Here is a 56958-nt window from a genome sequence, read left to right as displayed (position 1 = left end):
TTGCCGCTGCCCACCCGATACGTTGGTACCGCCCTGCGCGATCTTCGCATCCAGCTGTCCCGGCATTTCTCGAACGAAGTCCGCGGCCTGGGCGATCTCGAGTGCGCGCCACATTTCCGCTTCGGTAGCACCCTCGCGACCAAATTCGAGATTGGATGCGACGGTGCCGGAAAAGAGGAATGGCCGCTGTGGTACCAAGCCGATTGATCCCCACAACACGTTGGGGTCCGCATCCTGTACCGGAACCCCGCCGACCCGAACCTCGCCGGTGGTGGTGTCGAAGAGCCGCGGCACCAGATTCACCAGCGTCGATTTACCGGCGCCGGTTGATCCAATAATCGCGACGGTCTGCCCCGGTTCCGCACGAAAAGAGATGTCCTGCAGCACCGGCTGTTCGGCTCCCGGATAGGCGAAGCCGACATTGTCGAACTCCACGAGCCCCGGTGCGAGCTGGTCGCACACCACGCGGTCGGCGATCACGAGCGAGCTCTCGGTGTCGAGCACCTCGCCGATTCGCGTCGCACACACGGCCGCGCGCGGAATCATCATCGTGAGGAAGCTCACCATGATCACGCCCATCAGAATCTGCATGACGTAGGCGATATAGGCGAAGAGCGAGCCGATCTGCACCTCGCCCTGATCAACCTGGATGCCGCCGAACCAAATCACGGCAACAATCGCGATATTCATCACGATGGATGCGCCGGGGAAGACGACGACGAAGAGGTTACCGACCCTGCGGCCCGTGTCCATGATGCGTTCGTTCGCGTCTTTGAAACGCTCGCGCTCAATGTCTTCGCGCACGAAGGCCCGCACGACGCGGATACCCGAGAGCTGTTCACGCAGCACCCGGTTGATATTGTCGAGCCGCTCTTGGTAGCGACTGAACAGCGGCACCATCCGCCAGACAATAAACCCGACAAAGAGCAGCAGCAGGGGCGCGGCAACGGCGATGATCCAGCTGAGCCCGATGTCCTCGCGCAGCGCCATAAAGACGCCGCCGATCGCGAGCATCGGCGCGGAAACCATCATCGTGCAGGTCATAAAAATGAGCATCTGCACTTGTTGCACGTCGTTGGTGTTGCGGGTGATGAGCGAGCCCGCACCGAACTGGCTCACTTCGCGTTCTGAGAACGAGCCGACACGGTCGTACACATCGCGACGGATGAGCTGGCCGGCACGCATCGACGCCCGCGCACCGCACCAGATTGCGATGATGTTCGCGAGTACCTGCAGCAGCGCGACGAGGAGCATGTACGAACCGACACGCCAGATATAGCCGATATCGCCAACCGCGACACCGTTATTAATGATGTCGGCGTTGAGCGTCGGCAGATAGAGTGCCCCGAGTGCCTGGAGTAGCTGGAACACCAGGACTCCGACGACGTAAGGCCAACTCGGGCGAAGGTATTGCACGAGTAATTTCCAAAGCATGAGCGAAGTCCTTCTGAGTCTTGCTGCTCCCGGTGCCCATTTTTGAGCAACAGTCAATCTTGACAGAACTCGGACAATGGCGCATCAGCAAAATAATCTTGGACTGTATGTGAAAACCAATCGCGCCGGGAAACTCCTTGTGCCCGCCCCACAAGCGAATGCTGCTGGAGGATTCCACAGTCATATCTCCCCTAAGACTGTGGAGTTGCGCCAAGCCCATCCGCCCGATTCGCCCTAGGCTAGGGAATTATGCCTCGCATTGAAAAGCTCCTCATCGCCAACCGTGGCGAAATCGCCGTCCGCATTATCCGCGCAGCTCGCGACTCGGGAATCGCATCCGTCGCTGTGTGCGCAGACCAGGACCGTGACGCTCCCCACGTGAGGCTCGCCGATGAGGCTTACGCACTGCGCGGCACGACGAGCGCCGAAACCTATCTCGTCATTGAGAAACTGCTCTCCGTTGCGCGCCGCTCCGGGGCGAACGCGGTGCATCCCGGCTACGGCTTCCTCGCCGAAAACTCGGACTTCGCTCGCGCGGTGCACGATGCGGGGCTCATCTGGATCGGTCCGTCGCCCGAGGCTATTGACGCGCTCGGTGACAAGGTAACCGCCCGTCACGTCGCCGAACAGGTCGGCGCGCCCCTCGCCCCCGGAACCCTGGAGCCCGTATCCGGTGCCGACGAGGTGCTCGCGTTCACCGCCGAGCACGGCTTCCCGGTTGCGATCAAGGCGGCCTACGGCGGTGGCGGTCGCGGCCTCAAGGTCGTCCGCGAAGAAGGCGAAGTCGCGGATGCGTTCGAGTCGGCTACCCGAGAAGCGGTCACCGCCTTCGGTCGCGGCGAATGCTTCGTGGAGAAGTTCCTCGATCGCCCACGCCACGTTGAAACGCAGTGCCTCGCGGATGCGCATGGCAATGTCGTCGTCGTCTCCACCCGAGACTGTTCCCTGCAGCGCCGCAATCAGAAGCTCGTGGAAGAGGCGCCGGCACCGTTCCTCACGGATGCTCAGGTCGAGGAGATGTATCGCGCATCCAAAGCCATCCTGAAGCACGTTGGCTACGTCGGCGCTGGCACCTGCGAGTTTTTGATCGCTGCCGACGGCACCGTAGCCTTCCTCGAGGTGAATACGCGGCTGCAGGTCGAGCATCCGGTCTCGGAGCAGATCACCGGCATTGATCTCGTGCGCGAACAGTTCCGGATCGCAGAGGGCGCCGAACTCGGCTATGAGGACCCGGTCGCCGAGGGACATTCCTTTGAATTCCGCATCAACGGTGAGGACCCGGGCCGCGGATTCCTCCCCGCACCCGGCAAGATTACGACGTTCGAGACTCCCACCGGCCCCGGCGTACGCATCGACACCGGCGTCCGCCAGGGCGACACCGTGTCGGGCGCCTTCGACTCCATGCTCGCGAAACTCATCGTCACCGGGGCGACCCGTGAAGAAGCGCTCGAGCGTTCGCGCCGAGCACTCGAGGAATTCGAAGTTGTCGGGATGCCGACCGTGGTTCCGTTCCACCGCGATGTCGTGAATCAGCCCGCGTTCACTGCTGCGGACGGCAACTTCGGGGTCTTCACCCGCTGGATTGAAACCGACTACGAGAACACCATCGAACCCTGGACAGGCGAGGCGGAGCTGGCTGACGGACCGGCTTCGCGCCGCGAAGTGGTTGTCGAGGTGAATGACAAGCGCATCGAGGTGTCGCTCCCCGAGCAGCTCGTGATCTCTGCTGGCCTCGAGCACGGCGGCGTTGGCCGCAACATGGCTGGCCACGCACCCCGCCGCCGCACCCGCGGGGCTGTTGCCACGACATCCGGCAACAGCGTGAAGTCGCCGATGCAGGCGACCATCGTGAAGTTTGCGGTGGAAGAAGGCCAGGCCGTGGTGAAGGGCGACCTCGTGTGTGTCCTTGAAGCGATGAAGATGGAACAGCCCCTTGCCGCGCACCGCGATGGCCTGATTCGCGGTCTGACCGGCACCCCCGGCGAAACCGTCTCCGCAGGCACCCAGCTGCTCGAAATCGTCGACGCGGAGTAGGCTCGGGGCGCGACGGCGGCCTCGGGCGCCGGTGTCCACGCACCTGTCCGCCGCGTGGCGCGCATCCACCACGTCGCGCTCGTTGCCGCGCGCCGTCGGCACCCGCCACACGCTGCGTAACCCGGGCACCCAGCGCTCTTCATGGTTCGTACTTCAACCATGCTGAGCGCTACCAACCATGCTCACGATGCCCTGCAACGCATCCGATCTCGCCATGCAGCGCATCCGACATCGCCATGCAGCGGCCGCCACGCCGCACGTAACCCGGGCACCCAGCGCTCTTCATGGTTCGTACTTCAACCATGCTGAGCGCTACCAACCATGATTACGAGTCCGCGACATGCACCCGACGCCGCGGCGATGCGCCCGATGCCACGACCTACCCCGATTCCGCGCGGCGGATGCGAGTTGTCCACAATTGCGTTCGTGAGCCTGCGCATCCACAGGTCGAGCGTCCTTCTAAGCGCGAACTGTCGAAATCCCGTTGACTGTCGCCATGCAGATCTTGTTCGCAAGGCAGTTTGAGTCAGCGTCAGTACCCACAGTTCCGCTCCACCAATTGGCAGCCCGCAATAACTGGGCGAGAATCTACCGCGGTGCATACCTTCAGATCCACAATGACAAAATTGGTGATCTTGATTCGATCATTCTGCATGCGGCAAAAGTCATCGCGGTTTCGATGTCTACTTCGGCAGCAGTGGTGAGTGGTTTGAGCGCCGCGATATTGCATGACCTGCCGATCAGCTATCGGATGGTGCCCGACCGAGTGCATGTGACGAGGTCTGCGAAATCTCGCGCAACCGAGTGGATCATCTCGCATCAGGCCGAACTATCTGATGAAGACATCGTCGAGGTCTCCGGCATCCGCTGCACGTCGGTTTTGCGAACAATCCAGGACCTCGCCGGGGTTCTCGAACTATATGAGCTTCTTGCGATTGCGGACACCGCACGCAGCCGAGGGATCGATTTGGCACCGTTGCAGTCGCCGCGACGAAACGGAAGAAAACTGCGTTGGCTCGTAGCGCATGCTTCCGATCGCAGCGAGAGTTTCGCCGAATCCTGGAGTAGGTGTCTGCTGATTTCTGCCGGGATGGACTTGCCGCTACTTCAGCCGTCGGTCCTGTTGCTGTCCAACAACCGATTTCTTGGGCGGCCTGACTTCGGAACTCCCGATGGCTTGCTGGGCGAGTTCGATGGAAGGATCAAGTATGGGGCGCTAACGTCCGCCACCAAGACTGCGGCGGATGTCGTCATGGATGAAAAGCGACGCGAAAACGGACTCCGCGATGCAAACTACGAGCTGTTCCGCTGGGACTGGCAATTGCTCCGTCAACCAGAGTTGTTCATTCAACGGTGGCGCAATGCGGAAGATCGGGCGCGACAGTTACCGGCGCCGCTGGGACGTTACGACATGCTCCCGGTGAAGCAGGGCTCAGCAAAAGACTGGCGCAGTCACTTCGAATGGGACCCGGATATGGCAGCGGTGCGCATTTAGTGTGCCCAACGATACGCCAGAGTTGCGCACCGAGTGTGCGCCATCGCATCGCAATACGTGCCCGTGGTGCCTGTGTGCCGTGTAAACCGGGCTGCCAGCGGTCATCATGGTTCGTACTTGAACCATGATGACCGCTACCAACCATGATTACGGCACGACCCCAGACTCCGGTCGCCACGACGTGCTCCCGGCACCGCGCCGTGCTCGAGCCGCCACGCCATCTGTAGGTCGGGCAGCAAGCGGTCATCATGGTTCGTACTTCCACCATGGTGACCGCTACCAACCATGATTACGGCAGCACGCTTTGCTGCCAACGACATGCAAAACGTAGGTCGGGCAGCTGGCGCTCATCATGGGTGAAGTACGACCCATGATGAGCGCTAGGTGCAATGATTACGCGACGCGACGCGCGCGACGCACGTGCACGCGACGCACGCAACGCACGCAAGCGCAAAGTGACGCCGCGACGCACCGCACCGACGCGGCAACTAATCCGTCGGCCGGTGCATCGCGCGGGCCGCATCCACGATCGAGCCCGACAAAGACGGGTACACTGCCCAGGATTCGGCAACCTCGTCGACGGTCAGCCGCTGCTCGATCGCAATGGACAGCGCGAGCAGCAACTCCGACGCACGCGGCGCCACGATCACGCCGCCGATGATGGTGCCGAGGTTATTGCCCGCAATGAGCTTCACGAATCCATCACGGAAGCCCTGCATTTTCGCGCGAGGGTTGCCGGCGAGGTCGAGCTTGTACACGCGGCCGCTGCGAAGCTGTTCCTTCACGTCCTTTTCTTGCCAACCCACGGTCGCGATTTCCGGGTAGGTGAAGACATTCGAGGCCACGTTGCGGCGGCTGATCGGATGCACCTGGTCGCCAAGCGCGTGGAATACGGCGGTGCGTCCCTGCGTGGACGCGACGGAGGCAAGCGGGAAGAAGTCGCTGCAGTCACCCGCGGCATAGACGTTCGGAATCGAGGTTCGAGCAACTCGGTTGACCACGATGTGCCCCGAATCGGTGGTCTTGACCCCGATGGTCTCGAGCCCGAGATCGGCAGTGTTCGGGATCGAACCGACGGCCATCAGGCAGTGCGAGCCACGCACTTCGGTGCCGTCGGAGAGCGTCGCGACCACTTCATCCCCGTCGCGCACGACGGACTCGGCGCGAGTCTTCGAAAGCACATTCATGCCGTTGCGGGTAAACACCTCTTCGATCACGTCGGCGGCGTCGGTGTCTTCGCCCGGCAGCACGCGGTCACGCGAAGAGACTAGCGACACCTCGGCGCCGAGTGACTTATATGCCGATGCGAACTCCGCACCGGTCACACCGGAACCGACCACGATCAGGTGCTCGGGCAGCGTCTCGAGGTCATAGAGCTGCTTCCAGGTGAGGATGCGCTCCCCATCCGGCTTTGCACTGTCAAGTTCGCGGGGGCTCGCACCCACCGAAACCACGAGCGTGTCGTATTCCACGTGATCAAACTCTTCGCCGGCCGTGCCCGCGGTAACCGAAACTTCCCCATCGGCCACGATGCGACCGTGCCCCTCGATGATCCGCACACCGGCATCCTTCAACTGGCGACGAATGTCGTCCGACTGGTTCTGCGCCATCCGCAGCAGCCGCTGGTTGAGCTTGCCGAGGTTCACGGCGACCTCGGGACGGCGGGCGTTTTCTTTGTCATCGCGCACGAAGAACTGGATGCCGAGCTCATCCGCGTCTTGAATGGACACAGCGGCCTCAGCCGAGGCGATCAGTGCCTTCGAGGGCACCACGTCCGTGAGCACCGCGGAACCGCCGACTCCCGTGCGTTCGATAAGGGTCACGTCGGCGCCGAGCTGGGCGCCTGCGATTGCGGACTCATATCCGCCGGGTCCGCCGCCGATGACGACGATGCGATGTTTGTCCGTGATTTGTGCAGCCATGCCCTCAATCTTGCCACCTATAAGGGACACTCCCCTACTCTGTCCATATGTCTCTTACGCACCCGACAGATTCCGTGCACCCACTCGACGTCCCTGGTTCAGATCCGCGGGTCATTGCCGAGGAGGCGGCGAGCGTCATTGCGGAGCGCACTGGCGTCTCGAGTCACGATATTGCGCTCACGCTTGGCTCAGGATGGGGTCAGGCAGCCGAGTCGATCGGCGAGCTCGTTTCGGAGTTCCCAGCTTCGGTGGTTCCGGGGTTCTCAAAGCCCGCGTTGGCGGGACACACCGGAATGATTCGATCGATTCGCCTCGAGTCCGGAGCGCACGCCCTCATTATCGGCTCGCGGACACACTTCTACGAGGGCCACGGCGTTCGCCGGGTGGTGCATTCGGTTCGCACAGCTGCCGCAGCGGGCGCGAAAATCATGATCCTCACCAACGGCGCGGGCGGGCTCAACCCCGACTGGGCGCCCGGCACCCCGGTGCTGATTCGCGACCACATCAATCTCACCGCCGCATCCCCACTCGAGGGCGCCACCTTCGTGGACCTCACCGACCTCTACTCCCCCCGGCTTCGCGACGCGGTGAAAGGCCTCGAATCGCTCGACGAGGGCGTATACGTGCAGTTCCGCGGCCCCCACTACGAGACGCCCGCCGAAGTGAAGATGGCCGGAATCATTGGTGGCGACATCGTCGGGATGTCCACCGCGCTTGAGGCAATCGCCGCGCGCGAAGCGGGCATGGAAATCCTCGGGCTCTCACTCATCACGAACCCCGCCGCGGGCATCTCGCCCACACCCCTGAACCATGAGGAAGTCATTGCCGCTGGCCGTGACGCACAGACGCGTCTCGCCGACCTCCTTGCCCGCATCGTCAAGGAGATTGCATGACCCCGCTACCGCTCATCCGCGAATCGCAGGTCGCTATCCGCTCGGCAGCCCAGCGATGGCTCGCACAGGACCCAGACCCGGCAACCCGCGCCGAACTCGAGTCGCTGCTCGCGACGGCAGGCGAGGTGAACCAGCCCGGCCAGCAGCTTAAGGATGCCGATGAGTCGCCTCGCGCCGAAGCCTGGCGGGAATTGAATGACCGGTTTTCTTCCCGGCTTTCCTTCGGCACCGCTGGCCTACGCGGTCGGCAAGCGGCGGGCCCGAATCGGATGAATCGGGTCACGGTCGCGCAGGCGGCTCGCGGTCTCGCGGACTACCTGCTCGCCCACGGCGAATCGCCCACGGTCGTGATCGGCTATGACGCGCGCCACAATTCGGATGTGTACGCTCGCGATACCGCCGAGCTGATGACCGCGGCCGGAGTGCAAGCGACGCTCTTACCGCGAGCGCTGCCAACCCCGGTACTCGCATTCGCGGTGCGACACCTCGAGGCTTCAGCGGGCGTGATGGTGACTGCTTCGCACAACCCGAAGTGGGATAACGGCTACAAGGTGTATCTCGGCGGCGAGGATCAGGGCTCGCAGATCGTGCCACCGGCCGACAAGGAGATTGCCGCGGCGATTGAACACGTCGCGACACGCATGCAGATACCCGATCTCCCGCGCGCGCAGGACTACGCGATCGCGCCCGAATCGCTTGTGGACACTTACGTGCGCGAGACCGCGAAGGTGTTCAACGCATCCGTGGTGCCGCTCAACGTCGCATATACGCCGCTGCACGGGGTGGGCCGCGATACGTTTTGGGCGGTGCTCGATGCCGCCGGAATTCCGCGTCCCGAGATCGTGGCTGAGCAGGCCGATCCGGACGGTGATTTCCCGACGGTGTCCTTCCCGAATCCCGAGGAGCCCGGCGCACTCGATCGCGCCTATGCGACCGGGGATGCCGCAAAGACCGAGCTGATCCTCGCGCACGACCCCGACGCCGACCGGCTCGCGGTCGCGGTGCGCACGGCCGAGGGTTGGCGGCTCTTCGGTGGCAATGAGATTGGCAGGATGCTCGGCTGGCGCGCAGCAAAGGCCGCGGCGTCCGCATCTCAGGATGGCACCGGGCTCAGCGATCCGGACCGCACCCGCGGCACGCTCGCCACTTCTCTCGTCTCCTCGCCCGCGCTCTCCAAGATCGCGGCCCGGTTCGGCCTCGACTACGCGCAAACCCAAACCGGCTTCAAGTGGATTTCCCGCGCCCCCGGCATTATTTACGGCTACGAGGAGGCGCTCGGTTACCTCGTGAACCCGGAAACGGTGCGCGATAAAGACGGCATTTCCGCAGCCCTCGCGATTCTCGAACTCGCCATGGCAGAAGCGGCGGCCGGCCGCACACTGGCCGACCTCGACGATGAGTTCACGACCGAGTTCGGGGCCTTCGAATCGCGTCAGGTGGCGCTTCGCTACGAGTCGCCGCAAGCGCTCCCCGAGGTGATGGCGAGCCTGCGCAATAAGTTCCCCACGAAGGTGGGCGAGGTCAAGGTCGCCCGCGTACACGACCTCGAAACGGATCCGGAACCGGCCAATATCATCGAGCTCGAGCTCGCGGACGAAACTCGCATCATGATTCGCCCTTCGGGTACCGAGCCCAAGATCAAGGTCTATGTGGATGCGAATAGTAGCGATGGCAGCGTCGCCGAACGCAAGGCTTCAGCCTCGAGCCGGGCGGATGCCGCGGCCACCGCGATGCGCTCTATGCTCACGCCGCTGGAGTAATGCCCGCGGCCGCGTGCACGAGCGATGCGACCGTCAGCGAGGTCCTCGACGGCGGCTCATGCCCGGCCGCTAATGCCCAAACCGCAGCGCGGGCAAGTGTGTGCGAATCAGGTCGAAGAGTTCCTCATCCGATGCCGCCCGCACCGCCTTCGTCACGAGGCTGTTGTCTCCGTCGAGGCCGTTTGCGATGCCCGCAACCACATCGAGGTGCTGCGCGTGATTCGTCGTGCTGATCGCCACCACGAGCCCCACCGGGTCGTAGTGGGCGTGCCCGAAATTGACGCCGTCGGGGATGGTCACGGCCGCGAGTCCCCGATGCAGCGAATCGGCGCTCGGCTGCGCGTGCACGAGCGCGAGCCCCGGGGCGATCACCGTATACGGACCAAATTTCTCAATGATGTCCACGAGTTTCTTCGTGTATCCGGGGCGCACGCAGCCCGCATCCGCCAGCAGTCCGCCAGCGAGCTTGACCGCTTCCCGCCAGTCACTCACGACCGCGCCACGCTGCACCATCGAGGTGTCGAATCGCAGTTCGATTTGTGTTCCGTTCACTATCGTCCCTCGTCAAATCCCGCAGCGATCATGTCGCTGAGTCGGTCTCGGTCATCCGAAGGCAAGAACGCCGCCTCAGCCGCGGCATACTGAAATTGCTCGAGGTCGTCGAGTTCGTAGTTGAATTCGTTCGCGAGTCGTGCCAATTCGAGGGATGCCGTGGTTGCGCTCATAAGACGATTATCGGTGTTGACGGTGACAGTAAAGCCGAGTTCGTACAGCAAATTAAAGGGATGTGCCGCGAGAGAGGGCGCGAGGCCGGTCTGCAGATTGGATGTGGGAGCCAGCTCGAGCGCAATGCGGCGGTTCTTGACCCACTCGGCAAGGCTCCCTATGTGCGCGAAGGTACCCTCCGCATCCTCATCGTGCAGGTCGATATCGTCGGCGATGCGTGCCCCGTGACCGATTCGCAGCGCACGGGCGTCGAGGACTGCCGACTCGATCGAATCGAGGCCGTCCGCTTCACCAGCGTGCACCGTGACAGGGATGAATTCCTCCGCCAACAGGTCGAAGGCATCCTGGTGGTCGGATGCGGGAAATCCTTCCTCGGGGCCGGCGAGGTCAAAGCCACACACGCCTCCGGGGCGGGCGTGCGACTCGTGGTGTTCGGCGACGGCGTTGGCGATCTCTTCCGAGCGGTTCCCCTGCCGCATCGCGCACAGCAGTTGCTGCACGCGAATCCAACCGCCGCGGGCCTCCACGTCCGCAATCCCCTGTGCGATGCCGTCTTCCACCGCGCTGACCGCCTCGGCGATGCTGAGGCCGCGGCCCAGGTGCTGCTCGGGGGCCCAGCGAAGTTCTGCGTAAATCACACCGTCTGCGGCAAGGTCCACCACCGCTTCACGAGCGACGCGACGCAGCGCCTGGGCGGTCTGCATCACGCCAACGGTGATGGCAAACGTGGACAAATAGGAGGTCAGTGAACCGGAATCGGCGGCCTCGTGAAACCAGTTCGCGAGGAGTTCGGGATCGCTTTCGGGAAGTTCGAACTCAATCTCTGCCGCGAGTTCCACGATCGTGCTCGGCCGCAGTCCACCGTCCAGGTGGTCGTGGAGCAGGATCTTGGGGAGGGTACGCGCATCCGCGCCATTGGGCAGGATGAAGTCTTCCTCACTCATTGCGAACTTTCACTCTCTCCGTTGAACCAAGTTGACGATGTTTCCGCTGATCAGCGTACCCGGAATCTACCCACCGAGCGCTGTGCCGGGTTGAACGCTCACCTGCTATTGGGGTGCGCAGATGAATTTCCCGCTACTTTGCGGTGATCCGTTCTGCGATCAAGGGTGCTCCCTCGAACACAGTACCCGGATCCGCGATCTCCCATGCGCCGGATAGCGACTCGAGCGCCCCCGCAAATCTCGAAGCATCCTCCGCGTGCAGTGTCCACAGTAGGTCACCCGCCTTGATTGTGGCGCCCGGCTTCACCGCGAGATCAATTCCCGCCGAGTGAACAACCGGGTCCTGCTTTCGCGCACGACCCGCGCCGAGCCGCCACGCTGCCACGCCGAACTGGTACGCATCCTGCGAGACGAGCACGCCGTCACGATCCGCCCGCACCTCGTGCGATTCGGGGGCGACTGGTAGTTTCGCATCCGGGTCGCCGCCCTGGGCCACGACAGTCGCGCGCCACACATCCATCGCCTGGCCGCCTTTGAGGTGTGCCTCGACATCGACGTCGGGCTGGCCCGCGAGCGCGAGCATCTCCCGCGCCAGCTCGCAGGTGAGTTCGACCACGTCGGCCGGTCCGCCGCCCGCGAGCACCTCGACGGACTCACGCACCTCGTTCGCGTTGCCGATCGTCAGGCCCAGCGGCACATTCATATTCGTGAGCAGCGCCGAAATATTGAGTCCGGCGTCGCTCCCGAGCGCGACCATCGTATTGGCCAGCTCACGAGCCTTCTCGAGATCGCGCATGAACGCACCCGAGCCGTATTTCACATCCAGCACGAGCGCCCCGGTGCCCTCGGCGATCTTTTTCGACATGATCGAGGATGCGATGAGCGGGATCGCCTCGACCGTCCCGGTAATATCACGCAGGGCATAGAGCTTCTTATCGGCTGGCGCGAGTTCGGCGCCCGCCGCACAAATGACGCCGCCGAGCTCTTGGAGCTGACGGTACATTTCCTCGTTGCCGAGGTCCGCGCGCCAGCCCGGGATGGATTCGAGTTTGTCGAGGGTGCCACCGGTGTGCCCGAGCCCGCGGCCGGAGAGCTGCGGCACCGCGACCCCGAAGGAGGCGACCAGCGGCATGAGCGGCAACGTGATCTTGTCGCCGACACCACCGGTGGAGTGCTTGTCGGCGGTGGGACGACCGAGCTGCGAGTAGTCGAGGCGCTCACCAGAGTTGATCATTGCGGTGGTGAGGTCGAGGATTTCGCGCCGATCCATGCCATTGAGGAAGATCGCCATCGCCATGGCCGCCATCTGCTCATCACCGACATAACCACTCGTGTAGCGCGAAATGAGCCAGTCAATGGCTTCGGTGGCGAGGCTGCCACCGTCTCGTTTCTGTCGGATGAGGTCAACTGCGGCATAGGGTTCGATCAATGCTCACTCCTGGATGTCTGGCAGTGGATGTTGGGATGGCTCGCGACGCTGCGGCTATCTGCCAAGGTGCGCCGGGCCGAAGGACTGCGGGAGGATCGCTTCGAAGGGCAAGATGCCCTCCGGGGTGTCGATCAGCATGTCTTCGGTACGGAACTCGTTGAGCAGTTGTCGGCAGCGCCCACAGGGCATGAGCACCTCGCCGAGTCCGTCGCAGCAGGTGAACGCCACAATGCGTCCCCCGCCGCCGCGCGCGAGTTCCGAGACGAGACCGCACTCGGCACACAGGCCCACGCCGTAGGAAGCGTTTTCGACATTGCATCCGGTTACGATTCGGCCGTCATCCACGAGCGCGGCGGCACCGACCGGATAGTTCGAATACGGCACATAGGCCTGCTGCATCACCGCACGCGCGGCGCCGCGCAGCGCATCCCACTCGTTCTCATCCATCAGCTATTCCCTTTCGGCCGATGACGGCCCACGCATCCCACTACTTCACGTACGGCGTACCGCTGGCTGCGGGAGCCTTGGACTGTCCAACGAACCCGATCACGGCGAATACCGTCACGATATAGGGAACCATTGAGAGCAGTTCGGAAGGCACGTTCGCGCCGACCTGGGTGGCGAGGGTTCGGAAGTTGGATGCGAAGCCGAACAGCAGTGCGGCGGCGGTCGCGTAGACGGGGTGCCAGCGGCCGAAGATCAAGGCCGCGAGCGCAATATACCCCTGGCCACTCGTGACTTCCTGGTTGAAGGCGCCCACCGAACCGAGCGTGTAGAAGGATCCGCCGACACCGGCAATCGCGCCCGAGAGCAGCACATTGAACCAGCGGGTGCCGGTGACATTGATGCCCAGGGTGTCGGCAGCCTTGGGGTGCTCGCCGACCGACCGCATCCGCAGCCCCCATTTGGAGTTAAACAGCGCCCAGGTCATGAGCGGCACGAGGATGAACATCAGGTAGGTGATGATCGAGTGCGAGAAGAGCACCGGTCCGATTACCGGAATCTCCGAGAGCACCGGGATGCGCCAGGTTGGGTAGGTTGCGGGGCTGTTATAGAGGTCGGGGTTCCCGTACATGAGCCCCGAATAGAGGTAGTTCGTCAAGCCGATCACGATCATGTTGATGACCACACCGACCACGACCTGCTCGACCCAATAGGTAATCGAAAACAGTGCCAGCACGAGCGATACGATCACCCCGGCGATCAGTGCCGCGAGAATTCCCGCAATCCAGCTACCGGTCATGGATGCGACAAGCGCGCCCGCGAACGCACCGGCAAGTAGCTGACCTTCGATCGCGATATTGACCACACCGGCGCGCTCCGACACGAGGCCCGCCATTGAACCGAAGACGAGTGGAGTCGATATCGCGAGGGTTCCGGTCAGGAGCCACACGAACGGGACGTTCGCGCCGGCACCGACCCAGATAATGAGCGAAATCACCCAGAGTCCGGCGAATACGCCAATGCCCCACATCGGCACCGGCTTGCGGTCGTAGGCGAGCTTCGCGGCGTAGGCGGCAAACGCGAGCATCAGAATCGCGAGGATGAGGTTGGTCACCATCGTGGGGACGATGAGCGGTGGCAGCTCGAGGGCGACCGCACGGCTGTTGAGGTCGATCCTCGTGGTGACCGACGCATCCGGCTGCAACGCGAATACCAGGAGTGCGAGGAGTCCGAAGACGCCCAGCAGGATCGGAGTCTTCCACTTGCGTGGGGCGATGGCCGAGTCCCCGGAGCCGGCAGCGGCGGCGGGCTTGGGCGAAATGGTGGTTGTCATGATGAGGCCTTCGCCTTTCGAGCAGCAACGCGGTCAGCGAGTTTGGTGCCCGTCGGCCGCGGGAGGAAGCCGAGGAATCTCGGCGCCGCCACGAAGAGCACGATGAGTCCCTGAATCACCGGGATAATGTCTCGCGGGATTCCCGCTTGAATTTCCATCGACACCGATCCCGCCTTGAGCAATCCGAACAGCAGCGCCGCAAGCACGATGCCGACGGGGTTATTGCCACCGAGCAGTGCCACGGTGATGGCGTCGAAGCCGACGCCCGCGTGGATGGTCGGTTCGATTCCGGAGGGGTGGACTTCGAGAGTTTGGGTCGCGGCAGCGAGACCGACGAATGCGCCGGAGATCGCCATTGTGATGACCGTGATGCCCTTGACGTTGATGCCCGCGGTCCGTGCGGCGTTCGGGTTGATCCCCACCGCGCGAATTTGGAAGCCGATCGTTGAGCGGTCCATGAGCCACCAGTAGATCACCGCGGCGAGTAGGACGATCAGAAACCCGAGCCCAAAGCTGCCGAAGAGTTGCGGCATCACCGCGGTGGATTCCACCGCTTTGGACTTCGCGAATCCGGGGGCATTTGGGGACTGGAACAGGGGCTGCTTGAGCAGGTAGGTGATCCCCCAGTGCGCGATCCAGTTGAACATGATGGTGAGGATCACCTCGTGTGCGCCGGTTTGTGCCTTGAGGAAACCGACGATCGCCGCCCACATCGCGCCGCCAAGCACTGCCGCGATGATCGCGACGATGAGGTGCAGACCAATGGGCAGGCTCCAGGATGCCCCGACGAAGCTCGCGAAGAGCGCGCCGACCAGCATCTGCCCCTGACCACCAATGTTGAACAGGCCTGCGCGGAAGGCCACACCGAGACCGAGACCCGCGGCAACGAGCGGTGTCGCCCACTGCAGCGTGGCCAGAAGCGGTTGGAAGCCGCGCGAGGGGCTGTAGATTGCACCCTGGATCATCGCGCGCACCGCATCGCCGACGAGTTCCCCGGCAACGTTGAAGAAGTCTTGCGGGCGGCTGAAGAAGTAGCCGAGAGTCTCCTGCACCTCTTCATTGGTGAATACCGCGATGAGCATCCCGACCATAAGCGCCAGCAGAATCGCGACAATGGAGCGGACCACTCCGCCGCCAAGAATGTCACGCCAGATTCCGCGCCAGGGTTGATCAGCAAGCGCATTCCTTGAGCCGCCGGGCTTACCGCCATTTGGCATTTTGTCGACGGGACCCTGCGGGTCCGGCGGAGTGAGCGCGGAGTTACTACTGGACATGCGGGACTCCTGCCATCATCTTGCCGAGCTCTTCGCGGGTGGCTGTCGGTGGCACGATGCCCATGCTGCGACCGCCGTACATGACCATGATCCGGTCGCCGAGCTGCGAGACCTCATCGAGCTCGGTTGACACGATCAGTACCGGGATGCCCGAGTCGCGCGCAGCCACAATCTGCTTGTGCACAAACTCAATCGAGCCGACGTCGAGACCGCGGGTGGGCTGGGATGCAACGAGCATTTTGAGCTCTCGGCCCAGTTCGCGTGCGAGCACGACCTTTTGCTGGTTACCTCCGGAAAGCCTGCCCGCGGGTGTATCAATTGAAGGTGTGCGGATATCGAAATCCGACACCGCTTTGTCTGCGAACTCACGAATCGCTTTGAGGTTGAGCGCCATATTCTTCGAGAACGGTTCGTGGTGCAGACGGTCAAGGATCACGTTCTCGGCGATCGTGAACTCCCCTACCAGACCATCGGCATTGCGGTCCTCGGGCACGAAGCCGAGCCCCGCATCCAGGGTCTTTCTTACCGATTCGGTGAGGAGGTCTTTGCCGTCGAGCAGGATCGAGCCGGTGGTGTTTTCGCTCAGGCCGAGGATCGCTTCGGCGAGCTGGGTCTGCCCGTTACCCTGCACACCCGCGACCACGAGAATTTCGCCCGCGCGAATTTCGAAGGAGAGATTGTCGATCTGGGCGGTACCGTCCTTCCCGAAGACCGTGAGGTTCTGCACCTGAAACACGGGCTCGCCGGGAGTCGCGGGGGCCTTGTCCACCGTGAGGCCAACCGAGCGGCCCACCATCAGGGAGGCGAGTTCTTCATTGGATGCTGTGGGTTCCGCCTCGCCGACCACCTTGCCGCGGCGGATCACGCTGATCTTGTCGCTCACCTGTCGCACCTCGCGGAGTTTGTGCGAAATGAACACGATCGAGGTGCCCTCTTTGCGGAGCTCATCCATGATCGTCATAAGCTCGTCAGTCTCCTGTGGCGTGAGTACCGCGGTCGGCTCGTCGAGCACGAGGATGCTGGCCTCCTGCGAGAGCGCTTTGATGATTTCCACGCGCTGTTGCTGGCCAACCGAGAGGTCCTCGATCTTGGCGTCCGGGTCGATGTGGAACCCGAATCGGGCCGAGATATCCCGGACCCGATTGCGCGCCTCATTAAGATCGAGTCGGCCGGGCCACTTCGTCGGTTCGCGGCCCAGCATCAGGTTTTCGGCGACCGTGAACACCGGGATCAGCATGAAGTGCTGGTGCACCATCCCAATTCCCGCGTCGATCGCGTCGCCCGGACCGGAGAACTTGCGTGCCACACCATCCAGCAGAATCTGGCCCTCTTCTGGCTCATAGAGCCCATAGAGCACATTCATCAGTGTGGATTTTCCAGCACCGTTTTCGCCGAGCAGGCTGTGGATCTCGCCTTCTTCGACAGTGAGGTTGATTTGGTCGTTGGCGGTGAAGTTACCGAAGCGCTTCGTGATGCCGCGCAGCTCGAGTTTCATCTGCTCGTTTCTTCTCCGGGCGAAAGGGGCGAATAAACCCCGGTTTCCAGCTGAGTCGTTGCGGCTACAGCGTGAAAACCGGGGTCACTGGGATTTATTCGGCAGGGGTTGGTGAGGAAGGCGATTCGACGACGATCTCACCCGAGATAATCTGCTCCTCGATCTGAGCCAGTTCGTCGAGCATCCCTTCCGGCAACTGCGATTCGAACTCGCCGAAGCCCGAGAGTGCAACACCTTCGTTCTCGAGCACACCGGTGTAGACGGTGCCGCCCTCGAAGTTCTCGTTGTAGGCGCTCTCAATGGCGTCAAGCACCGTCACGTCGAGCCCCTTGAGGATCGATACGAAGATGATGTCCGCGTAGTCGGGCTCACCCACGGTGAGGTCACTGTCCACGCCGAGCAGAACTGCGGAGTCCCCATCAGCGCGGATCGCCTCAGCGGCACCCTGGTAGAGCGGACCGCCAACCGGGAGGATCACGTCGGCACCCTGGGCGAGGAAGCCTTCGGTGATCTGCTTTGCCTTGGTGTTGTCGGTGAAGTTACCGACGAACTCGCCGGTCTGAGCCTCTTCATCCCAACCGAGCACCTGGACGTCGGTGCCCTTTTGCTCGTTGTGGTACTTGACGCCTTCGGCAAAACCGTCCATGAAGATGGTCACCGATGGAATCTGCGAACCACCGTAGGTGGCCACGATGCCGGCTTCGGAGTAGCCGGCGGATGCGTAGCCCGCGAGGAAGGCAGCCTGGGCCGTGTCGTAGTTGATCTGCAGGAGGTTGTCACCCTCGAGGTAGTCGACGTCAATAATCGCGAAGTGCGTTTCGGGGTTTGCGTCGGCAACGGCCTGGGTCGCGTCAGCGAGCAGGAAGCCGACCGGGATGATGATGTTGCACTCCTGATCGACCATGGTCTGGAGGTTCGGGGTGAAGTCGTCAGGGCTGGTGGATTCAGCTTCGAGGGTGTTGATGCCGAGCGTGTTTTCGGCCTCAACGAGGCCGTCGTGTGCGAGCTGGTTAAAGGACTTGTCGTCGAAGCCACCCTCATCCGAAACCATGCAGGCGGTGAAGTCGCCGCCATCGACACCACCGGCTGCTTCGCCGTCGGTGGTGCTCGGTTCTTCGGGAGCCTGGCCACATGCACTAAGTGCTAAGGCACTCACTGCTGCGATGCCCAAAATGGACATCAGTCGATTGCGATTCTGCACGGTTGAACCTCCTTGGTCGTTCCGCCACTGTGCGGAAACCTAATTCTGCGATTCTACCGTGCAATCAGCAGTTTCTGTTCGCTTTCGCATGTTACAAGTCACAACACTTCTGGATGCTCTGACTTCTTGAGGAGATTAACAATCTCTTTCACTTGTTGGGCATTAGAACGGTTTGTGACCAACAATGCATCCTCGGTATCGACCACGACAATGTTATTGAGACCCGCGACCGCAATCACCCGATCCGTTTCCGAGATGACGATTCCGGATGCGTTCGTCGACACGACTCGCTCCCGGTCGCCAATCACGCCAACTTCCTCGGTGCAGGTCGCGGCAGCCTGGTGGACGCGCGTCACCGCAGCAAAATCCCCCACGTCATCCCAGCCAAAGAAGCCCGGGATCACCGCGAGTGCACCCTTCTTCGAGGCCGGCTCCGCAACGGTGTAGTCGATCGCGATCTTTTCGAGCGTCGGCCAGACTTGCCTAACCACCGCTTCGCGCCGATCCGTGTCCCACGCATCCGCAATTTCATTGATGCCTGCTGCGAGCTCGGGAGCGTTCTCCGCAAGTTCGTCGAGGAGCCGCTGCGCCTTCGCAATGAACATCCCCGCATTCCAGAGGTACTCTCCCGAGGCGACATAGCGCCTGGCGGTCTGCACATTTGGTTTCTCGACAAATTCGTCCACCTGCCGCGCCGATGGCGCGCCGTGCAACTCGAATGGCTCACCGGCACGGATATACCCGAAAGCGGTGGATGGGGCCATCGGCTGAATTCCGATCGTCACGATATGCCCCTGGTCCGCGGCCCGCACCGCCTCGCGCACCGCACGGCGGAAGCGCGTGTTCGCGCTGATGAGATGGTCGGCAGCGAAGGAACCGATGACCGCACCCGGATGCCGGCGCTCGAGAATTGCCGCGGCAAGCCCGATCGCCACCGTGGAGTCACGGCCCTCCGACTCGAGCACGATATTGGCGTCGGTGAGCTCCGGGAGCTGGTCGCGCACTTCGGTGGCATGCGACTGACCGGTGACCACCATGATCCGATTCTCACCGGTAAGCGGCACGAGCCGCTCCCACGTCGCTCGCAGCAGCGTCGACCCCGTACCGGCGATATCCCGGAGGAATTTAGGACGCTCCGCGCGGCTCAACGGCCAGAGCCGCGAACCGACACCACCCGCAGGAATCACGGCATAAAAATGGTCGAGGCTGGAAGCAGGCATGGCCACGATCGTAACCCTTTGAAACCTCGAGAAGGATGCGATTCGCCTACTGTTTACTCGGAGGTAACCACCGACGCCTACCATTAGCGATTATGCGTGTTGCCGTAGTAACCGAAAGCTTCCTCCCCACGATCAGCGGCGTTACTAATTCGGTGAAGAAGGTGCTCGACCATCTTGCCCTGCGCGGCCACGAAGCAATCGTGATTTGCCCGACCGCTGGCTCGCCGAAGGAATACGCCGGCTTCGAGGTACGCGAAGTTGCCACCGTCAACTACCGTGAATTCCCGCTGGGCCTCCCCACCCTGCAGGTCCAACGCATCCTGGACGAGTTCAAACCGGATGTGCTGCATGCTGCTTCTCCCGCCCTACTCGGTGGCCACGCCATCTCCGCGGCGCGACGTCGCGGTATCCCTTCTATTGCGATCTTCCAGACCGACGTCGCGGGCTATACCGAGAAGAATGGTTTCGCGTTTATGCGCGACGCCGCGTGGTCGATGTTCCGTCTCGTGCATAACCAGGCTGACCGGACGCTCGCACCCTCCACCGCATCCATTCGGGATCTCGCTCGCGAACGAATCGAGCGAGTCGAGCGCTGGGGTCGCGGTGTCGATCTCGAGACCTATCACCCCGATAACCGCACGCATCCGGCGACTGTTGCCCTGCGCGAGCAGATCGCGCCTCGCGGTGAAACGATCATTGGCTACGTTGGTCGAATCGCGCCAGAGAAACAGGTCGAGCGGCTCGCGCAGTTGCGGGGTGTGTCGAATATCCAGATTGCGATTGTCGGCGACGGGCCGGCGACCGAGGATGTGCGACAGGCCATGAGGAATATGCCGGTGCATTTTCTCGGGCGAAAGTCGGGACGCGAACTCGCGATCGCCTACGCCGCCTTCGATGTCTTCGTGCACACCGGCACGGAAGAGACCTTTGGCCAAACCCTGCAGGAAGCGCACGCCTCGGGTAATCCCGTGGTCGCACCACTTGCGGGTGGTCCCATCGACCTCGTCACCCACGGCGGCGACGGCTACCTCTTTGATCCCTCGCAGTCGCGCGGATCGGATTCGATGCGCCGCTACGTTTCACGTCTCGCCGGTGACTCGGCGCTGCGAGCCCGCATGGGCGAGGCCGGCCGACGTCGCGTCCTGAACCGGTCTTGGGAGCGAATCTGCGACGATTTGCTCGGTCACTACGAGGACGTAATTGCCCTGCGAAACCGGGCCGTGGCTCCTGCCGCAGCGGCCGCGGTCGGCGCCCGCAAGTAAGCCTTGCCTTACCACGATTGGCCGCGCGCTACCTGAATCCGCGGTAGAGTTGACGGCACAGTCGCGTGCGTATTCGTGAATGAATAAGCGCTTCCGCCCCGAGCGACGCCACTGCCGCCGGGCAACATCCATCACAGAAGGGTAGTTCCGTGTCAGCTGTTCAGACGGGCACCCCGACCTCTCCAAAGCCCGGGAAAAAGAACGTCATTGGTGGGCGTCTTTACCGCGGCAATGAAGGAATGTGGTCGTGGGTTCTGCACCGCATCACCGGTGTCGCAATTTTCTTCTTCCTCCTCGTGCACGTGCTCGACAGCGCGCTGCTGCTCGTGAGCCCCGAGGTCTACGACGCCGTGATTGGCGCCTACAAGACTCCGCTCATGGGCATCGGTGAACTCGGGCTCGTTGGCGCGATCGTGTACCACGCGTTCAACGGTCTGCGCATCATCATGATCGACTTCATGCCCGGTGGCACCCGTCACCACAAGCTGATGTTCTGGATTGTCGTGGGCCTGTGGGTCGTCGTCATGGTGCCGTTCTCGGTAATGCACCTCATGAACGTGTTCAGTCACTAGAAAGTTAGGGAGATCGCAAAATGACTATCGAAGCTGTCGAATATCCGCGCACCCCGCTTTCTGAGCGCAAGAAGGGCTCGCAGAACTGGGAACGAATCGGATGGGCGTTCATGCGCGTCTCGGGCGTGCTACTCATCTTCCTCGTGTTCGTGCACCTCTACTCGAACCTCATCGCCGGTAGCGGCGTTAGCCAGATCAGCTACGAGTTCGTGGTGGCCGAAAAGTTCTCGGTTCCCTTCTGGCTCATTTGGGATGGCCTGATGCTCGTGCTCGCACTGATCCACGGCACCAACGGTATGCGGACCATCGTCAACGACTACGTCTACAAGCCCGGCCCCCGCAAAGCGCTCGTTGCAACCCTCTGGATCGCCTGCATCGTTGAGATCATCCTCGGCCTGATCGTGCTGATCGTGTTTGCCGTTGAGCCCTGCTTCCAGGGCGGCGCCAGCATCTGCTCTTAACTCCGGCCATTTGCGAATCGGCCAAACAGCGTAAGGAAGAGAACTACACATATGGCTGCAGAACAGCTCAAGGACACCGTCAAGGAAATCGACGGCGTAAAGATTCACTACCACCGCAACGAGGTAGTGATCGTTGGTGCCGGTGGCGCAGGGATGCGTGCCGCGATCGAAGCGGCTGAGACAGCCGGAACTGGCGCCGTTGTTGACGTTGTGACGAAGCTCTACCCGACCCGTTCGCACACCGGTGCGGCGCAGGGCGGTATGGCTGCGGCTCTCGCAAACGTTGAGGAAGACAACTGGGAGTGGCACACCTACGACACCGTCAAGGGTGGCGACTACCTCGTCGACCAGGACTCCGCAGAGATCCTCGCCAAGGAAGCCATTGAGGCGGTTCTCGACCTCGAAAACATGGGTCTGCCCTTCAACCGCACGCCCGAAGGCAGGATCGACCAGCGTCGTTTCGGTGGCCACACCCGCGACCACGGAAAAGCTCCGGTGCGTCGCGCCTGCTACGCCGCCGACCGCACGGGCCACATGATTCTGCAGACGCTCTACCAGAACTGCGTCAAGCACGACATCCGCTTCTTCAACGAGTACTACGCGCTCGACGTGGCGTTCACTGAGGTGGATGGGGTCAAGACCCCCTCCGCCGTGATTGCGTATGAACTGAAGACCGGCGACCTCCACGTCTTCCAGGGCAAGTCCATCGTCTTCGCATCCGGTGGCTTCGGCAAGGTGTTCAAGACCACATCCAATGCCCACACCCTCACGGGCGACGGCGTCGGCATTATCTGGCGCAACAACCTGCCGCTCGAAGACATGGAATTCTTCCAGTTCCACCCGACCGGCCTAGCCGGGTTGGGCATCCTGCTCACCGAAGGTGCCCGCGGTGAGGGTGCGATTCTTCGTAACGACTCCGGTGAGCGCTTCATGGAGCGCTACGCGCCGACCATTAAGGACCTCGCGCCGCGTGACATCGTGGCGCGTTCGATGGTGCAGGAGGTGCTCGACGGCCGCGGTGCCGGACCGAACAAGGACTACGTCTACCTCGACTGCACCCACCTCGGTGCTGAAGTGCTCGAGACCAAGCTCCCGGACATTACCGAGTTCGCCCGCACCTACCTCGGTGTGGACCCGGTGACCGAGCCGGTGCCCGTGTACCCGACCGCGCACTACGCCATGGGCGGCATCCCGACGAACAATGACGCGCAGGTCATCTCGGATGACGAAGACACGGTCGTCCCAGGCCTCTTCGCCGCCGGTGAGTGCGCCTGCGTTTCGGTGCACGGCTCGAACCGTCTCGGCACCAACTCGCTGCTCGACATCAACGTCTTCGGTAAGCGCGCTGGCCGCAATGCGGTGAAGCACGCGCAGACCGCCGAATACGCACCGCTGCCGGATGACGCGGATGAATTCGTGCGTACCCTCGTGCGGAACCTCCGCGACTCCAAGGGCACCGAATCCGTCGCCGATCTGCGCCGCGAACTGCAGGAAACCATGGACACCAACGTTCAGGTATTCCGCACCGAAGACACGCTCAACGTGGCCACCAAGGTGATTCACGAACTCCGCGAGCGTTACCAGAACATCCACGTCGCCGACAAAGGCCTGCGATACAACACCGAACTGCTCGAAGCAATCGAGCTCGGGTTCTTGCTCGACCTCGCCGAGGTCATCACCTACACCGCACTCAACCGCAAGGAATCGCGCGGCGGTCACATGCGTGATGACTACCCGGACCGTGACGACGAAAACTGGATGCACCACACCATGGCGTACCTCACCGGCGACCGCAGCTCTGCGGACCCCGCCGACCACATCACTCTCGGCCAAAAGCCGGTGCGCATGACGCACTATGTGCCGCAGGAACGTAAGTACTAGAAGGGAGAAACCACAATGACCACTGTCATCGATTCAGACGCAACGGATCAGAAGGCTGAAGAGCCAGAGAAGCCCTTCAAAGTAGAGATTCAGGTTCGCCGCTACGACCCCGAGAACCGGGAAGACGCGTACTGGGAGAACTTCGAGGTCGACATGTTCTCGACCGACCGCATCCTGGATGCGCTGCACCAGATCAAGTGGGACCAGGACTCGACGCTGGCCTTCCGCCGCTCCTGCGCGCACGGCATTTGCGGTTCGGATGCGATGCGCATTAACGGCCGTAACCGTCTCGCCTGCAAGACGCTCATCAAGGACCTCGACATCACGAAGCCCGTGACCGTGGAAGCAATCAAGGGTCTGCCCCTCGAGCGCGACCTCATCGTCGACATGGACCCCTTCTTCGAGTCCTACAAGGAGATCCACCCCTTCCTCGTGGCTTCGGACAAGCCCGAGAAGGAGCGCATCCAGTCGGTTGCCGACCGCGAGATCTTCGACGACACGACCAAGTGCATCCTCTGCGCAGCATGCACCACCTCGTGCCCCGTCTTCTGGACCGACGGCCAGTACTTCGGCCCCGCAGCGATCGTGAACGCACACCGCTTCATCTTCGACTCGCGAGACGAAGAGGCTTCGACCCGCCTCGACATCCTCAACGACAAGGAAGGCGTGTGGCGCTGCCGCACCACCTTCAACTGCACCGAGGCCTGCCCCCGCGGCATCGAGGTCACGAAGGCCATCGCCGAGGTGAAGCAGGCAATCCTGCGCGGCCGCCCGTAGGCCGCGCGGCTCTTTCCTTCCTTTCCGCAGAGTGGTCACTGGTTGGGGTTTTCTCGAAAAATAACCCCAACCAGTGACCACTCTGCTTTCACTTTTGCGCATCCGCGCGCGCAAGGTGTCGCTCCGTCAGGCGCACGATTTCCCGGAATCGACGTCCATTGAGATCAGTCTTCACCACATGGACTAAGCGGATTCCCGCATCCTGCAGCTCTCGATCTCGCTGCACATCCCGATCGATAGTGTTCTGATCAACGAAGTGATGTTCGCCGTCGTAGTCGAAGTAGATATTCGCGCTCGGATACCCGAGGTCGGGCCGGTATTCCTCACCATTCGCGAGGATGAGTACCGGTTGAATCACCGGTTCGGGAAGCTCCGCTGCAATGAGCTTCAGACGTAGAACTGTCTCCATCGGAGATTCAACGCCAGGCCGAGCCAGCTGGATCGCCGCGCGTACGGTGTCGATGCCCTTCATCCGCCTGAATGTTTGCACTAAGGCTGGTAATTGTTCGGGGCGCAGGTGTGGACGAGAGCCGAATCGCAGGTTGCGATAGACGTCGGATGCGGTGAGCATCGCATCCAGCATGACCGTCACGTCCTCCTCAGCGAGGTAAATCGCGGATGTGAACATCGCGAGCACAGGTGAAACGACGGGGATGTTGTCGAGGGTCGAAGTGCGAAATAGATCGTCGCGTATCCGCCGATTCACCACCCCGTCGATGCGGACGCGGGAGACAGATTTCTTCGTGAGAATCTCGACATCGTTGTCGTTGAACCTATTCCTCGACGGCACGCGCATCCCCCAGAGCTCGGCCGCAGCGAGACCCGAGATTGCCTGTCCGTCTTTCAGCCGCATCCCGAGCGCCCGAGCACGTTCTGTCCTCGTCGCGGGAGCTCCTGTTGTGCGAACTCCGACGAAGGGCGCCGACAGATCACTCGCGCGCAGGCGCTCGGGCGTCATTCCTGCTTCGATCGCGGCGGCATAGGAGAACGCGAACTGTGGCAATTCCAGTGGGATGGGCGAGGGCTTTCGCATGACACGAAAGCTACTCGGAACGGTGTCGCGTGAAATTCTGGCCAGCTCAAACGGTGGATAACCGCCGCGTTCTCGGAGGCTGTGGACAACTTGGCGAGATTACTTGGCGTAGTGGTCGTGCCGGTTGATTCCTTTGCGGATGCTTCTTTGCGGATGCTTCTTTGCGGATGCGCCCCTGCGGATGCTTCTTTGCCATCGCAAGTGGCCGCGCCGCACCTCCCGCGCAAAGTGGTCACTCCATGGTGCTAAATCGGAAAATACCAACAAGCATCGACCACTCTGCAAAACGGATCGAACTCCCCCACAACAAAGTGGTCAATGCTTGGGGTCAAAACAAGAAATACCAACAAGCAGTGACCACTCTGCAAAACGGGTCGAACTAACCATCAGCAGAGTGGTCACTCGTTGGGGCTAAAACGAAAAATAGCAACAAGCAGTGACCACTCTGCGCAAGCTGTGGTGCGGCAAGAAAGCGCCGCGAGCGCAGAACGGCGACGTCGAACGGCGCGAGGGCAGAGCGGCGACGACGCAGCACGGCGCGGCTAGAAGGCCGCGCGGGCGGCGGCGGCGGAAGAAGCGGCGACGACGCGGGCGGCGATGGCGCGAGCGCCCTCGAGCGTGTGTTCCTTCAGCGAAGCGCGCACGCCGGCGAGGGCGGGCGGCGCCATCGACAGCGAGGTGACGCCCAACCCGATGAGCACGACCGCGAGCCGCGGATCGGCGGCGGCCTCACCGCAGACACCCACCGGCTTGCCCGTGCGCGCTCCGGCCTCACCGATCATCCCAATCAGCCGCAACACCGCCGGGTGCCACGGATCCTGATAGCCCGCAACGGTCCCGAGCACGCGGTCGGCAGCCAGGGCGTACTGCGTGAGGTCGTTTGTGCCGATCGACACGAAGTCGCTCGTCTCCAATACCTGCTCGGCCACAACCGCAGCGCTCGGCACCTCGACCATCGACCCCACAACCGAGAGCCCCACTTCCCGCCCGAGCGCGGTGAAATACTCCGAATCGGCAGCATCCGCGACCATGGGCGCCATCACCCAGAGTTCGGCACCGGTGGCCTCCTGCGCATCGCGCATCGCCTCAAGCTGGTCCCGCAGCAGGTGCTCCTTTTCACGCAGGATGCGGATCCCCCGCATCCCGAGCGCGGGGTTCGCCTCTTCAGCGTCGTTCAGGAATGTGAGCGGCTTGTCGGCACCCGCGTCGAGCACACGCGCAACAACTTTCTTCCCGGCGAAGGGCTCGAGCATCGCGGTGTAGTCCGCGGTCTGCTCCTCCTTCGAGGGTGCCTCGTCGCGGTCCAAGAACAAGAACTCAGTGCGGAAGAGTCCAACGCCCTCGGCGCCATATTCCAAGGCAGCCTGCGCATCCGCGGGCTTGCCCACATTCGCGAGCAGCGCCACCGGAATGCCGTCAGCAAGCGCGCCCGGCTCAAGCGGTGCGGCCTCAATTTCGGCCTGCCGCTGCTGCTCAGCTTCCGCGGCCGCGACCTCGTCATCAGTGGGATCGACGATCACGAGACCCTGCCCCGCATCCACCACCAACCGCTGGCCCTCGACGATGTCATCGGCACCGGACACGGCGACCACGGCTGGCAGCCCCTTCTCCGCAGCGATGATGCCGGTGTGCGCCTTCGGCGAGCCATCGCGAGTGACGAAGGCCAGCACCTTGTCGAGATCGAGCTTCGAGGTGTCGGCGGGCGCAAGATCCACCGCCACGAGGATGAAGGGTTCATCGCGTCGAGGCACTTCGGGCACCGGCACGCCCGAAAGGTCCGCGCGGATGCGCTGGGAAATGTCGTTGAGGTCGGTCACGCGTTCGGCCATATAGCCGCCGAGTGCCTTGAGCGTTTCGGCATAGCTCGCAAACGCTTCGAACACGGCACGCTCAGCGGTCTTGCCGCCCGCGATCGCATCGGTGACCATCTGTGCAATGGTTGGGTCTGCGGCCATCATCGACTGCGCATCCAACACCTCTTTTAAGGAGCCCTCAGCAGCAGTGGCACGCGTAGCCAAATCCGACTGCACCGTCGCAATCGAGGCTTTGGCCCGTTCCTGCTCGGCGGCGACATCGCCGCTAAAACCAGTGTCCTTGGGTTCCGGTAGTGGTGCCGGCATTCGCACGGCATTTCCGATCGCGACTCGTGATCCGACTCCAAAGCCTTGAAGGTTCATGTTTGCCTCGCGTTCATCCCCATCAACAAATCGTCAAGGAAGTCTATGCAAATTGCTCGTACCCTGTCTGTGTGACCGAAAAGCGAGAACACGAATTATCAACGGCGCAAGCCACGATCCTTCCGCCCTTCCCGCAAGTCGAAGAGGACGCGGGATTCCCTGCGAAGATGCAGGCGTTTGCGGCGTGGGTGCAGGCGACGAGACCGATGCGCACGATCCAACACTGGTCGTCTCGACGCGGCGCGACCCTCGCGGGTGGGATGGCGTACTCCGGCTTGTTCTCGGGGTTCGCGGCCCTGCTCGTATTCTTCTCGGTCGCAGGACTTGTGCTGTCAAATAACGAAGATCTGCTGCGCAGAATCATCGATTCGATCAGCAACTCGGTTCCCGGACTCATCGGCGAAGACGGCGTGATCAGCACGGAAACGCTCCTGAATCTCGATGGCACCGCATCATTCACCGTGACCGGTATTATCGCGCTCGTTTCGGCGCTGTGGACCGCGCTCAACTTCCTCAATGGCGCACGCCTGTCGATTCGCGGGATGTTCGACCTCCCCATTCAGATCGATCGCAGTTTCGTGAAAATGAAGCTTGTTGACCTCGGACTGCTCGTGTTGTTCGGACTCGGCCTGGTGATTTCGGTCGCGCTGACCGCTGCGAGTTCCGGCATCACCGCGTGGCTGCTCAATGACGTGCTTGCCCTCGAAATCTCCGGTTTCACGAACGTGCTCATCCGGGTCGTCACGGTGACGATCACCCTGCTCTTCGATGCCGCGGTGATCGCCGCGATGCTCCGCATCCTTTCGGAAGTACGCATCCCGCCCAAGTCGCTGTGGCCGGGTGCGCTCATCGGCGGTGTGCTCATCATGGTGCTCAAGCAGCTCGGGTCGATGCTGCTCGGTGGCGCATCCTCGAACCCGCTGCTCGCGACCTTCGCGGCACTGCTCGGTGTGCTGATCTTCATGAACTTCATGTGCATGGTGCTGCTCATTTCGGCATCCTGGGTCAAGGTGACGATGGATGATCGGGGCCAGGCTCCGAGGCTCCTCACCGCTGAAGAGGCGGAAGAGATCGCCCAGGCGACCGAGCTCGAGGCGCGACGCGAGCGGCTTGCCGCCGACCGCATCCGCATCACTGAGGAATTGGATCGCGCCCCGCGCAAGCAACGCCGCAAGCTGCGTCGCCAGTATGAGCAGATCGTGGTGGAGCAGCGCGAGCTCGAACAGCGCGCACTCGAACAGCGACTCGGCTACGACCCGCTCGAGGCGCATGCCGACCGCAATGACCTGGACCGTGATGAGGTGCGGCTAAAGCGCCAATAGCGCGGGCAGCACCGGCGTGAAGCTCGAATGTCGGTGGCGCCGATAGACTGTGGTTCATGTCGAAATCGCTCCGCATCGCATCCGTCAATGTCAATGGCATCCGCGCCGCCTACCGCAAGGGCATGGGCGAATGGCTCGAGGGCCGCGAGATTGACATTCTGGCGCTGCAAGAAGTGCGCGCGAATCGTAAGCAGGTCGACGAACTCATCAATGATGGTTGGCACCTCGAACTCGAAGAGGCGAGTGCGGCCGGTCGCGCTGGCGTCGCGATTGCGAGCCGCACGCCACTCGGTGCGGTGCGCCGCCGCGTGGGGCCGGAGGAGTTCGACTCGGCAGGTCGCTGGCTCGAAGTCGACTTCGAGGTGGGCGGCAAACCGCTCACGGTCGTGAGCTGTTACGTCCACTCGGGCGAAGCAGACACCCCGAAGCAAGAAGAGAAGTGGAAGTTCCTCGATGCCATGGCCGAGCGGATGCTCGAACTTCGCCAGCAGCAAGAGCTCGCGTTGGTGGTCGGCGATCTCAACGTCGGCCACGACGAACGCGACATTAAGAACTGGAAGGGCAACGTCAAGAAGTCCGGCTTCCTCCCGCGTGAGCGCGGCTACTTCACCCGCATGTTCACGCCGCTTGGTGAGGCTGCGAGCCCCGTCGACGGCTCGGGCGGGAATGGCCTCGGCTGGGTGGACGTCGGCCGCGAGTTGTCCGGCGACGTTCCCGGTCCCTACACCTGGTGGTCTTACCGCGGCAAGGCCTTCGATACGGATGCGGGCTGGCGCATTGACTACCACGTCGCGACCCCGGAACTTGCCAAACTCGCATCTAACTACACGATCGATCGTGCCGCGGCGTACGACCAGCGGTGGAGCGACCACTCCCCCGTTGTGGTGGATTACGCGCTGTAACGGCAAACGCGTAGTCTGCGGGCTATCGTCCACCGATAGCATGAACCCCTAGTCACCCACGTCAACCCAGGATTCCTCTATGTCGAAACCCGTCATCTTTTCGGGCATGCAACCCTCATCCGACTCCCTGCACCTTGGAAACTACGTCGGAGCGCTCACCAACTGGGTAAAGATGCAGGACGACTTTGACGCACTGTTCTGCGTGGTGAATCAGCACGCGATCACCGTCCCCACCGAACCTGAGGTGCTCCGCGAGCGCACGCTCGCCACGGCGGCGCAGTACATTGCCGCGGGAATCGACCCTGAGCGCTCGACACTGTACGTGCAGTCGCACGTCCCCGAGCACGCGCAGCTCGCGTGGATTCTCGGAACGATGACCGGGTTCGGCGAGGCGAGCCGGATGACGCAGTTTAAGGACAAATCGCAGCGTCACGGCGCCGAAGGCACGACCGTGGGCCTGTTCACCTACCCCGTGCTGATGGCCGCGGATATCCTCCTCTACCAGGCTGATTCGGTGCCGGTGGGTGAAGATCAGCGCCAGCACATCGAGCTCACTCGCAATCTCGCCGAGCGCTTCAATTCGCGCTTCGGTGACACCTTCACGGTGCCCGAGGGGTACATCCCCAAGGCGAGCGCGAAGGTCTACGACCTGCAGGATCCCACTTCGAAGATGTCGAAGTCGGCCGAAAGCGATGCCGGACTGCTGCGCATCCTCGACCCCGCAAATGTCACGAAGAAGAAGGTTATGCGCGCCGTGACCGATGCCGACGGCGAGATTCGCTACGACCCCACCGCGAAGGCTGGCGTCTCGAACCTCCTCACAATTTACGCGGTGCTCACCGATCGTGAGATTGAGGATGTGGCGAATGAGTATGCGGGTCGCGGTTACGGCGATCTCAAGAAAGGTCTCGCGGAGGCAGTCGAGGCAACGTTCGCACCAATCCGTGAGCGCACGAACGAACTGTTGGACGACCGCGGCGAGCTGCAGAATCTGCTGCGCAAGGGCGCCGAGCGTGCTCGAGAACGCGCCGCGAAAACCCTCACGCTCGTCCACGAAAAAATCGGCTTCCCCGAAACCATTTGAAAGACCTATTTGTGACTTCCAACCCCGGCAAGCACGCTCTTCCTGGAGCTGAACACTCCACACGAGACATCCTCGTGATCATTCCGACCTATAACGAGGCGGAGAATATCGAAACCGTCGTCGCGAACGTGCTCGAAGCATCCGACCGCGTGGATGTCCTCGTCGTCGATGACGGCTCCCCTGACGGCACCGGCGCGCTCGTGGATGCGATAGCCGCGCAGACGACGCGGGTGCGGGTCATGCACCGTGGCGGCAAGCAGGGACTTGCGACGGCGTATTTGCAAGGCTTCGAGTACGGGCATGAGCGCGGCTACGACTATCTGTTTGAGTTTGATGCCGACGGTTCGCATCCGGCGCAGCGGCTTCCCGCGCTCATCGATGAGCTGGATGGTGGGGCCGACCTCGTAATCGGGTCACGCTGGGTGCCCGGGGGCGCGACCGAGAATTGGCCATTGTCACGGCAGTTGCTCTCGCGTGCGGCGAGTGTCTACTGCCGAGTACTGTTGCGCTCGGATATTCGCGATATAACGGCCGGCTACCGCGGCTACCGCGCGGAGGAACTTCGTAAGTTCGACCTTTCGCCGGTAACATCGGCTGGATACTGTTTCCAGATCGAAATGGCGTGGATGTTCGAACGCGTGCGTAAACGCGTGGTCGAGGTACCCATCACCTTCGTGGAACGGGAACTTGGCCAATCGAAGATGTCGCGCGCGATCATCATCGAAGCAATTTGGCGAGTGGCCTCGTGGGGCGCGGGTTACCGTGCCCGCGGGCTTGAGTACCGTCTCACAGGCAACTAAGCGCCCCCTGCCCGAAAGCTCCCGATGAATGATCCCTCTCGCGTCCGCTTCGAGGTCGAGACGACGCTCCCCACTGAACACGGGGAGTTTCGCGTTCGTGCCTATACCGACACGGTAACCGGTGACCTGCACCTGGCGATCATCTCCGGCGAACCCGGTCCGGGCGCGCTCGTGCGGTTGCACTCGGAGTGCCTTACGGGTGAAGCTTTCGGTTCACTCAAATGCGAGTGCGGACCGCAGTTGGATGCGGCGCTGGATGCGATTCAGCAGGAGGGTGGCGTCGTGTTCTACTTGCGCGGCCATGAAGGCCGTGGGATCGGGCTGCTCAATAAACTGCGTGCCTATCGGCTACAAGAAGACGGGCTCGACACGGTGGATGCGAATCTCGCCTTAGGTTTGCCTGCAGATTCTCGTGAGTATGTCGCTGCCGCTGCGGCGCTCGCCGATATGGGGCTCATGCGCGTGCGCTTGCTCACCAATAACCCCGCCAAGACCGCTGCGCTCACGTCGAATGGGATCGAGGTCATTGAGCGGGTGCCGCTCGAGGTCGGCCGCAATGCGGTGAACGACGAGTACATGCGCACCAAAGCGGCTCGAATGGGGCACCTGCTGAGTGGCGGACCGGGGTTTGATCTCCCAAGCCCCGAGGCCGATCACAACCTATAAAGGCGTCTGTCCAGGGCAGCTCACTTGCGAGGAAACAAGCTTAGCCTCACCTAAATCGCGGCACAATACAGCTGTTAACTGAATTCACGCTGAGTGGATAGGGTCGAGAGCATGGAAATCCTCAAAAGTATTCTGCTCATTCTCCACTTCATCGGACTCGCAGGACTCTTCGGCGGCTGGTTTCTACAAGTATCCAAAATTGCCAAGGGCACCGCGACGATCCCTTCCGGAATGGTGCACTCGGGTTGGCTCGCCGGCATCTCCGGCATCCTGATGTTCGGCATGAACGAGATGATGTACGACGTCACGATGGACATCCGCATCAAGCTGACCGTCAAGCTCCTCGTTCTGGTCGTCATCATGGTGCTCCTCATGGCAAACCGCAAGAAGGACCCAGTCCCTTCCGGCATCATGTGGTCTGCGGGTGGTCTCACCCTCGCTAACATCGCTATTGCCGTCCTCTGGCAGTAATCCCCTACCGAAAGCGACACCCTCTCCCCGATGAGCTCCACCGGTACCCCGCGCGCATCCCTCAAACAGCTGTGGCCCTACCTCTTCGCTGATAAGCGAATGATGGGGGTCATTATTGTGATCTCGATCGTGGGTAGTGCATTCGATCTGGCGCAGCCGGTGCTGATGGGGCTGCTGATTCAGCGCGTCGAGGCGGGCGAGTTCACGTCCTGGATCGTGTGGGTACTGATCGCGGTGGTGCTGATCGCGGCGCTGCTGTCAGGCTTGCAACACTTCTTGCTGCAGCGAACCGGCGAGCAGATCGTGCTGAACGCGCGGCGCCACCTCGTGCGAAAACTCCTGCGACTCCCGATCGCTGAGTTCGACGCGCGCCGCACAGGTGACCTGGTCTCGCGCGTGGGTAGCGACACGACGCTGTTACGGGCCGTGCTCACGCAGGGCCTCATCGAAGCGATCGGCGGGCTGCTTACCTTTATTGGCGCCGTCATCGCGATGCTCATTCTCGACTGGGTGCTGTTCCTCATCACCTTCGCGTGCATCGCGGTGTCGCTCGCAGTCGTGCTGTTCCTGTCTCGCAAGGTGATGAACGCATCCGCCGCCGCCCAGGAAAAGGTCGGCGAGCTCACCGCCTCGGTTGAACGCGCAATTTCGTCAATGCGAACACTCCGCGCCTCGGTGGCAACCGAGCGTGAGGAAGAGCGCGTAATGGCGGATGCGGAGGGCGCCTATCGACGCGGGCTCGACATCGCGGCGATCTCAGCGGTGATGGTGCCGGTGTCGATGCTCGCGCTGCAGATGTCGCTTGTCGCAGTGCTCGGCGTCGGCGGTGTGCGCGTCGCCGCGGGCGAGACTTCGATCGCTTCGCTGATCGCGTTCATCATGTTCTTGTTCATGATGGTGGCACCGCTTGGCCTCATGTTTGGTGCGGTGTCGGCGGTCGCTTCGGCCCTCGGTGCGCTCGGGCGTATCGAAGAGATTCGTGCACTGCCAGACGAGGATGCGCGCGATCGCGAGTTTGGTCCGCTCGTTGAGCTGCGCGGCCCGGCGAATGTGCACGGGGAGCCGGATGCTCCCGCGCTTGAGCTGGACTCGGTGTCCTTCCGGTATCCGGAAAACGTCGTCCGTGCGGCACACGCGAAGGCGGAGGCGCGCGACCGGTTCGACCGCTATGTCACTAAGACGGGGCGCCGCGCGAAGTCTGCTGCCGATGAGCTGCTCAGCATTGACGAATCTGAAGTCGTTGACTCGCCGCTCGTCCTCGACGGGGTGTCGTTTGCGGTGCCGCGTGGCCACAAGCTCGCGCTTGTCGGGCCCTCCGGTGCTGGCAAGTCGACCACGCTGTCGCTCATCGAGCGGTTCTACGATCCGACTTCCGGCGCGATTCGCCTCGGCGGCGTCGACCTGCGTTCGCTCGATCGGCAAACGCTGCGTTCGCAGCTCGGCTACGTGCAGCAGAACTCACCGACGCTCGCGGGAACGATCCGCGACAACCTGCTACTTGGCCGGCCCGGCGCAAGCGATGACGAGTGCGTCGCGGTGCTGCGCGATGTTAACCTCGGCGATGTCCTCGACCGCTCCCCCGCCGGGCTGGATGCGCAGGTCGGCGAGGCCGGCGTACGCCTGTCCGGAGGTGAGCAGCAGCGGCTCGCGATTGCCCGGACGCTCTTGGCCGCACCGCCCATCCTGCTCATGGACGAATCAACTTCGGCCCTGGATGGTCGGAACGAAGCGCTCATCCGTGATGCGCTCGACCGCGCTTCCGAGGGGCGTTCGATGGTCATGATCGCGCACCGGTTGTCCACGGTCGTGGATGCGAACGAGATCGTCGTGCTCGATCAGGGTCGCGTAGTCGGTCGCGGCACGCACGAAGAACTCATTGAGACGACGCCGCTGTACCGGAGGCTCGCGCAGCATCAGTTGCTGGCGTAGCGAAATGCCGAGAGTCGGTCGCCTCTACTCGAGCAATCATGCCGCGGTACGGGCAATGGTATCCAGTGCTTGCGCGACGAGCGCGGGATCGTCGCCATCTGCCAGTGCAGCTTCCAGATACGCGGCTGTGTCTTCGAAGTTACCAAGGTAGTCGGCCGCGTCATATGGGCTGAATTTTTCGGTGCTGTCACTCATTCTTCTCCCAATCCTGTGAGATCTGATAGGCGCGTTTGATGTCGCGCTGCTGGGTATACTCCAGCATCGTGAACAGCACGACATTGTGCCACGGCAATTGGCCAGCAGCCTGTTGGACAATGAAGTCCTCGTCGGACACGAGTGACGAGCACATGAGGCCAACATCTGGCCTGCGAACCACGCACTCCGCAAGCTCTATAAAGAAGGACGAGTCGATGAACGATGGAATCCCTGCTGAGGCGCGCGATGCGATCTATGCCGAGCTTGATGGCGATAACGCTGAATACCGTGACAATGTACCTGAGAGCAGGTGGACGCAACCGAATCAGGGCAAGTTAAAGTCTCCAGGAGAGCGCGAAAGTACTTGCCCGGACGTTGTTCGACCTGCTCTCGACACGCTCACCTGAAACCTAAGTTCATCTCCGCGCTGTGAAGAAAGGACTTAGACCATGAAGGTAGCCGACCTGATTAAAGCCGCGATGGCGCTCACACCAAACGAGCGAGAGCGCGTTGCCGACGAACTCTACGCCGCAAACGCTCTCGGTCAAGGCGAGGTAGACACCGCATGGATCGCTGTCGCCGAACTCCGTGCCGCCCAGCTCGATAGCGGGACAGTCAGGATGCTTTCGCGCGAAGAAGCCAACGACTACCTCGACTCCCAAGCGGCAGCTCGCAGAGGTTGATACTACGAGTTGGATTTCATCCCGACGCCCTACAGGAGTTGGACGATGCCATCCAGCGGTACGACCAATACAGAGGCGTCGCTCGCTCGACGTAATGCCGTGTTCAGGGCGGCGGTCTATCCTTGGAAGATCGCGTGCAACAGTGAGGAGGCTGAGTCATGGCAAGAGTGACCTCACGTCGAAAAGCCGTGCTGATTCGCGCCGACGGGTCGTCGAAACCGAAGCGTGAAACGCTCGCGGGTGAAGAACCGCTCGAGATTCGTGTGAACGGCAAACCACTCGCCGTCACGATGCGCACCCCGGGACACGACTTCGATCTCGTTGCTGGCAACCTCGTTTCGGAGGGATTCCTCGGTAGTCCGAGTGAACTTGCCACGATGCGCTACTGCGCCGGAAAGAACGACGAAGGCGAGCAAACCTTCAACGTGATCGACGCTGCAATCATCGGCCTCGATCCGGCAAGCATTTCCGAGCGTCGCGTCGTCACCACCAGCGCGTGCGGCGTCTGCGGCACCACCTCGATCGACGAGGTGCGTAGGCAATCGCGATTCTCGGATATCGACATCGCGGTCGACGGCATCGCGCACAGCATCCCCGCAGCACGCATCCCCGCAGACACCCTGCTCGTGCTCCCCGACCGGCTTCGGGATGCGCAGGACATTTTCGATCGCACCGGAGGCCTCCACGCTGCGGGACTCTTCGCAACTGACGGCACGATCCTCTGCGTGCGCGAAGACGTCGGCCGCCACAACGCCGTTGACAAGGTCATCGGCTGGGCCCTGCGCGAGGGCAAACTGCCACTGCGCGACACCGTAATGCAAGTGTCAGGACGCGCATCCTTCGAACTCGTGCAAAAGTGCTACCTCGCGGGCATCCCCATCATGAGCGCCGTCAGCGCACCATCCTCGCTAGCCGCCGACCTCGCCGAGGAAGTCGGCATCACCCTCGCCGGATTCAGCCGCGGCGACCGAGTCACGCTCTACACCCATCCAGACCGCATCGAAGTCCAAGCCGATTTCGAACCCGCCGCTGCGAATGCATCGGCGTCACACTTCGTTCCCGAAGGAGTTTCCCCGTGACGAAAATTGATCCAAGGGATACCGCATCCCCGGAGACAACCAGCACCGACGTCTCCCGCTCGAACAACATGTCAAGCACCATTGCGACACGTCCAGCCCGAGGCAAGGCGTATAAGTCCCCGGTGGAAGACATCAACGAGGACAATCTTGAGGTCACCAAACCCAAGGTTGCCGCCGCGGGACTCACCGGCGTCGCGGTCGCATTTCAGCGCGGCCTCGAGCAGGGCGGACTCGCGCGCACGGCTCGCTCGATGCTCCGCATCAACCAGCACAACGGTTTCGACTGCCCCGGATGCGCGTGGCCGGAACCGCTCGGCAAGCGCAAGCCCGCTGAGTTCTGCGAGAACGGCGCGAAGGCCTTCGCTGAAGAAAACACGAAGCGTCGCGCGGACCGCGAGTTCTGGGCGGAGAACTCCATTGAGGACCTCGCTGGCAAGACCGAGTACTGGCTTGGCCAGCAGGGTCGCATCACCGAGCCGATGATCATCCGCCCCGGCGAAACCCACTACTCCCCCATCCCGTGGCAGGAGGCGTTCGACCTCATTGGCGAACGCATCCGTGAAACCACGCCAGACCGCTGCCTCTTCTACACCTCCGGCCGCACCGCGAACGAGACCGCGTTCCTCTACCAATTATTCGTCCGCTCAGTCGGCACCAATAACCTGCCCGACTGTTCGAATATGTGCCACGAGTCGTCCGGTAGCGCGCTCAACCCGACGATCGGCGTCGGCAAGGGCACGGTGACGCTCGAGGACATCCACAATGCGAAGCTAGTGTTCGTCGTCGGCCAAAACCCCGGCACGAACCACCCGCGGATGCTCTCGGCACTCGACGAGTGCCGCAAGAACGGTGGCAAGATCGTCGCCGTGAACCCACTGCCCGAGACCGGGTTGCTCAACTTCAAGGACCCGCAGACTCCGCAGGGCCTCATCGGCAAGGGTGTGAAGATCTCGGATGAGTTCCTGCAGATCAAGGTCGGCGGCGACCTTGCGCTGTTCCAGGCGTTCGGTCACCTGCTGCTTGCCTACGAGGATGCTGCCCCCGGCACGATCGTGGACCAGGAATTTGTCGAGACGCGCACCGAACACTTCGAGGCCTACCGCGAGGCCCGCAAGCACATCGATTGGGAGGAGACCGAGCGCGCCACGGGACTGACTCGGGACGAGATCGCGCACGTGGCCCGGATGCTCGCCGACTCGGATGCGACCATCATCTGCTGGGCGCTCGGCGTCACCCAGCAGCCGCACTCGGTGGATACCCTGCGCGAGTTCATCAACATCCTGTTGCTGCAGGGCAACTTCGGCAAGCCCGGTGCCGGTGCCTGCCCGGTTCGCGGCCACTCGAATGTGCAGGGCGACCGCACGATGGGGATCTGGGAGAAACCAGCGCCCTGGCTGCTGGATGCGATCGACAAGGAATTCGGCATCACCTCGCCTCGCGAGCACGGCTACGACTCCACCGAGTCAATCGAGGCCTTCGAGAATGATGAGGTCGATGTGTTCGTGTCGATGGGCGGCAACTTCGCCCTCGCGAACGCCGAAACCGAGCGCCTCGAGGCGGGGATGCAGCGCGCCGGGTTGACGGTGCACGTGTCGACCAAGCCGAACCGCTCGCACGTTGTGCACGGAAAGACCTCGCTGATCCTGCCGACGCTCGGCCGCACGGACATCGATGACAAACACCCCGGCGGCGTTCAAGTGCTCTCGGTTGAGGACTCGATGTCGATGGTGCACACAACCCAGGGCCGATTGAAGCCAGTGTCCGAGCACCTCCTCGCGGAGCCCGTGATCATTGCCCGCATGGCGGAGGCAACTTTGGGGTCCGACCACGTCATCAACTGGCGCGAGATGGGTGAGGACTACGACGTCATCCGCGACCGGATTTCGCGGACGCTGCCGGGCTTCGAGGACTTCAACCGCCGTGTGCGGCAGCGGAACGGTTTCCAGCTGCCCTCGCCCCCGCGCGATACGCGTACCTTCGCGACGCCGACGCAGCGTGCGCAGTTCACGGTGAGCCCGCTCGAGTATCTCGAGGCGCCAGAGGGGCACCTGATTCTGCAGACCATGCGCTCGCACGACCAGTACAACACGACGTTCTACGGACTCGATGACCGCTACCGCGGCATCAAGAACGGTCGCCGCGTCGTGCTCGTGCACCCCGATGACCTTGCGGAGCTGGGCTTCAAGGACCGCGACATGGTCAACGTTGTGAGCGTGTTCCGTGGGGAAGAGCGTCGTGCGGATGCGTTCCGGCTGGTTTCGTACCCGACGGCTCGCGGATGCGCGGCCGCGTACTTCCCCGAGGCCAACGCCCTCGTGCATCGTGATTTGAAGGCGCGCGAGTCGAATACCCCGGGCTTCAAAGCGATCACAGTGCGCTTCGAGCCGGTGGATGCGCCGCAGATGTCGTAGGTCGCGGTGACGCGGACTCGCAATAGTCACCGATGTCGGGCACGTTGTCATGGCTCGTAGCGCTCATCATGGTTCGTACTTCAACCATGATGAACGCTAGCTGCCCTGGTTACGCCGCAATAGCCGCGACAAACGGCCAGTGAGTCGTTGCCGCAATGGTCACCACGGCCGCGGGCGAAAAAGCAGCGGTCACCGCTGCCGCGAGCGGAACAGCCAACGTCACCGATGTCGGGCACGTTGTCATGGCTCGTAGCGTTCATCATGGTTCGTACTTCAACCATGATGAGCGCTAGCAGCAATGATTCGGCCGGCGTAGGAGCGTCGAGAACGCAGCAAGCCACCGCTGTGCCGCTGATGATTTAGTGGGAGGTGTCAGAGGCGCGCACGCGGGCATTGCGGATGCGCACGAACACTTCCGCGCCAGCCGCGGGGAGCTCTTCGGTTTGCACCCGTGCGAGCAGGCCGCTGCGCAAGCGCACGAGTACGGCCGAGCCATCACCGACGAGCGATTCGACCACATCCCGAAACACAGGTGCCACGCCCGTGCGGTTCACGCTCGTTCCAAGATCGCCCTCACCGGCCTCGCCAAAACCTGTCGAGCCAACACCACTCTGCCGTGCATCGCCCGCACGAGCCGCGCCATCACCGGAACCGACACCGCTCGATGCAGTTTCGCACGTGAGTTCGACGCGGTCGGGCGCTGCGAGCAGCAGCGCCCTCGCGTCAATGGGAACGCCCGGCTCCACCTCCACCCCGTGCAGTGGGATGCGCAATCCGGACTCGGTCTTGAAGGCTTGCGCCTCGAGATGACCCGGCACACGTGCGAGCCCGGCAAATGACGCGGCGAAGGAGCTCGCCGGTGCCCGCTGCAGATCGCGCGTGGCCAGTTCCTCGATGACCTTGCCGTCCTCGAGCACCATGACGCGGTCGGTCAGTCGCACCGCATCGACCAGGTCGTGGGTTACCAGCAATAGCGATAGTCCCCGTTCGCGCACCTGCGAGGCGGCGATCTCACGAACCTCGACCGACGCATCCACATCGAGCGCCGCGAAGGGCTCGTCAAGAAACAGCGTGCTCGGGTTCGTCGCGAGCGCGCGTGCGAACGCGATGCGCTGGCGTTCACCGCCGGAGACCGAGCGGGCCGAGGCCGAGGCGAGGTGGCCGACGCGAACTTCCTCGAGCATCCGCGCCGCGATCTCGCGGGCCTCGCGCTTCGATTTTCCGGCAGAGCGCGGCCCGAAGGCAACGTTGTCGAGCACGCTGAGGTGTGGAAACAGCAGGCCGTCCTGCGCGATAAAGCCGAGGCTGCGCGATTCAACCGGTGTGCTGCGCCATGGTTTTCCGCCAAAGGCGACGGTGCTGCCGCCCTCGAGCAGGGCAAGCCCGGCGAGGCCGGCAAGGAGCGTTGATTTGCCGCTTCCGTTCGCGCCGATCACGGCGACGCGTTCGCCGGGCTGGATTCGCAAATCGACATCCAGCGTGAAGCGGTCGCGAGCGACGATAACGCGGCCCTCGATCACCGAAACGGTGCTGGGCAATTTACCTGCCGCCGCATCGCTCATAGCCCATTCACCCGCCAACCGCGCACCGCGATCAATACTGCCACTGCGGAAGCCACGAGAATGACCGCGAGCGCGTAGGCCTGTTCGGGGCCGCCGACCGCGCCGTTAAACACCGAGTAGATCGCGAGCGGCATAGTGCGGGTGACGCCTTCCACGTTCCCGGCGAAGAGCGCTGTGGCTCCGAATTCCGCGAGCGAACGCGAGAAGCTCATGGTCGCGCCGGCCGCGATCGCGGGGCGAATCAGGGGCAGTGTCACTCGCCACAGCACCCCGTGCCGCGACGTGCCAAGAGTTCGAGCCACAGGCTCAAGGCGCGGGTCAAGCGCGCGCACGGCTTGCTCCACAGAAATCACCAGGAATGGCAGCGCCACGAACACCTGCGCGATTACGACCGCCGGTGTGGTGTACGGCAGGGTAATGCCGAGGGTGCCGAGCCATGAGCCGAGCAGGCCGTTGCGGCCGAAGAGCGATAGCAGCGCGAGACCGCCCACGAGCGGCGGCATCAGCAGCGGCACCAGCACGAGCGCTCGCGACACATTCGCAACCCGCGGCTGTGCCCGCGCGATCGCCATCCCCAGTGGCACGCCCACGACCACGCACACCGCCGTGGCGATCAGCGCAGTTCCGAAAGAGAGCCCGAGCGCGGCGAGCACGGCCGAGGACATCAGGACGCTCGGGAATTCCGCCCAGTTCACCCGCAAAAGCAGGGCGACCAGCGGCGCCACGATCATCAATAGCGCGATGATCGCGAGCGCACTAATGGGCCAGGGGGTATTCCCCTGGCCCAGAGCGCGCGGCCGGCTCGGCGCCCCGGCCGGCTGCGGGGTGACGACACTCACGGAATAATGAGGCCCGCTTCTTCGAGCACCGCGGTGCCCGCCTCGGAGCGCACGTAGTCAACAAATGTGGCCGCATTGGGGTTGTCGCCGAGCGCCGTGATCGGGTATCGGTTGACGACCTCGTCGGCACCTTCGGGCTCGATCTCCTCGAGCGCGCCGTCCGAGGTCACGAGGTCGGAGTGGTAGACGATCGCCGCATCCACCTCATTGAGTTCGGCTTTCGCGAGTACCGCCGAGACGCTGGTTTCTTCGGTCGCGCCCGTGATCTCGAGGTCATTGAGTTCGAGGAGCGTCTGTGTAGCGGCACCGCAGGGCACTTCCACCGCACAGATAGCGATCGACAGATCCGAGTTATTTGCGAGGTCGGCAAGGCCGGTGATGTTCTTGGGGTTGCCTTCCTGCACCGCGATGACGAGGGTGTTCTCAGCAAAGACGTTGAAGTCGGTTTCGACGCCCGCTTCGGCGAGCGGCTCTGCGCTCGGCTCGCTCGCGAGTGCCAGCACATCTGCAGGTGCGCCCTCGATGACCTGCTGGACGAGGTCCTGCGAGCCACCGGTCACGAGCGGCGCGATTTCGATATCGGGATGCTCGGCGGAGAAGTCGTCAATGATCGTTTCGAATGCTTGGGTCAGGGATGCTGCCGCGAGGATGTTGAGCGGTGCGGCACTCGAGGTGTCATCGCCCGGAGCGGCGGTCTCCCCCTCGTCGGTACCATTTGCGGCGCAACCACTCACCCCCCACAGCAGCGCGATGCCCGATACTGCGGCTAGTCCAACTCTGAGACGTTTCATCGAAGCACCCTTTCGAGTGGGCCACCACCGTGGTAGCCGATACCCAATAGGATAGCCAGATTGAGAGCAGCGTCGGATACGTTGGGACCATGACTTTCGAGACCCACAGCCCTATGGCAGCGCATCTCGAGCGCCAGGCTCGGCACGTGCGCTTGCTCGGCTATGGGCAGCCCGGGGTGCATCGCGCATCGCAGGCTCATATTGTGGTGGTCGGCGCGGGCGGACTGGGGTGTCCCGCGCTCCAAGTACTTGCCGCCGCGGGGGTCGGCAGGCTGTCAATTATTGACGACGACATCGTCGAGCGCTCAAACCTGGCGCGGCAAACGCTCTTCCGCGAAGCAGACATTGGTCGTCCCAAAGCAACGGTCGCGGTCGAGGTGCTCAAGAGTCTCGGCCCCGAGACCTGGCTCGAGCCGCGCAGGGTTCATCTCGACGAGTCAAACGCACTCGAGCTGATTGCCGAGGCGGATGTTGTGGTCGATACCACCGATCATTGGCCGACTCGATTTGCCGTCGCGGATGCGTGCTGGAGTGCTGGTATTCCGCTGGTCTGGGGCAGCGTGCTCGGCTGGGATGGACTGCTCACTGTATTCGTGCCGGGCGGCGCCAATCCGAGCATCGATGATCTCGTCAATCGAGAGCAACAACTGTCGGTGGACGGGCCGGACTGTGCCACTGCGGGGGTCTTCGCCCCGCTCGTCGCAGAAATTGGTGCGTCAATGGCCGGTGAGGCCCTCCGTCTCGTGACGGGCGCGGGTTCCGCGCTCGTCGGTACGGTGAGGTCAACGAATGGACGCACGGGTCGGGTTCGAGAGTTGCCGCTGGTTTCAGGGATGCAGGCCGCGGCGGGATCGGATGCCGACCTCGCGTCCGAGACGGTCGTCGACAACGTCGACACAAGGCCAGAAAAATCCGAAATCCTCCCCGAGGAACTCATCGTCGACGTACGCCCCGCAACGCATCCCGACCTTCACCTCACCCATCCCTATCTGCATCTGCCGCTCGAAACCATCGCCGAGCATGTGACCCACGGTCGAGTCGACCTACTCCCCCTCGACGGGCCGTTGGTCGTCGTGTGCGCGCAGGGCCCGCGCGCCCGCTACGCCGCAGAACTGCTCGAAGATGCGGGCGCTGAAGCGGTCCGCACCATTCCCGCAGGCATTTTCGCGCTCAGTAACGCGATGACCGGTTCCGCAGTGCCCACTGAGGCGACGAACGCAAGGCCCGCCGACGCTACGACAAAGGAGCCCTCGTGATTCCCTTTTCCGACCAACTCGCACGCGTGCTCGAGGCGGCACAATCCATCCACGCGGAGCGATCACAGGCAACCACTCGCGTTGCGCTCCAGGATGCGCTCGGTCTGGTCTTGGCGGCGGACGTCACGTCTACCGTGCAATTGCCGGGCTTCGACAACTCCGCGATGGACGGGTTCGCGGTGTGTCGCGAGGATGTGCTCGGGGCTACGGCTGACTCACCCGTCACGCTCAAGGTCGTCGCCGATATCCCTGCGGGCTCCGGTTTGAATCCGCCGCTGCAGCCCGGCGAATGCGCGCGCATCATGACCGGTTCGCCCACCCCCACCGATGCCGATGCTGTCGTCCCCTTCGAAAAAACCGTGCAAGGAACGGACATCACCGAGCAAGCGGCAAGCGCGGTTGAGGTGATCGAAGCGCCAAAACCCGGGGCGAACATCCGCCGCGCTGGCGAAGACGCACCCGCCGGAGCGCTCGTGGCAAAGGCGGGCGACGTGCTCGCGGCGCGCATCCTTTCGGGAATCGCCGCGGCAGGCGTCGAGACGGTCGCCGTCGTCCCCGCCCCGCGCGTGGCGGTCATCACCACCGGAGACGAAGTAATCGCGCCCGGGGGCACGCTCGAGCACGGGCAGATTTTCGATTCGAACACGACGCTCGCCGCGAGCCTCGTCCGAGAATGCGGAGCGGAAGTCGCGCTGCAAGAACATGTGGGCGACGGCGGCAGCGAGTTCGCGGATGCGGTGAGTCGCGCCGTCGAGGCGAAGGTCGATGTGATCGTCACCACGGGCGGCGTGAGCGTCGGCGCATTTGATGTCGTGCGGATTGTGCTCGGTGCTGGGATAGATCAGGGCGCCGCGCCCGTTCAGGACGGTGCGCCCGATCGGCATGCCGAATCCGACTCCGGGGTCAGCTTCAATAACGTCGCGATGCAGCCTGGAAAACCGCAGGGGTTCGGTCAGCTGGCATCCGGGCAGCTCGTGTTCGCGCTGCCCGGCAATCCGGTGAGCGTATTCACCTCGTTTGAGGCCTTCGTGAAGCCGACCCTGCACATCCTGGCCGGCCGAGAATTCACCCGGGAACAAACCACCGCAACCGCAGTCGAAGGGTGGCGCACCCCGCCTAGCCGTATGCAGTTCATGCCGGTACGATTCTCGGCACCGGGCGAAATCGTTCGCGCCACCGCCGGGGGTTCGGGTTCGCATCTCGTGAGCCGCCTCGCCGCGGCCGAAGCGCTCGCCCTTGTTCCCGCCGAAGTGGAGGAAGTTCGCCCCGGCGACCGACTGACGATCTGGAAGATTTTGCCTTGACTGATTTCACACACCTCGACCGATCCGGTCACGTTCGGATGGTCGACGTCACCGATAAGTCGCCCACGGTCCGCAGCGCCACCGCACGTGGTTTTGTCCGCTGCTCGGCAGAAGTTGTACAAGCACTCCACGACCAAACCGTGCCGAAGGGTGACGTGTTTGCAACCGCTCGAATCGCCGGAATCGCAGCGGCGAAGAAGACACCAGAACTCTTACCGCTGGCGCACGTCATCGGAGTGCACGGCGCTTCAGTTGAAGTGAGCTTGCTGGAAAATGGGGTGACGATTCGTGCGACGGTTCGCACTGCCGACCGCACCGGTGTTGAAATGGAAGCGCTCACCGCAGTGTCGGTCGCGGCGCTTTCAGTCGTGGACATGGTCAAAGGGCTGGATAAGTCAGTGACCATTGAGCGCGTGGAACTCGTCGAGAAAACCGGCGGGAAATCCGGCATGTGGCGCCGCACCGGGGACAACACCTCCCCCTTTACCGGCACGATTTCGGTCGTGGGTCGGGATTCGCTTGCAGGCGACCTGTGAGCGAGATACCCGAGGGGCTTCAAGAGTGGGTGGAATTCGCAGCACCCCAGCTGGGGCTCGATGCGGCCGTGGTACCGGTGAATGAATTGCTGGGGATGACCGGTGTGATTGCGCATTCGGTTGTTCGGCCCGCCGCGCCAATAAGTGCGTATTTGCTTGGGCTTGCCGTGGGTTCCGGTGCCATCACTTCGTACGAGGCTGGGGATGCGCTGCTGCGAGAGCTTGCAAAGGCATGGGAAGCTAATGCGTGAGGTCCGGTTATTTGCTGCGGCCGCAGATGCCGCCGGAGTGGAAAGCATCGAGGTTGAGGCAGATTCTGTCGAGTCATTGCGGTCGGTGTTGTCAGCGCGCTTCGGTGCAGAGTTCTCGAATGTACTCGCGCAGTGCTCGCTGCTTGCAAACGGCCAGAAAGTCGAGGCCGGTGCGCTGCCCGACGGTCGCGTCGACATCCTGCCGCCATTCGCCGGTGGCTAACGCGGACCAAGAAGCACCCCGACCGGCCGCAGCACCGCCCGCACTGTTATGGTGGAGAGTCTAGGGAGGGTTCCGTGATGGCACCGAAGCATGGGGCACAGTTGCTCGAATCCACGGGTCTGAGCGATATGCGCGGCCGTGCCCTCCGCGACCTTCGGATCTCGGTCACGGATCGTTGCAACTTCCGCTGTGTGTACTGCATGCCGCAGGAAATCTTCGGTCGTGATTATCAGTTCATGGAGCGAGACGAGCTCCTCAGTTTCGAGGAAATCACTCGCCTCGCCCGCATCGCGCTCGAGCTCGGCGTCACAAAGCTCCGCATCACCGGCGGTGAGCCGCTCCTGCGGCGAGGTATCGAAGAGCTCATCCACCAACTCGCGCAGCTGCGCACCGTCGAAGGACACAAGCCCGATATCGCCCTGACCACCAACGGTTCGGCACTTCGCGTCAAGGCGCAAGCGCTCAAAGACGCCGGTCTCGATCGGATCACCGTCTCTGTTGATTCACTGGACGACGCGAAATTCCAAGCCATGAATGACGTGCGATTCCCCGTCGCTCGAGTGCTCGACGGAATTGCCGCAGCGCAGGAGGTCGGTCTCGGGCCGATCAAGATCAACACCGTGGTCAAGCGAGACACGGTCGATGAGATTCTCCCCCTGGCTCGGTATTTCCGCGGTACCGGGCACATCCTGCGCTTCATTGAGTACATGGATGTGGGCGCTTCCAACGGCTGGGTGCTCGACGAAGTTGTGCCCTCGGCCGAGGTGGTCGCACTCATCGATGCCGAGCATCCGCTTCGTCCGCTCGAGCCCAATAGCCTCGGCGAGACCGCCCAGCGCTGGGAATACGTCGACGGTCAGGGCGAAATCGGCGTCATCTCGAGCGTGACGCGCGCATTCTGCGGCACCTGCACGCGCGCCCGCATCTCCGCCGAGGGGAAGCTCTACACCTGCCTCTTCGCGGATTCGGGCCACGACATCCGCGGCCTATTGCGCGACGGCGCCAGTGACCGCGAGGTTTCGGATGCGCTCAGTGGCATCTGGGGACGTCGCGATGACCGCTATTCGGAGCTGCGATCGGGGCTTCTCAGCGATGGCAAGCCGACCCGCAAACACATCGAGATGTCGTATATCGGCGGGTAGCGGACGCGAGCCATCGCCGCGAATCCCTACTCTGCCGGGATGAAGGTGTACTTGTGCTCGAGGAACTCATCGATCCCAAGCACGCCGCCCTCGCGGCCCAAACCCGATGCTTTCACGCCACCAAGCGGCGCTGCCACATCCGAGATAATTCCCGAGTTAATGCCAACCATACCGAGTTCGAGGCGACGCGACACCCGCATCGCACGAGCGAGATCCTTCGTCATGAGATAGCCAGCGAGCCCGTACTCGGTGTCGTTGGCCAGTGCGATCGCATCCGCTTCATCGACAAACGAGACTATCGGCGCAACCGGACCAAAGACCTCTTCCCGCAACAGCTTCGAATCGCGCGACACTTCCTGCAGCACGGTCGGTGGATAGAACGATCCGGGGCCCTCAGGAACTTCACCGCCGGTGAGCACTCGCGCGCCCTTTGCGATTGCATCCGCCACGAGGGATTGGATGTTCGCCACAGCTTGCTCGTCGATCATCGGCCCGATGTCGGTTGCCTCCTCAAGCCCGTTGCCGAGGGTGAGCTGCGCGAATCGCTCGGCGAGCCGGTCGCCAAACTCCTCGGCGATGCTTTCCTGCACGAGGATGCGGTTGGCGGCGGTGCAGGCTTCCCCCATATTGCGCATTTTTGCCGCGAAGACCTCTTCGACTGCACGGTCCAAGTCGGCGTCCTCGAAGACGATGAACGGGGCGTTGCCGCCGAGTTCCAGTGAGGTGCGAATCATGTGGGGTGAGCACTGACTGTGCAGCAAACTTCCGACGCGCGTCGAACCGGTGAAGGACAGGTGCCGGACTTTACCCGAATCGAGGAGCGGCTTCGTCAGCGCACTGGAACTGGCGGTAGTCAAAACGTTGAGCGTGCCCGCGGGCATCCCCGCTTCCTGGAAGATCCGTGCGAGGAAGAGCATCGTGAGCGGAGTCTTCTCGGCAGGCTTGACCACGACCGCGCAGCCGGTGGCGATCGCGGGAGCAATCTTGCGAGCCCCCATTGCGAGCGGAAAGTTCCACGGTGTGATGAGGAGCGAAACGCCCACCGGCTCGCGCGTGAGGAGGATCTGACCGCGACCACTCGGCGAGTTCCCGTGCGAACCCTGGACGCGCATCCCTTCGTGGGCGTACCACTCGAGGTAGCCCGCCGAATAGTCCACTTCGCCAAGCGCTTCGCGGTAAGGCTTACCCATTTCGCTCGTCATGACCTTGGCGATGTCTTCCTTCGCGTCGAGCAGCAACCGGTGTGCACGAAGCAGGATGTCCGCACGCGCTCGTGCCGGCATCGCCGCGAACGCCTCCTGTGCGCGGTCGGCAGCCTCAAGCGCACGCAATCCGTCCTCGGGTGAAGCGTTCGGTATCTGCGCCAGAACTTCGCCATTCGCCGGATTCGTCACCGTAATTCCGGTGCTGTCTTCAAGCGTTTCCCATTCACCATCGATCAAGTTGGCGCGCGGCACCAGTGACGTCAGATCAACCATGATCCCTCCAAAGCAATACGCGGGCAGCACATCCACCCCCTGACTTACTGTATAACAGTAAGCCGCTCTTTGAAAGTGTATTGCTTTGGTTTCTTAGATGACTGGCACAGTTTTATTTACGGGGTGCCACCTTCTTTGTGGGGTGCTGCTTTATTTGCGGGGTACAGCCTTCGTCGACACGTGCTGCACGATGAAGTCGCGGGAGATGTCGAGGTGATGCGTCCAGGCAGCCTCGAGTTCAGTGATCGAAACCCCTTCAACGAGCAGTTCGAATAGTTGCTCGTGCTCCTGGTAGAGCCCCGCCGCCTGCGGATACTGGTACTGGAGCAGTGCATTGAGCAATCGTGTCTCATTCCCGATCGCCTCGAAAAAGCTACTCAACCGAGGCGAATTCGCGGCATCGACTACCGCCGCGTGAAACTGTAAGTCAGCAACATTGATCTTGGTCCAGTCAGAATCGTGCTTCAGCCCCTCGAATCCCAAAAGGGCTGCTTTGATGCCGTCCATGGGACCACCGGCAGCGTGCACTTGACGGACTGCTTCGAGCTCGAGTAACCCGCGCATCCGATAAATATCCTCAATCTCGTGGACATCGAATTCGCGCACGCGTGCGCTATAGCCCGGCGGTCGCACCAGCAGTCCCTCATTGATGAGTTGCTGGACTGCCATCCGCGCGGTTGGCCGCGCGATGCCAAAGGCGGTTGCCACCGTCGTGTCCTTCAGCTCTTCACCGGCCTCATAGACACCGGCGAAGAGATTGTCACGCAATCGGTTCGCGGCAGCATCAACCACGGAGACGGTCTGCAGTTGTTGGCTCATAATCACACTCCTGGCGGCAATTATGGCACCGTTACTGTGAAACAGTATTGCTGTCTAAGGCGACGGCGAGATGGACGCTCGATTCCGAAGCGTCAAGTTGACCGACCTGCATGTGGCAGCTGAAACCGTCGGTCAATACGAGTGCTCCCTCGCCTCCGCGTTCGAGCGCGGGCACGATCGAATGCTCCGCAACCTTCATCGAAACGTCAAAGTGATCGCGCTCGAACCCGAAGTTGCCTGCGACCCCGCAGCAGGACGAAGATTCCGCTACCTCGTTCACACCCCACTGCTCGAGCACGCGCCGTTGCGATGCGGCACCGAACACGGCATGTTCGTGACAGTGGGTCTGCAGCACGGCTTGCTCGGGGGCCTTTGTGCTCGGCCGCCAGCCTGCGCGCATCACATCGTCCACAGCCACAGAGAATGACTTCACCCGTGACGCCACGCGGCGAGATGCCTCAGTCCCCAGCAGCTTCGGCCCGTCGTCGCGGATCGCGGCAGCGCAACTCGGCTCAAGCACCACGATGTCGCGATCACTACCGTCGTCAAACTTGCGCACCAGGTTCGCCAGCCGTTTCGCGGCACCTTGCCGCTGACCAGTGGAGATCCAAGTGAGCCCGCAGCATGCATCGGGAGTGCATCCCACATTCTCGTGCATCCCACCAAGCACCCGCTTCGCCGCTGGAATGACTTCGGGCCGGAAGGCTTTTGTAAAACTATCGGCAAAAACCAGGATGCTGCTGGTCGCGTCACGGGCGAAGTTCGCCTCTCTCACGCGACGCTTGAGATCGGCGTGCGGCCGAAACGCGGGCAGCTTCCGGTGCTTGCTGATCCCGAGCTTGTCGGCGATCCACCGTGCAATCGGGAGGTTCGCCCCGATATTTGCAAGTGTGCTCACTCGGGAGAGGATCGGCAGCCACCGCGGCAACCATCCAATCGAATAGTGGGTAAATGGCCGCAGCTTGCCCCGATAGTGGTCGTCAAGCAGTTCTGATTTTGCCTCCGCGATGTCGACCCCGGTTGGGCAGTCCGCGGAGCACGCTTTACAGGAGAGGCAGAGGTCGAGCGCTTCGCGCACTTCCGGTTGCTGCCAACCTCCCGCGCTGCGACCGTTGGTGCGCACGAGCTCTTGCAGCACGCGCGCTCGGCCCCGCGTGGAGTCTTTTTCATCCTGAGTTGCCCGATAACTCGGACACATGAAGCCACCGCTCGTGGCACGGCAACGGCCCACGCCGATGCAGGCGTGCGCGTTGCCTACGAATGTACCGATCACCGGCTCACGCCTAGCAACACTGAGTGGAAGCGCGATCCGCGCGCCGGGGGACTGTGCCGACTGTTCACCATGTGCTGCGGCCGGGTCATCCGCCAGCGGCAAACCCGTCAGTGCCAGGTTCTCTGCGAAGGGAACCGGATCAATGATGATGCCCGGGTTCAAGAGCGACTTCGGGTCCCAGATCCTCTTGAACTCGGCGAAAGCACGCATCAACTGCGGCGAATACATGAGTTCCAGCAATTCACCGCGTGCGCGGCCGTCGCCATGCTCCCCCGAAAGCGAACCGCCATGCTGTACGACGAGCGTCGCAGCCTCGCGCATGAATACCAAGAAGCGTTCCTGACCAGCATCCGACCGCAAGTCGAAATCGACCCGCATGTGCACGCATCCGGCACCGAAGTGCCCATACATGGCCGTCGTGTACCCGTGCTTTTCGATGAGCGGCAATAGCTCGGCAAGGTAGTCCGCAAGCTGCGCCGGTGCCACGGCTGAGTCTTCCCAGCCCGGCCAGGTTTGTACGTTGTCGATGCGCTTCGAGGAAAGCCCAGCGCCGTCCTCGCGAATCCGCCACAGTTTGGCCCGCTCAGCGGGCTCCGTCACGATGACGAAATCGCGCAGCCGACCGAGTTCCAGCATTGATTGTGCCGCGCGCTCACACTGCGCCGACGCCTCCTCAATCGAGTCCGCCGAAAACTCCACCAGAGCATATGCTTCGCCCGCAGGTAGCAGGCTCACCGCATCCGCCCCGCGTCGGTGTCGCATAATCTCCACGATTTGGGCATCGAGTCCTTCAAACGCAGTCGGCTTCAACGCAAGCATTGGCATAACATCGCGCGCCGAGTCGACAGTGGATGCATAACCGAGGCAGAGAAGTGCGGTCGCCGCAGGCTTCGCCACGAGGCCAACCTTCGCTCGCACCACAATCGCGCAGGTTCCCTCACTGCCGGCAAGCGCTCGCGCGACATCGAACCCGTTCTCAGGCAATAGCTGACCGAGATGAAACCCTGATACTTGTCGCGGCATAGTTTCTAGTTCGATACGGAGGGCGGCGAGGTTCGCTTCCGCGAGCGCTCGCAGTTCGCGATCAATTTGTTCTGCCCGCTGGGCTGAGTACGAGTCATCCGAGTCGACAGCGCTAACACCTCCCTGCCCTGCCCAAAGATGGGCCCCGTCTATTGTCAGCAGTTCCACCTCATGCACGTGGTGGGACATTCGACCGTAGGCAACGGAGTGATTACCGCACGCGTCATTCCCGATGGACCCACCAATCGTGGCCCGCGAGACCGAGGAAGGATCCGGTGCAAACGTGAGGTGCCCTTCGGTTTCGCGCTCAACCGCCGAGCGAAGTTCGCCGAGCACGACACCCGCATCCGCCCACACCGACGCATCCTGCTCATCCACGACGCCGATCTCGCCGAGGTGCCGGGATAAGTCGAGCACCAAGCCCTCACCAATGGCATTCCCCGCCATCGATGTCCCACCACCGCGGACGGTGACCGCAATTCCCGCGCGATTACAGTCACGGAGAATTTGTCGCACTTCCGCGACGTCCTTCGGAAACACGACCCCGGTCGGACGCACGCGATAGTTCGATGCGTCGTAGGAATACGCCTGCAACCGGTGTTCAGCGGTGTCTATCTCAACGCCCGAACCAATTGACTGCTGCATCGTTCCGTCCATATTGCGTCCGCCCTTCGATGTGAAGCGTTTGGGAGTTAGGCTCCGAGTACTGCGTCGAGCTCGCGTTCCTGCGCGCCGACAACCGCATTGAGGGTTCGATCCAGGGCTTCGATCGCAAGGTCGATCTCCTCAGCGCTCACGGTCAGCGCCGGCACAATTCGCACGACATTGCTGAGTGGACCGCAGGTAAGGAGCAGGAGGCGCTCATCGACCGCAGCCTGCTGGACCGCCGCGGCCGTGGATGCGAGTGCTTCCCCTCGCGCATCCGAAAATTCGATTGCCTGCATAAGACCGATGCCGCGAACATCGCCGATTACCGGGTACTTCACTTGCAATTCCCGTAGGCCCGCTTGCAGCTGTGCACCTCGCACCGCGGCGTTCTCCACTAAGCCCTCATCCGCAATGACGTTCAGCGTCTCGACTCCAGCTGCGGCCGCAACGGCATTACCGCCGTAGGTGCCACCTTGGGACCCCGGAAGTGCCTTACCCATGAGCTCAGCACTCGCTGCGATGGCCGAGATCGGGAAACCCGAGGCAATACCCTTCGCGGTAATGATGATGTCGGGCGAAACGCCGGAGTGTTCGTGCGACCAGAACTTTCCAGTACGACCCACGCCCGCTTGGATTTCGTCGACGATGAGCAGGATGCCGTGCTCACGAGCGCGCTCCTCGAGGCCTTTCATGAACTCGGTCGGTACCGGGATATAGCCACCGTCGCCCTGCACCGGCTCGATGATGAACGCCGCGACTTCTTCGGGAGCCGTCACGGTGTTGAAGAGGTAGTCGAGCTCGCGAAGGGCAAAGTCGACCACTTCACGCTCGGTCATGTCGTAGCGATAGGCGTACGGGAATGGCGCGACGACGACGCCACCGACTAGTGGCGAAAACCCGGTGCGAAACTTGGTGCCAGCGGTGGTGATGCTCGCTGCGCCAAAGGTGCGGCCGTGGAATCCGCCCTGGAAGGTCACAATATTCGGGCGCTTCGTAGCCATTCGCGCGAGCCGCAGCGAGGCTTCGACCGCCTCCGCTCCAGAGTTGGTGTAAAAGACGGAATCAATACCAGCCGGAAGGTGCTTGCCGAGTTTTTCCGTCAGTTCGAGGAGTGGCTTGTGCATGACCGTCGTCGCCTGCGCGTGAATCACATTGCCCACCTGCGCCTGGGCAGCCTTGACCACTCGCGGGTGGCAGTGGCCGGTGGAGGTCACACCGATTCCCGAAGTGAAGTCGAGATATCGGATACCGTCGGTACCCAGGATCCAGTTTCCTTCTGCACGCTCTACAACGACTGGGGTGGCTTGCTTCACAACGGGGCTGATTTTTGCCATGTGGCTCTCCTTTGAAAACACTTCAATGACCAACCGGTCTTGAACTCGACATAACTGTATAACAGTTATATAGTCATGGCAACGGGGCGGAGCTCCGTCGCTACGACAGTCGCAACGATGGGACAAATCTCTTGAATAGATCTGAAAATACTGCAACGAGCGCGGCGCCTGCCAAGATCACCGACTCTGGCCAGTTCAAACGCTCACTCGGTACCTGGTCAACGCTCGCACTCGGCGTCGGGGCCATGGTTGGTTTCGGCTGGGTCACGCTCGTCGGCGGGTGGATCAATGACGCGGGTACCTTGGGCGCCGCGTCCGCGATGCTTGCCGGTGGGGTAATGATGGCGGTTGTGGCATTCGTGTACTCCGAAATGGTCGCGGCGATGCCGAAGGCTGGTGGCGAGCACAACTACATCCTGCGTGCGATGGGACCGCGCTGGTCCTTCATCGGCTCGTGGGGCATCACCGGCGGCTACGCGACAGTGGTTGCCTTCGAGGCGGTGGCGCTACCGACCGCGCTCGAGTATGTGATCCCGCTGGATCACCTGCATCTTTGGACGGTGAGCGATTCGGACGTGTTCCTTTCGTGGGCACTCGTCGGCGCGGTCACCGCTGTGATCATCACCATCATCAATATCGTCGGAGTGAAGATCGCCGGTAGCTTCCAGATGTTCGTGGTGCTCTTCCTCTTCCTCATCGGATTCCTGCAGATCTTTGGTTCGCTCAACGCCGGTGAAGTCTCGATGATGGAGCCGCTATTCAGCAACGGCTGGGCCGGGTTCTTCACGGTGCTCGTCGTGGTGCCCTTCATGTTCGTCGGCTTCGACGTGATCCCGCAGACCGCCGAAGAAGTGAATCTCCCACCGAAGAAGACCGGTCGAATCGCATTCATCTCCGTGATCATCGCCGCCGCCTGGTACATCATGATCATCCTCACCGTTTCGTCGGCGCTCACACCCGAGCAGCAGGCGAACTCTTCGCTCCCCGCCGCCGATGCAATGGCGACGCTATTCAGCAGTGAGTTCTTTGGCAACCTCATGGTTGCTGCCGGTGTCGCCGGAATCGTGACCTCGTGGAACTCGCTGCAGATGGGCGCCTCTCGCCTCATGTACTCGCTCGCGCAGGGTGGCATGCTGCCGGCCTGGCTTGGCAAGCTGCACCCGAAATTCGGCACCCCGGTCAATGCACTGCTGGTGCTCGGTGCGGTGGCAACCATCGCTCCATTCTTTGGTCACAAGGCTCTCGGCTGGATCGTGGATGCGGGTTCCCCGATGATCGTGATCGCCTACTTCCTGGTATCGATTTCCTTCGTCATCCTGCGTATCCGCGAACCCAAGATGAATCGCCCCTTGCGCGTGGGCGGCCGCGGTAATTTCGGCGTCATCGTCGGTGCGACCGCAGTTGCGATCACCGCGTTCCTCATCACCCTGTATGTCCCCGGTATGCCAGCAGGACTGAGCATCGAGCCGTGGATCATTTTCGGTGTCTGGTGGCTCGTCGGCGCGGTATTCTTCGTGGGCATTCCGGGCGGCGTCAAGCCTGGCCCGAACGCCGAAGAAGAATTGATGGAAAAGGTCTACGCGCGCTATCCGCATCGTCGACCGTAGCAAGCATCGACACAACGGCCCGCTGCTCAGCCATTAATTTGGCTGGGCGACGGGCTGTCGTCGTTGCCGCAACTCCAACCGCCTAAACGATCCCCACCCAGTTGGTCGCGCCGTCGACGGTGTGCTGACGCTTCCATACCGGCAGCTCGCGCTTCACGAGCTCGACAAGGTCCCGGCACACCGCAAACGCATCCGCCCGATGTGCCGAGGCGACGCACACGACGATCGCGAGGTCGCCGACCGCGAGCGTGCCGATTCGGTGACTGACCGCGATAGCGACCCCTGGCGCATCCAGTTGTGCGGCGAGCTCCCGCAGTCGCGCTTCAGCGTCGGGATGCGCCGAGTAGTCAAGTCGCTCCACCTCCCCCGAGGCACCCGGGTCGTGATTCCGGACGACGCCCGCGAAGGATGCGACGGCACCATTGGCCTCGTCGCTCACGGCTGCCATGTGGGCGGCGAAATCGAGCGGCGCTGCCGTGACTGCCGCGATCGATACCGTCACGCTTCCACCACTTCGCCACCCGCAACGCGGATCTCGTCGAGTGCGGCGGCGCGTGACTCCACCCCAACCGCGGAGGTGAGCCCCGCGAGCACCCGCACCTTCAGGCCGGTGACGAGTGCATCCAAGGCGGAGGCACGGACGCAGTGGTCGGTCGCAATGCCCACCACGTCGAGTTCGAGAATGCCGTGTTCGGTGAGAAGCTCGGTGAGGCTCTGACCTTCGGTGGTGTGGCCTTGGAAGGCCGAGTAGTGCGGTTCGCCCTGGCCCTTGAGCACGCTCCGGTCGATGAGCGAGGCATCCAGATCGGGATGGTATTCGGCGCCGGTGGTGCCGGCGACGCAGTGCACCGGCCAGGAGCCAATAAAGTCGGGAGCCTCGGAGAAGTGCCCGCCGTTGTCGTTGTCGGCGTCATGCCAGTCGCGCGAGGACACCACGAGGGAGTAATCCTCATCGTGCTCGCGCAGGTATGCGGTCACATCGCGCGCGACCTGGGCCCCACCCTGGGTGGCGAGTGCCCCGCCTTCGGTGAAATCGTTCTGGACGTCAACAATGAGTAGAGCTCGTGCCATCTGCCTATTGTTGCCCATCCATATCAGTAATTCGACAGGCTGCCGCCGCAGGCCCAGATCGCCGCGGCCACCGCGTCGAGCGCGTTGCGGTTAGTGACGCTCGCATTCTGCGGGCCGTTCGGATCCGCGACGGGCACGAAAATGGCGAAGATCAGGCGCGTGCCATCCTCAGTCTCCATATACCCCGCGAGCGAGTACACCTTTTGAATCCACCCGGTTTTCGCGGCGATCGAGCCTGCGGGGACATTCTGTAAGCGATCATCGAGTGTCCCAGTGAGGCCGTTCTGCGGCAAGTAGTCCTTGAGGAATCCGAGCCCAAATTCATCCGCATCGATCAACTGCAGCAGCTCGACCATGAGCGCCGAACTCGCGCGGTTGTCTCTCGACATGCCCGAACCATCCGCACCGGTGAAGGTACCCACGTCGAGACCGAGTTCCTCGAGCGATAGCTCAGCGCCCGCATCCACCTCGGCAAAGGTATTACCCTGATCG

At 62.5% G+C, this 56958-nt stretch carries 52 protein-coding genes and 1 pseudogene (1 of these 53 only partly in view); 27 read left to right on the top strand and 26 right to left on the bottom strand.

All coding sequences use genetic code 11. The annotated features are described in order from the left end of the window. Positions 1–1434, bottom strand: the 5' portion of a protein-coding gene (locus ACTHXA_RS09975; protein WP_441671904.1) for an ABC transporter ATP-binding protein. Its footprint begins 300 nt before the window's first position; the window shows 1434 of its 1734 coding nt (coding positions 1–1434); it begins with the start codon at positions 1432–1434; its stop codon lies off the left edge, out of view. Between the two features lie 249 nt (positions 1435–1683). Between ACTHXA_RS09975 and ACTHXA_RS09970 the strand changes: the two genes are divergently transcribed. Then, on the top strand, positions 1684–3468 hold the full coding sequence (locus ACTHXA_RS09970) for an acetyl/propionyl/methylcrotonyl-CoA carboxylase subunit alpha (protein WP_441671902.1): 1785 nt from the start codon (positions 1684–1686) through the stop codon (positions 3466–3468). Between the two features lie 496 nt (positions 3469–3964). Beyond that, entirely contained in the window at positions 3965–4963 is a 999-nt protein-coding gene (locus ACTHXA_RS09965) for a hypothetical protein (RefSeq protein WP_441671900.1), read from the top strand. Between the two features lie 488 nt (positions 4964–5451). Here ACTHXA_RS09965 and ACTHXA_RS09960 read toward each other — a convergent pair whose 3' ends face one another. Beyond that, on the bottom strand, positions 5452–6885 hold the full coding sequence (locus ACTHXA_RS09960; protein WP_441671898.1) for an NAD(P)H-quinone dehydrogenase: 1434 nt from the start codon (positions 6883–6885) through the stop codon (positions 5452–5454). Positions 6886–6932: 47 nt separating this feature from the next. Here ACTHXA_RS09960 and ACTHXA_RS09955 point away from each other — a divergent pair, with 47 nt between their 5' ends. Further along, positions 6933–7778, top strand: a complete 846-nt coding sequence (locus tag ACTHXA_RS09955) for a purine-nucleoside phosphorylase (protein WP_441671896.1) — start codon at positions 6933–6935, stop codon at positions 7776–7778. Next, the gene (locus tag ACTHXA_RS09950) at positions 7775–9538 is read left to right on the top strand and encodes a phospho-sugar mutase (RefSeq protein WP_441671894.1); all 1764 of its coding nucleotides are present in this window, start codon (positions 7775–7777) and stop codon (positions 9536–9538) included. The genes ACTHXA_RS09955 and ACTHXA_RS09950 overlap by 4 nt, the downstream gene beginning before the upstream one ends. 69 nt (positions 9539–9607) lie before the next feature. Here the strand turns inward: ACTHXA_RS09950 and ACTHXA_RS09945 are convergent, their stop codons facing one another. From ACTHXA_RS09945 to ACTHXA_RS09905, 9 genes are all read right to left on the bottom strand, one after another. Further along, a complete protein-coding gene (locus ACTHXA_RS09945) occupies positions 9608–10090 on the bottom strand; it encodes a PTS sugar transporter subunit IIA (RefSeq protein ID WP_441671892.1) in 483 nt (160 codons plus the stop codon). Continuing rightward, positions 10090–11208: an adenosine deaminase gene (locus tag ACTHXA_RS09940; protein ID WP_441671890.1), complete on the bottom strand. Its 1119-nt coding sequence runs from the start codon at positions 11206–11208 to the stop codon at positions 10090–10092. The genes ACTHXA_RS09945 and ACTHXA_RS09940 overlap by 1 nt, the downstream gene beginning before the upstream one ends. A gap of 133 nt (positions 11209–11341) precedes the next feature. Then, positions 11342–12637 (bottom strand): thymidine phosphorylase, encoded by a 1296-nt coding sequence (locus ACTHXA_RS09935; protein ID WP_441671888.1) that lies wholly within the window; start codon positions 12635–12637, stop codon positions 11342–11344. Between the two features lie 54 nt (positions 12638–12691). After that, entirely contained in the window at positions 12692–13084 is a 393-nt protein-coding gene (locus ACTHXA_RS09930; protein ID WP_441671886.1) for a cytidine deaminase, read from the bottom strand. A gap of 40 nt (positions 13085–13124) precedes the next feature. Continuing rightward, complete coding sequence (locus ACTHXA_RS09925; RefSeq protein WP_441671884.1) at positions 13125–14414, bottom strand: ABC transporter permease; 1290 nt, start codon at positions 14412–14414, stop codon at positions 13125–13127. Continuing rightward, positions 14411–15688, bottom strand: coding sequence for an ABC transporter permease (locus ACTHXA_RS09920; RefSeq protein ID WP_441671882.1), 1278 nt, complete (start codon positions 15686–15688; stop codon positions 14411–14413). Before ACTHXA_RS09920 ends, ACTHXA_RS09925 begins: the two co-directional genes overlap by 4 nt. Beyond that, positions 15678–17183 (bottom strand): ABC transporter ATP-binding protein, encoded by a 1506-nt coding sequence (locus tag ACTHXA_RS09915; protein WP_441671880.1) that lies wholly within the window; start codon positions 17181–17183, stop codon positions 15678–15680. Before ACTHXA_RS09915 ends, ACTHXA_RS09920 begins: the two co-directional genes overlap by 11 nt. 94 nt (positions 17184–17277) lie before the next feature. After that, on the bottom strand, positions 17278–18384 hold the full coding sequence (locus tag ACTHXA_RS09910) for a BMP family lipoprotein (RefSeq protein ID WP_441671878.1): 1107 nt from the start codon (positions 18382–18384) through the stop codon (positions 17278–17280). 98 nt (positions 18385–18482) lie between these two features. Next, positions 18483–19604 (bottom strand): mannose-1-phosphate guanylyltransferase, encoded by a 1122-nt coding sequence (locus ACTHXA_RS09905; RefSeq protein WP_441671876.1) that lies wholly within the window; start codon positions 19602–19604, stop codon positions 18483–18485. Between the two features lie 92 nt (positions 19605–19696). Between ACTHXA_RS09905 and ACTHXA_RS09900 the strand changes: the two genes are divergently transcribed. From ACTHXA_RS09900 to ACTHXA_RS09880, 5 genes are all read left to right on the top strand, one after another. Next, complete coding sequence (locus tag ACTHXA_RS09900) at positions 19697–20866, top strand: glycosyltransferase family 4 protein (RefSeq protein ID WP_441671874.1); 1170 nt, start codon at positions 19697–19699, stop codon at positions 20864–20866. Between the two features lie 149 nt (positions 20867–21015). After that, positions 21016–21438: a succinate dehydrogenase, cytochrome b556 subunit gene (sdhC, locus tag ACTHXA_RS09895; RefSeq protein WP_441671872.1), complete on the top strand. Its 423-nt coding sequence runs from the start codon at positions 21016–21018 to the stop codon at positions 21436–21438. Positions 21439–21458: 20 nt separating this feature from the next. Next, positions 21459–21899, top strand: coding sequence for a succinate dehydrogenase hydrophobic membrane anchor subunit (locus ACTHXA_RS09890; RefSeq protein WP_441671870.1), 441 nt, complete (start codon positions 21459–21461; stop codon positions 21897–21899). Positions 21900–21950: 51 nt separating this feature from the next. Then, positions 21951–23780: a succinate dehydrogenase flavoprotein subunit gene (sdhA, locus tag ACTHXA_RS09885; protein WP_441671868.1), complete on the top strand. Its 1830-nt coding sequence runs from the start codon at positions 21951–21953 to the stop codon at positions 23778–23780. A gap of 15 nt (positions 23781–23795) precedes the next feature. Continuing rightward, positions 23796–24557, top strand: a complete 762-nt coding sequence (locus ACTHXA_RS09880) for a succinate dehydrogenase iron-sulfur subunit (protein ID WP_441671866.1) — start codon at positions 23796–23798, stop codon at positions 24555–24557. 88 nt (positions 24558–24645) lie between these two features. Here the strand turns inward: ACTHXA_RS09880 and ACTHXA_RS09875 are convergent, their stop codons facing one another. Next, a complete protein-coding gene (locus ACTHXA_RS09875) occupies positions 24646–25590 on the bottom strand; it encodes a hypothetical protein (protein ID WP_441671864.1) in 945 nt (314 codons plus the stop codon). A gap of 542 nt (positions 25591–26132) precedes the next feature. Beyond that, entirely contained in the window at positions 26133–27767 is a 1635-nt protein-coding gene (ptsP, locus tag ACTHXA_RS09870) for a phosphoenolpyruvate--protein phosphotransferase (RefSeq protein ID WP_441671862.1), read from the bottom strand. A gap of 71 nt (positions 27768–27838) precedes the next feature. On the opposite strand from ptsP, the gene ACTHXA_RS09865 reads away from it, so the two are divergent. The 7 genes and pseudogenes from ACTHXA_RS09865 (at position 27839) to ACTHXA_RS09835 (ending at position 34941) form a co-directional block, all read left to right on the top strand. Next, positions 27839–29089, top strand: coding sequence for a YihY/virulence factor BrkB family protein (locus tag ACTHXA_RS09865; protein WP_441671860.1), 1251 nt, complete (start codon positions 27839–27841; stop codon positions 29087–29089). A gap of 56 nt (positions 29090–29145) precedes the next feature. Continuing rightward, on the top strand, positions 29146–29991 hold the full coding sequence (locus tag ACTHXA_RS09860) for an exodeoxyribonuclease III (protein ID WP_441671858.1): 846 nt from the start codon (positions 29146–29148) through the stop codon (positions 29989–29991). A 79-nt stretch (positions 29992–30070) separates the two neighbouring features. Then, on the top strand, positions 30071–31075 hold the full coding sequence (trpS, locus tag ACTHXA_RS09855; protein WP_441671856.1) for a tryptophan--tRNA ligase: 1005 nt from the start codon (positions 30071–30073) through the stop codon (positions 31073–31075). Positions 31076–31086: 11 nt separating this feature from the next. Then, a complete protein-coding gene (locus ACTHXA_RS09850) occupies positions 31087–31875 on the top strand; it encodes a polyprenol monophosphomannose synthase (RefSeq protein WP_441671854.1) in 789 nt (262 codons plus the stop codon). A 21-nt stretch (positions 31876–31896) separates the two neighbouring features. Next, positions 31897–32541, top strand: a pseudogene (gene ribA, locus ACTHXA_RS09845) (GTP cyclohydrolase II); the annotation flags it as partial. A 111-nt stretch (positions 32542–32652) separates the two neighbouring features. Then, the gene (locus ACTHXA_RS09840) at positions 32653–33012 is read left to right on the top strand and encodes a hypothetical protein (RefSeq protein ID WP_441671852.1); all 360 of its coding nucleotides are present in this window, start codon (positions 32653–32655) and stop codon (positions 33010–33012) included. 30 nt (positions 33013–33042) lie between these two features. Next, positions 33043–34941, top strand: a complete 1899-nt coding sequence (locus tag ACTHXA_RS09835) for an ABC transporter ATP-binding protein (protein WP_441671850.1) — start codon at positions 33043–33045, stop codon at positions 34939–34941. 36 nt (positions 34942–34977) lie between these two features. On the opposite strand, the gene ACTHXA_RS09830 is transcribed toward ACTHXA_RS09835, so the two are convergent. Next, a complete protein-coding gene (locus tag ACTHXA_RS09830; RefSeq protein ID WP_441671848.1) occupies positions 34978–35136 on the bottom strand; it encodes a helix-turn-helix domain-containing transcriptional regulator in 159 nt (52 codons plus the stop codon). Further along, the gene (locus ACTHXA_RS09825) at positions 35129–35317 is read right to left on the bottom strand and encodes a hypothetical protein (protein WP_441671846.1); all 189 of its coding nucleotides are present in this window, start codon (positions 35315–35317) and stop codon (positions 35129–35131) included. Before ACTHXA_RS09825 ends, ACTHXA_RS09830 begins: the two co-directional genes overlap by 8 nt. Positions 35318–35351: 34 nt before the next feature. On the opposite strand from ACTHXA_RS09825, the gene ACTHXA_RS09820 reads away from it, so the two are divergent. The 4 genes from ACTHXA_RS09820 to ACTHXA_RS09805 all read left to right on the top strand — a co-directional run bounded on the left by ACTHXA_RS09820 (position 35352) and on the right by ACTHXA_RS09805 (position 39309). Then, complete coding sequence (locus ACTHXA_RS09820) at positions 35352–35543, top strand: hypothetical protein (protein ID WP_441671845.1); 192 nt, start codon at positions 35352–35354, stop codon at positions 35541–35543. Between the two features lie 42 nt (positions 35544–35585). Then, complete coding sequence (locus ACTHXA_RS09815; RefSeq protein WP_441671843.1) at positions 35586–35819, top strand: addiction module protein; 234 nt, start codon at positions 35586–35588, stop codon at positions 35817–35819. 158 nt (positions 35820–35977) lie between these two features. Then, positions 35978–36898: a formate dehydrogenase accessory sulfurtransferase FdhD gene (gene fdhD / locus ACTHXA_RS09810; RefSeq protein ID WP_441671841.1), complete on the top strand. Its 921-nt coding sequence runs from the start codon at positions 35978–35980 to the stop codon at positions 36896–36898. Between the two features lie 68 nt (positions 36899–36966). Then, a complete protein-coding gene (locus tag ACTHXA_RS09805) occupies positions 36967–39309 on the top strand; it encodes an FdhF/YdeP family oxidoreductase (RefSeq protein ID WP_441671996.1) in 2343 nt (780 codons plus the stop codon). Positions 39310–39418: 109 nt separating this feature from the next. Here ACTHXA_RS09805 and ACTHXA_RS09800 read toward each other — a convergent pair whose 3' ends face one another. The 4 genes from ACTHXA_RS09800 to modA all read right to left on the bottom strand — a co-directional run bounded on the left by ACTHXA_RS09800 (position 39419) and on the right by modA (position 42501). Beyond that, positions 39419–39553, bottom strand: a complete 135-nt coding sequence (locus tag ACTHXA_RS09800) for a hypothetical protein (RefSeq protein WP_441671839.1) — start codon at positions 39551–39553, stop codon at positions 39419–39421. Positions 39554–39668: 115 nt separating this feature from the next. Continuing rightward, positions 39669–40871 carry an ABC transporter ATP-binding protein gene (locus ACTHXA_RS09795; protein WP_441671837.1) on the bottom strand — a complete coding sequence of 401 codons (1203 nt, stop codon included), beginning with the start codon at positions 40869–40871 and terminating at the stop codon, positions 39669–39671. Then, a complete protein-coding gene (gene modB / locus ACTHXA_RS09790) occupies positions 40868–41710 on the bottom strand; it encodes a molybdate ABC transporter permease subunit (RefSeq protein ID WP_441671835.1) in 843 nt (280 codons plus the stop codon). The genes ACTHXA_RS09795 and modB overlap by 4 nt, the downstream gene beginning before the upstream one ends. Next, positions 41707–42501: a molybdate ABC transporter substrate-binding protein gene (gene modA, locus ACTHXA_RS09785; RefSeq protein WP_441671833.1), complete on the bottom strand. Its 795-nt coding sequence runs from the start codon at positions 42499–42501 to the stop codon at positions 41707–41709. Before modA ends, modB begins: the two co-directional genes overlap by 4 nt. Positions 42502–42590: 89 nt before the next feature. On the opposite strand from modA, the gene ACTHXA_RS09780 reads away from it, so the two are divergent. The 6 genes from ACTHXA_RS09780 (at position 42591) to moaA (ending at position 47213) form a co-directional block, all read left to right on the top strand. After that, positions 42591–43757: a ThiF family adenylyltransferase gene (locus tag ACTHXA_RS09780; protein WP_441671831.1), complete on the top strand. Its 1167-nt coding sequence runs from the start codon at positions 42591–42593 to the stop codon at positions 43755–43757. Beyond that, positions 43754–45061: a molybdopterin molybdotransferase MoeA gene (locus tag ACTHXA_RS09775; protein ID WP_441671829.1), complete on the top strand. Its 1308-nt coding sequence runs from the start codon at positions 43754–43756 to the stop codon at positions 45059–45061. Before ACTHXA_RS09780 ends, ACTHXA_RS09775 begins: the two co-directional genes overlap by 4 nt. After that, a complete protein-coding gene (moaC, locus tag ACTHXA_RS09770; protein WP_441671827.1) occupies positions 45058–45597 on the top strand; it encodes a cyclic pyranopterin monophosphate synthase MoaC in 540 nt (179 codons plus the stop codon). Before ACTHXA_RS09775 ends, moaC begins: the two co-directional genes overlap by 4 nt. Beyond that, a complete protein-coding gene (locus ACTHXA_RS09765) occupies positions 45594–45848 on the top strand; it encodes a DUF6457 domain-containing protein (protein ID WP_441671825.1) in 255 nt (84 codons plus the stop codon). Before moaC ends, ACTHXA_RS09765 begins: the two co-directional genes overlap by 4 nt. After that, entirely contained in the window at positions 45841–46071 is a 231-nt protein-coding gene (locus ACTHXA_RS09760) for a MoaD/ThiS family protein (RefSeq protein ID WP_441671823.1), read from the top strand. Before ACTHXA_RS09765 ends, ACTHXA_RS09760 begins: the two co-directional genes overlap by 8 nt. Positions 46072–46148: 77 nt before the next feature. After that, the gene (gene moaA, locus ACTHXA_RS09755) at positions 46149–47213 is read left to right on the top strand and encodes a GTP 3',8-cyclase MoaA (protein WP_441671821.1); all 1065 of its coding nucleotides are present in this window, start codon (positions 46149–46151) and stop codon (positions 47211–47213) included. A gap of 26 nt (positions 47214–47239) precedes the next feature. Here moaA and ACTHXA_RS09750 read toward each other — a convergent pair whose 3' ends face one another. The 4 genes from ACTHXA_RS09750 to ACTHXA_RS09735 form a co-directional block, all read right to left on the bottom strand. After that, positions 47240–48691, bottom strand: coding sequence for an NAD-dependent succinate-semialdehyde dehydrogenase (locus tag ACTHXA_RS09750; protein ID WP_441671819.1), 1452 nt, complete (start codon positions 48689–48691; stop codon positions 47240–47242). A 150-nt stretch (positions 48692–48841) separates the two neighbouring features. Then, positions 48842–49510, bottom strand: a complete 669-nt coding sequence (locus ACTHXA_RS09745) for a GntR family transcriptional regulator (protein ID WP_441671817.1) — start codon at positions 49508–49510, stop codon at positions 48842–48844. A gap of 31 nt (positions 49511–49541) precedes the next feature. After that, positions 49542–52451 carry an FAD-binding and (Fe-S)-binding domain-containing protein gene (locus ACTHXA_RS09740; RefSeq protein WP_441671815.1) on the bottom strand — a complete coding sequence of 970 codons (2910 nt, stop codon included), beginning with the start codon at positions 52449–52451 and terminating at the stop codon, positions 49542–49544. A 47-nt stretch (positions 52452–52498) separates the two neighbouring features. After that, positions 52499–53788 carry an aspartate aminotransferase family protein gene (locus ACTHXA_RS09735; RefSeq protein WP_441671813.1) on the bottom strand — a complete coding sequence of 430 codons (1290 nt, stop codon included), beginning with the start codon at positions 53786–53788 and terminating at the stop codon, positions 52499–52501. Positions 53789–53919: 131 nt separating this feature from the next. On the opposite strand from ACTHXA_RS09735, the gene ACTHXA_RS09730 reads away from it, so the two are divergent. Continuing rightward, positions 53920–55395 carry an APC family permease gene (locus tag ACTHXA_RS09730; protein ID WP_441671811.1) on the top strand — a complete coding sequence of 492 codons (1476 nt, stop codon included), beginning with the start codon at positions 53920–53922 and terminating at the stop codon, positions 55393–55395. Positions 55396–55477: 82 nt separating this feature from the next. Here the strand turns inward: ACTHXA_RS09730 and ACTHXA_RS09725 are convergent, their stop codons facing one another. The 3 genes from ACTHXA_RS09725 to ACTHXA_RS09715 form a co-directional block, all read right to left on the bottom strand. Continuing rightward, positions 55478–55897, bottom strand: a complete 420-nt coding sequence (locus tag ACTHXA_RS09725) for a molybdenum cofactor biosynthesis protein MoaE (RefSeq protein ID WP_441671809.1) — start codon at positions 55895–55897, stop codon at positions 55478–55480. Further along, entirely contained in the window at positions 55894–56466 is a 573-nt protein-coding gene (locus ACTHXA_RS09720) for an isochorismatase family protein (protein ID WP_441671807.1), read from the bottom strand. The genes ACTHXA_RS09725 and ACTHXA_RS09720 overlap by 4 nt, the downstream gene beginning before the upstream one ends. A gap of 23 nt (positions 56467–56489) precedes the next feature. Then, the coding region (locus tag ACTHXA_RS09715) for a D-alanyl-D-alanine carboxypeptidase (protein WP_441671805.1) at positions 56490–56958 on the bottom strand (469 nt) is incomplete at its 5' end.

The sequence above is a fragment of the Gulosibacter sp. genome (assembly GCF_052090685.1).
GTDB lineage: Bacteria > Actinomycetota > Actinomycetes > Actinomycetales > Microbacteriaceae > Gulosibacter.
Note: the sequence above shows the minus strand (reverse complement) of the source record. Positions and strands in the feature narration are given on the sequence as shown.

What these genes read in the sequence shown, in the direction of transcription:
- ACTHXA_RS09970 (WP_441671902.1), top strand. Translation starts at nt 1,684, where the DNA reads ATGCCTCGCATTGAAAAGCTCCTCATCGCCAACCGTGGCGAAATCGCC.
- ACTHXA_RS09965 (WP_441671900.1), top strand. Translation starts at nt 3,965, where the DNA reads ATGCAGATCTTGTTCGCAAGGCAGTTTGAGTCAGCGTCAGTACCCACA.
- ACTHXA_RS09960 (WP_441671898.1), bottom strand. Translation starts at nt 6,885, where the DNA reads ATGGCTGCACAAATCACGGACAAACATCGCATCGTCGTCATCGGCGGC.
- ACTHXA_RS09955 (WP_441671896.1), top strand. Translation starts at nt 6,933, where the DNA reads ATGTCTCTTACGCACCCGACAGATTCCGTGCACCCACTCGACGTCCCT.
- ACTHXA_RS09950 (WP_441671894.1), top strand. Translation starts at nt 7,775, where the DNA reads ATGACCCCGCTACCGCTCATCCGCGAATCGCAGGTCGCTATCCGCTCG.
- ACTHXA_RS09940 (WP_441671890.1), bottom strand. Translation starts at nt 11,208, where the DNA reads ATGAGTGAGGAAGACTTCATCCTGCCCAATGGCGCGGATGCGCGTACC.
- ACTHXA_RS09930 (WP_441671886.1), bottom strand. Translation starts at nt 13,084, where the DNA reads ATGGATGAGAACGAGTGGGATGCGCTGCGCGGCGCCGCGCGTGCGGTG.
- ACTHXA_RS09925 (WP_441671884.1), bottom strand. Translation starts at nt 14,414, where the DNA reads ATGACAACCACCATTTCGCCCAAGCCCGCCGCCGCTGCCGGCTCCGGG.
- ACTHXA_RS09920 (WP_441671882.1), bottom strand. Translation starts at nt 15,688, where the DNA reads ATGTCCAGTAGTAACTCCGCGCTCACTCCGCCGGACCCGCAGGGTCCC.
- ACTHXA_RS09915 (WP_441671880.1), bottom strand. Translation starts at nt 17,183, where the DNA reads ATGAAACTCGAGCTGCGCGGCATCACGAAGCGCTTCGGTAACTTCACC.
- ACTHXA_RS09905 (WP_441671876.1), bottom strand. Translation starts at nt 19,604, where the DNA reads ATGCCTGCTTCCAGCCTCGACCATTTTTATGCCGTGATTCCTGCGGGT.
- ACTHXA_RS09900 (WP_441671874.1), top strand. Translation starts at nt 19,697, where the DNA reads ATGCGTGTTGCCGTAGTAACCGAAAGCTTCCTCCCCACGATCAGCGGC.
- ACTHXA_RS09890 (WP_441671870.1), top strand. Translation starts at nt 21,459, where the DNA reads ATGACTATCGAAGCTGTCGAATATCCGCGCACCCCGCTTTCTGAGCGC.
- sdhA (WP_441671868.1), top strand. Translation starts at nt 21,951, where the DNA reads ATGGCTGCAGAACAGCTCAAGGACACCGTCAAGGAAATCGACGGCGTA.
- ACTHXA_RS09880 (WP_441671866.1), top strand. Translation starts at nt 23,796, where the DNA reads ATGACCACTGTCATCGATTCAGACGCAACGGATCAGAAGGCTGAAGAG.
- ACTHXA_RS09875 (WP_441671864.1), bottom strand. Translation starts at nt 25,590, where the DNA reads ATGCGAAAGCCCTCGCCCATCCCACTGGAATTGCCACAGTTCGCGTTC.
- ptsP (WP_441671862.1), bottom strand. Translation starts at nt 27,767, where the DNA reads ATGAACCTTCAAGGCTTTGGAGTCGGATCACGAGTCGCGATCGGAAAT.
- ACTHXA_RS09860 (WP_441671858.1), top strand. Translation starts at nt 29,146, where the DNA reads ATGTCGAAATCGCTCCGCATCGCATCCGTCAATGTCAATGGCATCCGC.
- trpS (WP_441671856.1), top strand. Translation starts at nt 30,071, where the DNA reads ATGTCGAAACCCGTCATCTTTTCGGGCATGCAACCCTCATCCGACTCC.
- ACTHXA_RS09840 (WP_441671852.1), top strand. Translation starts at nt 32,653, where the DNA reads ATGGAAATCCTCAAAAGTATTCTGCTCATTCTCCACTTCATCGGACTC.
- ACTHXA_RS09835 (WP_441671850.1), top strand. Translation starts at nt 33,043, where the DNA reads ATGAGCTCCACCGGTACCCCGCGCGCATCCCTCAAACAGCTGTGGCCC.
- ACTHXA_RS09830 (WP_441671848.1), bottom strand. Translation starts at nt 35,136, where the DNA reads ATGAGTGACAGCACCGAAAAATTCAGCCCATATGACGCGGCCGACTAC.
- ACTHXA_RS09820 (WP_441671845.1), top strand. Translation starts at nt 35,352, where the DNA reads ATGAACGATGGAATCCCTGCTGAGGCGCGCGATGCGATCTATGCCGAG.
- ACTHXA_RS09815 (WP_441671843.1), top strand. Translation starts at nt 35,586, where the DNA reads ATGAAGGTAGCCGACCTGATTAAAGCCGCGATGGCGCTCACACCAAAC.
- fdhD (WP_441671841.1), top strand. Translation starts at nt 35,978, where the DNA reads ATGGCAAGAGTGACCTCACGTCGAAAAGCCGTGCTGATTCGCGCCGAC.
- ACTHXA_RS09805 (WP_441671996.1), top strand. Translation starts at nt 36,967, where the DNA reads ATGTCAAGCACCATTGCGACACGTCCAGCCCGAGGCAAGGCGTATAAG.
- ACTHXA_RS09800 (WP_441671839.1), bottom strand. Translation starts at nt 39,553, where the DNA reads ATGACAACGTGCCCGACATCGGTGACGTTGGCTGTTCCGCTCGCGGCA.
- ACTHXA_RS09795 (WP_441671837.1), bottom strand. Translation starts at nt 40,871, where the DNA reads ATGAGCGATGCGGCGGCAGGTAAATTGCCCAGCACCGTTTCGGTGATC.
- modA (WP_441671833.1), bottom strand. Translation starts at nt 42,501, where the DNA reads ATGAAACGTCTCAGAGTTGGACTAGCCGCAGTATCGGGCATCGCGCTG.
- ACTHXA_RS09780 (WP_441671831.1), top strand. Translation starts at nt 42,591, where the DNA reads ATGACTTTCGAGACCCACAGCCCTATGGCAGCGCATCTCGAGCGCCAG.
- ACTHXA_RS09760 (WP_441671823.1), top strand. Translation starts at nt 45,841, where the DNA reads ATGCGTGAGGTCCGGTTATTTGCTGCGGCCGCAGATGCCGCCGGAGTG.
- moaA (WP_441671821.1), top strand. Translation starts at nt 46,149, where the DNA reads ATGGCACCGAAGCATGGGGCACAGTTGCTCGAATCCACGGGTCTGAGC.
- ACTHXA_RS09750 (WP_441671819.1), bottom strand. Translation starts at nt 48,691, where the DNA reads ATGGTTGATCTGACGTCACTGGTGCCGCGCGCCAACTTGATCGATGGT.
- ACTHXA_RS09745 (WP_441671817.1), bottom strand. Translation starts at nt 49,510, where the DNA reads ATGAGCCAACAACTGCAGACCGTCTCCGTGGTTGATGCTGCCGCGAAC.
- ACTHXA_RS09740 (WP_441671815.1), bottom strand. Translation starts at nt 52,451, where the DNA reads ATGCAGCAGTCAATTGGTTCGGGCGTTGAGATAGACACCGCTGAACAC.
- ACTHXA_RS09735 (WP_441671813.1), bottom strand. Translation starts at nt 53,788, where the DNA reads ATGGCAAAAATCAGCCCCGTTGTGAAGCAAGCCACCCCAGTCGTTGTA.
- ACTHXA_RS09720 (WP_441671807.1), bottom strand. Translation starts at nt 56,466, where the DNA reads ATGGCACGAGCTCTACTCATTGTTGACGTCCAGAACGATTTCACCGAA.